Source organism: Streptomyces sp. NPDC008121 (assembly GCF_042957155.1).
In the GTDB taxonomy this organism is placed as follows: domain Bacteria; phylum Actinomycetota; class Actinomycetes; order Streptomycetales; family Streptomycetaceae; genus Streptomyces.
The window spans coordinates 342,994-398,663 of the sequence record NZ_JBIBHT010000003.1 but is presented as its reverse complement, the minus strand read 5'-3'; the positions used below and the strand labels follow the sequence as shown (position 1 = coordinate 398,663).

51 protein-coding genes (2 of these 51 only partly in view) are annotated in these 55,670 nt (G+C 72.3%); 24 read left to right on the top strand and 27 right to left on the bottom strand.

The annotated features are described in order from the left end of the window. A protein-coding gene (locus ACFZBD_RS11850) for a DUF2550 family protein (protein ID WP_391139204.1) crosses the window boundary here: on the top strand, positions 1–411 show its 3' portion. It extends 36 nt beyond the left edge of the window; 411 of the gene's 447 nt are visible here — the last part of the coding sequence; the start codon falls outside the window, past its left edge; it ends in the stop codon at positions 409–411. Positions 412–531: 120 nt separating this feature from the next. Here ACFZBD_RS11850 and ACFZBD_RS11845 read toward each other — a convergent pair whose 3' ends face one another. From ACFZBD_RS11845 to ACFZBD_RS11835, 3 genes are all read right to left on the bottom strand, one after another. Continuing rightward, a complete protein-coding gene (locus ACFZBD_RS11845; protein ID WP_391139203.1) occupies positions 532–2,376 on the bottom strand; it encodes a glycosyl hydrolase family 18 protein in 1,845 nt (614 codons plus the stop codon). A gap of 180 nt (positions 2,377–2,556) precedes the next feature. Further along, positions 2,557–3,207, bottom strand: a complete 651-nt coding sequence (locus tag ACFZBD_RS11840) for a response regulator (RefSeq protein ID WP_391139202.1) — start codon at positions 3,205–3,207, stop codon at positions 2,557–2,559. Next, complete coding sequence (locus ACFZBD_RS11835; protein WP_391139201.1) at positions 3,195–4,409, bottom strand: histidine kinase; 1,215 nt, start codon at positions 4,407–4,409, stop codon at positions 3,195–3,197. The genes ACFZBD_RS11840 and ACFZBD_RS11835 overlap by 13 nt, the downstream gene beginning before the upstream one ends. A 156-nt stretch (positions 4,410–4,565) precedes the next feature. Here ACFZBD_RS11835 and ACFZBD_RS11830 point away from each other — a divergent pair, with 156 nt between their 5' ends. Continuing rightward, positions 4,566–5,243, top strand: coding sequence for a hypothetical protein (locus ACFZBD_RS11830; RefSeq protein ID WP_391139200.1), 678 nt, complete (start codon positions 4,566–4,568; stop codon positions 5,241–5,243). Here ACFZBD_RS11830 and ACFZBD_RS11825 read toward each other — a convergent pair. Beyond that, positions 5,163–5,735, bottom strand: a complete 573-nt coding sequence (locus ACFZBD_RS11825; RefSeq protein ID WP_391139199.1) for a cob(I)yrinic acid a,c-diamide adenosyltransferase — start codon at positions 5,733–5,735, stop codon at positions 5,163–5,165. The genes ACFZBD_RS11830 and ACFZBD_RS11825 overlap by 81 nt on opposite strands. 293 nt (positions 5,736–6,028) lie before the next feature. Here ACFZBD_RS11825 and ACFZBD_RS11820 point away from each other — a divergent pair, with 293 nt between their 5' ends. The 3 genes from ACFZBD_RS11820 (at position 6,029) to ACFZBD_RS11810 (ending at position 10,213) form a co-directional block, all read left to right on the top strand. Then, on the top strand, positions 6,029–6,877 hold the full coding sequence (locus ACFZBD_RS11820; RefSeq protein WP_391139198.1) for a 3-hydroxyacyl-CoA dehydrogenase NAD-binding domain-containing protein: 849 nt from the start codon (positions 6,029–6,031) through the stop codon (positions 6,875–6,877). A 126-nt stretch (positions 6,878–7,003) separates the two neighbouring features. Continuing rightward, the gene (locus ACFZBD_RS11815; RefSeq protein ID WP_391139197.1) at positions 7,004–7,327 is read left to right on the top strand and encodes an anti-sigma factor antagonist; all 324 of its coding nucleotides are present in this window, start codon (positions 7,004–7,006) and stop codon (positions 7,325–7,327) included. Positions 7,328–7,597: 270 nt separating this feature from the next. Beyond that, the gene (locus ACFZBD_RS11810; RefSeq protein WP_391139196.1) at positions 7,598–10,213 is read left to right on the top strand and encodes an ATP-binding protein; all 2,616 of its coding nucleotides are present in this window, start codon (positions 7,598–7,600) and stop codon (positions 10,211–10,213) included. 84 nt (positions 10,214–10,297) lie between these two features. Here ACFZBD_RS11810 and nucS read toward each other — a convergent pair whose 3' ends face one another. After that, the gene (nucS, locus tag ACFZBD_RS11805; RefSeq protein WP_391139195.1) at positions 10,298–10,969 is read right to left on the bottom strand and encodes an endonuclease NucS; all 672 of its coding nucleotides are present in this window, start codon (positions 10,967–10,969) and stop codon (positions 10,298–10,300) included. A gap of 228 nt (positions 10,970–11,197) precedes the next feature. On the opposite strand from nucS, the gene ACFZBD_RS11800 reads away from it, so the two are divergent. Next, positions 11,198–11,590, top strand: a complete 393-nt coding sequence (locus ACFZBD_RS11800; RefSeq protein ID WP_359669716.1) for an SCO5389 family protein — start codon at positions 11,198–11,200, stop codon at positions 11,588–11,590. Between the two features lie 136 nt (positions 11,591–11,726). Here the strand turns inward: ACFZBD_RS11800 and ACFZBD_RS11795 are convergent, their stop codons facing one another. Then, positions 11,727–12,761 (bottom strand): LLM class flavin-dependent oxidoreductase, encoded by a 1,035-nt coding sequence (locus ACFZBD_RS11795; protein WP_391139194.1) that lies wholly within the window; start codon positions 12,759–12,761, stop codon positions 11,727–11,729. A gap of 199 nt (positions 12,762–12,960) precedes the next feature. On the opposite strand from ACFZBD_RS11795, the gene ACFZBD_RS11790 reads away from it, so the two are divergent. Then, on the top strand, positions 12,961–13,287 hold the full coding sequence (locus tag ACFZBD_RS11790; protein ID WP_391139193.1) for an ATP/GTP-binding protein: 327 nt from the start codon (positions 12,961–12,963) through the stop codon (positions 13,285–13,287). Positions 13,288–13,335: 48 nt separating this feature from the next. Here ACFZBD_RS11790 and ACFZBD_RS11785 read toward each other — a convergent pair whose 3' ends face one another. The 7 genes from ACFZBD_RS11785 to mce all read right to left on the bottom strand — a co-directional run bounded on the left by ACFZBD_RS11785 (position 13,336) and on the right by mce (position 23,256). Continuing rightward, entirely contained in the window at positions 13,336–14,145 is an 810-nt protein-coding gene (locus tag ACFZBD_RS11785; protein ID WP_391139191.1) for an ABC transporter permease subunit, read from the bottom strand. Beyond that, positions 14,142–15,251, bottom strand: a complete 1,110-nt coding sequence (locus ACFZBD_RS11780) for an ATP-binding cassette domain-containing protein (RefSeq protein ID WP_391139189.1) — start codon at positions 15,249–15,251, stop codon at positions 14,142–14,144. The genes ACFZBD_RS11785 and ACFZBD_RS11780 overlap by 4 nt, the downstream gene beginning before the upstream one ends. A gap of 163 nt (positions 15,252–15,414) precedes the next feature. Then, positions 15,415–16,194: an ABC transporter permease gene (locus ACFZBD_RS11775; RefSeq protein ID WP_391139187.1), complete on the bottom strand. Its 780-nt coding sequence runs from the start codon at positions 16,192–16,194 to the stop codon at positions 15,415–15,417. 3 nt (positions 16,195–16,197) lie between these two features. After that, entirely contained in the window at positions 16,198–17,199 is a 1,002-nt protein-coding gene (locus ACFZBD_RS11770; protein WP_391139185.1) for an ATP-binding cassette domain-containing protein, read from the bottom strand. Positions 17,200–17,305: 106 nt separating this feature from the next. Then, a complete protein-coding gene (locus ACFZBD_RS11765; RefSeq protein WP_391139183.1) occupies positions 17,306–18,241 on the bottom strand; it encodes a cellulose-binding protein in 936 nt (311 codons plus the stop codon). 114 nt (positions 18,242–18,355) lie between these two features. Further along, complete coding sequence (scy, locus tag ACFZBD_RS11760) at positions 18,356–22,627, bottom strand: polarized growth protein Scy (protein ID WP_391139181.1); 4,272 nt, start codon at positions 22,625–22,627, stop codon at positions 18,356–18,358. 176 nt (positions 22,628–22,803) lie between these two features. Further along, positions 22,804–23,256, bottom strand: a complete 453-nt coding sequence (gene mce / locus ACFZBD_RS11755; RefSeq protein WP_385140004.1) for a methylmalonyl-CoA epimerase — start codon at positions 23,254–23,256, stop codon at positions 22,804–22,806. Positions 23,257–23,393: 137 nt separating this feature from the next. On the opposite strand from mce, the gene ACFZBD_RS11750 reads away from it, so the two are divergent. Continuing rightward, positions 23,394–24,596, top strand: a complete 1,203-nt coding sequence (locus ACFZBD_RS11750) for an acetyl-CoA C-acyltransferase (protein ID WP_391139178.1) — start codon at positions 23,394–23,396, stop codon at positions 24,594–24,596. A gap of 25 nt (positions 24,597–24,621) precedes the next feature. Continuing rightward, a complete protein-coding gene (meaB, locus tag ACFZBD_RS11745; protein WP_391139176.1) occupies positions 24,622–25,578 on the top strand; it encodes a methylmalonyl Co-A mutase-associated GTPase MeaB in 957 nt (318 codons plus the stop codon). A gap of 93 nt (positions 25,579–25,671) precedes the next feature. Here meaB and ACFZBD_RS11740 read toward each other — a convergent pair whose 3' ends face one another. After that, positions 25,672–26,412 carry a PepSY domain-containing protein gene (locus tag ACFZBD_RS11740; protein ID WP_391139174.1) on the bottom strand — a complete coding sequence of 247 codons (741 nt, stop codon included), beginning with the start codon at positions 26,410–26,412 and terminating at the stop codon, positions 25,672–25,674. Positions 26,413–26,536: 124 nt separating this feature from the next. Here ACFZBD_RS11740 and ACFZBD_RS11735 point away from each other — a divergent pair, with 124 nt between their 5' ends. Both ACFZBD_RS11735 and ACFZBD_RS11730 read left to right on the top strand, forming a co-directional pair. Further along, a complete protein-coding gene (locus ACFZBD_RS11735; RefSeq protein ID WP_391139172.1) occupies positions 26,537–27,196 on the top strand; it encodes a response regulator in 660 nt (219 codons plus the stop codon). Continuing rightward, complete coding sequence (locus tag ACFZBD_RS11730; RefSeq protein ID WP_391139171.1) at positions 27,193–28,647, top strand: ATP-binding protein; 1,455 nt, start codon at positions 27,193–27,195, stop codon at positions 28,645–28,647. The genes ACFZBD_RS11735 and ACFZBD_RS11730 overlap by 4 nt, the downstream gene beginning before the upstream one ends. A 50-nt stretch (positions 28,648–28,697) precedes the next feature. Here ACFZBD_RS11730 and ACFZBD_RS11725 read toward each other — a convergent pair whose 3' ends face one another. The 4 genes from ACFZBD_RS11725 to ACFZBD_RS11710 all read right to left on the bottom strand — a co-directional run bounded on the left by ACFZBD_RS11725 (position 28,698) and on the right by ACFZBD_RS11710 (position 31,355). Continuing rightward, complete coding sequence (locus ACFZBD_RS11725) at positions 28,698–29,174, bottom strand: MarR family transcriptional regulator (protein ID WP_391139170.1); 477 nt, start codon at positions 29,172–29,174, stop codon at positions 28,698–28,700. A gap of 119 nt (positions 29,175–29,293) precedes the next feature. Then, complete coding sequence (locus ACFZBD_RS11720) at positions 29,294–30,070, bottom strand: AIM24 family protein (protein ID WP_391139169.1); 777 nt, start codon at positions 30,068–30,070, stop codon at positions 29,294–29,296. Next, positions 30,067–30,717 carry an AIM24 family protein gene (locus ACFZBD_RS11715; RefSeq protein WP_391139167.1) on the bottom strand — a complete coding sequence of 217 codons (651 nt, stop codon included), beginning with the start codon at positions 30,715–30,717 and terminating at the stop codon, positions 30,067–30,069. Before ACFZBD_RS11715 ends, ACFZBD_RS11720 begins: the two co-directional genes overlap by 4 nt. Then, the gene (locus ACFZBD_RS11710) at positions 30,717–31,355 is read right to left on the bottom strand and encodes an AIM24 family protein (protein ID WP_391139165.1); all 639 of its coding nucleotides are present in this window, start codon (positions 31,353–31,355) and stop codon (positions 30,717–30,719) included. The genes ACFZBD_RS11715 and ACFZBD_RS11710 overlap by 1 nt, the downstream gene beginning before the upstream one ends. Positions 31,356–31,462: 107 nt before the next feature. Between ACFZBD_RS11710 and ACFZBD_RS11705 the strand changes: the two genes are divergently transcribed. The 4 genes from ACFZBD_RS11705 (at position 31,463) to ACFZBD_RS11690 (ending at position 36,031) form a co-directional block, all read left to right on the top strand. Beyond that, the gene (locus ACFZBD_RS11705; protein WP_391139163.1) at positions 31,463–31,807 is read left to right on the top strand and encodes a DUF3817 domain-containing protein; all 345 of its coding nucleotides are present in this window, start codon (positions 31,463–31,465) and stop codon (positions 31,805–31,807) included. After that, the gene (locus ACFZBD_RS11700) at positions 31,804–32,097 is read left to right on the top strand and encodes an MTH1187 family thiamine-binding protein (RefSeq protein WP_391139161.1); all 294 of its coding nucleotides are present in this window, start codon (positions 31,804–31,806) and stop codon (positions 32,095–32,097) included. The genes ACFZBD_RS11705 and ACFZBD_RS11700 overlap by 4 nt, the downstream gene beginning before the upstream one ends. A gap of 169 nt (positions 32,098–32,266) precedes the next feature. Further along, on the top strand, positions 32,267–34,030 hold the full coding sequence (locus tag ACFZBD_RS11695) for a glycosyltransferase family 2 protein (protein WP_391139158.1): 1,764 nt from the start codon (positions 32,267–32,269) through the stop codon (positions 34,028–34,030). A gap of 3 nt (positions 34,031–34,033) precedes the next feature. Beyond that, positions 34,034–36,031 carry a galactose oxidase-like domain-containing protein gene (locus tag ACFZBD_RS11690; protein ID WP_391139156.1) on the top strand — a complete coding sequence of 666 codons (1,998 nt, stop codon included), beginning with the start codon at positions 34,034–34,036 and terminating at the stop codon, positions 36,029–36,031. Positions 36,032–36,095: 64 nt separating this feature from the next. Here the strand turns inward: ACFZBD_RS11690 and ACFZBD_RS11685 are convergent, their stop codons facing one another. Beyond that, complete coding sequence (locus ACFZBD_RS11685; protein ID WP_391139154.1) at positions 36,096–37,112, bottom strand: glycoside hydrolase family 6 protein; 1,017 nt, start codon at positions 37,110–37,112, stop codon at positions 36,096–36,098. A gap of 151 nt (positions 37,113–37,263) precedes the next feature. On the opposite strand from ACFZBD_RS11685, the gene ACFZBD_RS11680 reads away from it, so the two are divergent. From ACFZBD_RS11680 to ACFZBD_RS11670, 3 genes are all read left to right on the top strand, one after another. Beyond that, positions 37,264–37,773 carry a MarR family transcriptional regulator gene (locus ACFZBD_RS11680; protein ID WP_391139152.1) on the top strand — a complete coding sequence of 170 codons (510 nt, stop codon included), beginning with the start codon at positions 37,264–37,266 and terminating at the stop codon, positions 37,771–37,773. Between the two features lie 54 nt (positions 37,774–37,827). After that, a complete protein-coding gene (locus ACFZBD_RS11675) occupies positions 37,828–38,160 on the top strand; it encodes a DUF3817 domain-containing protein (protein WP_391139150.1) in 333 nt (110 codons plus the stop codon). A 72-nt stretch (positions 38,161–38,232) separates the two neighbouring features. Next, entirely contained in the window at positions 38,233–39,933 is a 1,701-nt protein-coding gene (locus ACFZBD_RS11670; RefSeq protein ID WP_391139148.1) for a methylmalonyl-CoA mutase family protein, read from the top strand. A gap of 164 nt (positions 39,934–40,097) precedes the next feature. Here the strand turns inward: ACFZBD_RS11670 and ACFZBD_RS11665 are convergent, their stop codons facing one another. Next, positions 40,098–40,769, bottom strand: a complete 672-nt coding sequence (locus ACFZBD_RS11665; protein WP_391139146.1) for a DUF308 domain-containing protein — start codon at positions 40,767–40,769, stop codon at positions 40,098–40,100. A gap of 349 nt (positions 40,770–41,118) precedes the next feature. Between ACFZBD_RS11665 and ACFZBD_RS11660 the strand changes: the two genes are divergently transcribed. Together ACFZBD_RS11660 and ACFZBD_RS11655 are read left to right on the top strand one after the other, a co-directional pair. Beyond that, a complete protein-coding gene (locus ACFZBD_RS11660; RefSeq protein ID WP_391139143.1) occupies positions 41,119–41,835 on the top strand; it encodes an ion channel in 717 nt (238 codons plus the stop codon). Then, positions 41,832–43,241: a DUF2252 family protein gene (locus ACFZBD_RS11655; RefSeq protein WP_391139141.1), complete on the top strand. Its 1,410-nt coding sequence runs from the start codon at positions 41,832–41,834 to the stop codon at positions 43,239–43,241. The genes ACFZBD_RS11660 and ACFZBD_RS11655 overlap by 4 nt, the downstream gene beginning before the upstream one ends. A gap of 90 nt (positions 43,242–43,331) precedes the next feature. On the opposite strand, the gene ACFZBD_RS11650 is transcribed toward ACFZBD_RS11655, so the two are convergent. From ACFZBD_RS11650 to ACFZBD_RS11630, 5 genes are all read right to left on the bottom strand, one after another. Further along, a complete protein-coding gene (locus tag ACFZBD_RS11650) occupies positions 43,332–43,529 on the bottom strand; it encodes a hypothetical protein (RefSeq protein WP_391139139.1) in 198 nt (65 codons plus the stop codon). A gap of 146 nt (positions 43,530–43,675) precedes the next feature. Continuing rightward, complete coding sequence (locus tag ACFZBD_RS11645) at positions 43,676–44,200, bottom strand: hypothetical protein (RefSeq protein WP_391139137.1); 525 nt, start codon at positions 44,198–44,200, stop codon at positions 43,676–43,678. Between the two features lie 73 nt (positions 44,201–44,273). Continuing rightward, on the bottom strand, positions 44,274–47,060 hold the full coding sequence (locus tag ACFZBD_RS11640; protein ID WP_391139135.1) for a LuxR C-terminal-related transcriptional regulator: 2,787 nt from the start codon (positions 47,058–47,060) through the stop codon (positions 44,274–44,276). 178 nt (positions 47,061–47,238) lie between these two features. After that, a complete protein-coding gene (locus ACFZBD_RS11635; RefSeq protein ID WP_391139133.1) occupies positions 47,239–48,063 on the bottom strand; it encodes a YhjD/YihY/BrkB family envelope integrity protein in 825 nt (274 codons plus the stop codon). 118 nt (positions 48,064–48,181) lie between these two features. Next, positions 48,182–48,823, bottom strand: a complete 642-nt coding sequence (locus ACFZBD_RS11630; protein ID WP_391139131.1) for a TetR/AcrR family transcriptional regulator C-terminal ligand-binding domain-containing protein — start codon at positions 48,821–48,823, stop codon at positions 48,182–48,184. 313 nt (positions 48,824–49,136) lie between these two features. Here ACFZBD_RS11630 and ACFZBD_RS11625 point away from each other — a divergent pair, with 313 nt between their 5' ends. From ACFZBD_RS11625 to ACFZBD_RS11610, 4 genes are all read left to right on the top strand, one after another. After that, positions 49,137–50,090 carry a tetratricopeptide repeat protein gene (locus ACFZBD_RS11625; RefSeq protein ID WP_391139667.1) on the top strand — a complete coding sequence of 318 codons (954 nt, stop codon included), beginning with the start codon at positions 49,137–49,139 and terminating at the stop codon, positions 50,088–50,090. 585 nt (positions 50,091–50,675) lie between these two features. Beyond that, positions 50,676–51,320 (top strand): DUF6230 family protein, encoded by a 645-nt coding sequence (locus ACFZBD_RS11620; protein WP_391139129.1) that lies wholly within the window; start codon positions 50,676–50,678, stop codon positions 51,318–51,320. Positions 51,321–51,434: 114 nt separating this feature from the next. Further along, entirely contained in the window at positions 51,435–52,052 is a 618-nt protein-coding gene (locus ACFZBD_RS11615; protein WP_391139127.1) for a DUF6114 domain-containing protein, read from the top strand. Further along, positions 52,042–53,388: a hypothetical protein gene (locus tag ACFZBD_RS11610; protein ID WP_391139124.1), complete on the top strand. Its 1,347-nt coding sequence runs from the start codon at positions 52,042–52,044 to the stop codon at positions 53,386–53,388. Before ACFZBD_RS11615 ends, ACFZBD_RS11610 begins: the two co-directional genes overlap by 11 nt. Positions 53,389–53,476: 88 nt before the next feature. On the opposite strand, the gene pyk is transcribed toward ACFZBD_RS11610, so the two are convergent. Together pyk and ACFZBD_RS11600 are read right to left on the bottom strand one after the other, a co-directional pair. Further along, positions 53,477–54,907 carry a pyruvate kinase gene (pyk, locus tag ACFZBD_RS11605; protein ID WP_391139122.1) on the bottom strand — a complete coding sequence of 477 codons (1,431 nt, stop codon included), beginning with the start codon at positions 54,905–54,907 and terminating at the stop codon, positions 53,477–53,479. Positions 54,908–54,981: 74 nt separating this feature from the next. Continuing rightward, on the bottom strand, positions 54,982–55,670 hold the 3' portion of the coding sequence (locus ACFZBD_RS11600) for an acetate/propionate family kinase (RefSeq protein ID WP_391139120.1). Its footprint extends 586 nt past the window's final position; the window shows 689 of its 1,275 coding nt (coding positions 587–1,275); the start codon falls outside the window, past its right edge; it ends in the stop codon at positions 54,982–54,984.

Below are 55,670 nucleotides of genomic sequence, written 5' to 3'. Positions count from 1 at the left end.
GCACTGGTGGTGATCGGGCTCTTCGTCTTCGGTCTGCGGCGCAGACTGATCCAGCGGGCCGGCGGCACCTTCGACTGTTCGCTGCGCTGGGACGTCCCCGAGGAACCCGACCCGTCCGGCAAGGGCTGGGTGTACGGCGTCGCCCGCTACAGCGGCGACCAGGTCGCCTGGTTCCGTGTCTTCTCGTACGCCCCCCGCCCGCGCAGGGTCCTGGAGCGCTCGGCCATCGAGGTCCTGGAGCGCCGGATGCCCGAGGGCGAGGAGGAGCTGGCGCTGCTCTCCGACGCGGTGATCCAGGGCTGTATGCACCGGGGGACCCGCCTGGAGCTGGCGATGAGCGAGGACGCGCTGACCGGCTTCCTCGCCTGGCTGGAGGCGGCGCCTCCGGGCCAGAGGGTGAATGTGGCCTGATCGGCCCCCGCTGGATGGGGGTCCCCCCGGACGAAGTCTGGGGGAGGGTCAATGTGGCCTGAGACATCATGACGGCGGGGACGGTGTGCTGCACCGTCCCCGCCGTTGTTCTCCGTGGGGCTAGCTCAGGCCGCCGTTGATCGCGCCGACCAGTTCGCCGTTGCCGGTGTCACCGCTGAACTCCCAGAAGAACGCCCCGCCCAGGCCCTGGTTCTTCGCCCAGGACATCTTGGACGTGACGGTGGCCGGGGTGTCGTAGCTCCACCAGTTGGTGCCGCAGTGGGCGTACGCCGTTCCGGCGACCGTGCCGGTGGCCGGGCAGGAGTTCTTCAGGACCTTGTAGTCCTCGATGCCCTGCTCGTACGTTCCGGCGGCCGGTCCGGTGGCGGTGCCGCCCGGCGCGGACTGGGTGACGCCGGTCCAGCCGCGGCCGTAGAAGCCGATGCCGAGCAGCAGCTTGTTCGCCGGGACGCCCTGCGCCTTGAACTTGGCGATCGCCTCGGCGGAGTTGAAGCCCGCCTGGGGGATGCCGGCGTAGGAGGTGAGCGGGGAGTGCGGGGCCGTCGGGCCCTTCGCCGCCCAGGCGCCGAAGAAGTCGTACGTCATCACGTTGAACCAGTTCATGTACGGCGCCGCGCCGGCGTAGTCGGCGGCGTCGATCTTGCCGCCGGCCGAGGCGTCGGCCGTGACGGCCGCCGTGACCAGGTAGTTCGCGCCGAACTTGGCGCGCATGGCCTGCATCATGTTCTTGAAGGCGGCCGGGCCGCTGGTGTCGCAGGACAGGCCGCAGGCGTTCGGGTACTCCCAGTCGAGGTCGATGCCGTCGAAGACGTCGGCCCAGCGCGGGTCCTCGATCAGGTCGTAGCAGGACTGCGCGAAGGCGGTCGGGTTCTGCACGGCCTGGCCGAAGCCGCCGGACCAGGTCCAGCCGCCGAAGGACCACAGCACCTTGATGTTCGGGTGGGCCTTCTTCAGCTTGCGGAGCTGGTTGAAGTTGCCGCGCAGCGGCTGGTCCCAGGTGTCGGCGACACCGTCGACGGACTGGTCGGCGGTGTAGGCCTTGTCGTAGTCGGCGTAGGCGTCGCCGATCGTGCACTTGCCGCCGGTGACGTTGCCGAAGGCGTAGTTGATGTGCGTGATCTTGGAGGCGGAGCCGGAGGTCACGATGTTCTTCACGTGGTAGTTGCGGCCGTAGACGCCCCAGTTGGTGAAGTAGCCCATCTTGACCGCGGTGCCGGGGTTGCCCCCGCCGCCGCCCGTGGTGCGGACGCTCGCCGTGCCGCTGGCCGGGCCGGTCTGGTCGATGGTGTCGCGGGCGACGACCGTGTAAGCGTAGTCGGTCCCGGCGGTCAGGCCGGTGTTGGTGTACGTGAGGCCGGTGACCGTGGCGACCTTGGTGCCGTCGCGCAGGACGTCGTAGTTCTTGACGCCCTTGTCGTCGGTGGCGGCGGTCCAGGTCAGCTTGACCGAGGTGTTGGTGATGTCGGAGGCGACCGGGGTGCCGGGGGCGGAGGGCGCGTTGTCGCCGGGCTGGGTGGACCCGTCGCAGGAGGCGCCGTTGATCTTGCAGCCGGTCGGGGAACCGGAGCCGGTGCCGTTGAAGCCGAAGGAGACGGAGGCGCCGGGGGCGAGGGTGCCGTTCCAGCCGACGTTCTTGGCGGTCCAGTGGGTGCCGGCGCTGGTGACGGTGGCGTCCCAGGCGGAGGTGACGGAGGTGCCGGAGGGGTAGTCCCACTCGACGGTCCAGGACGAGAGGGTGGTGGTGCCGGTGTTCTTCACCGTCCACCGGCCCTCGAAGCCGGAGCCCCAGTCGGAGGCCTTGGTGTAGGTGGCGGTGGCCGCGGCGGCTGCCTCGGCGGGTGTGGCGAGGCCGACCATGGCGGCCAGAGGCAGGATCAGGGCGGTCAGACCGGCGGCAGCCCGGTGTCTGAACCCTGTTCTGCGCGTCGGTGCTTGAGTGCTCAACGGTGCTCCTCAAGTTGCGGACGGGCAATCTGGGGGTGGTCCGTGAAAGGTGCGCGCGCCCCGCGAGCGTAGAAAGGTCTGGACCAACCGTCAAGAGGTCCAGACCAAAGTCGGAGGGGGTCCGGCGCCGCCGCGCCGGAGGGACCGGCCGCCCGTCGGCGCCGGTGGCCCCCGGTGCGATCAGACACCCAACTCCTGGGCCAGGACGGCCGCTTGGACGCGGCTGCGCAGCTCCAGCTTGCTCAGCACCTTGCTGACGTGCGTCTTCACGGTCGCCTCCGCCATGTCGAGACGCACCGCGATCTCGGCGTTCGACAGGCCGTCGCCGAGCGCCGAGAGCACCTCCCGCTCCCGGGGCGTCAGCACGTCCAGGACGGCGGGGTCGGTCCCGCCCGGCGTCCGGGACGGGCGGCTCGGCGACGCGAACTCGGCGATCAGCCGGCGCGTGACCGCCGGCGCGATCATCCCCTCACCGCGTGCCACGGTCCGTACCGCCTCGATCAGCTCCCCGGCCTCCGTGTTCTTCAGCAGGAAACCCGCCGCCCCGGCCCGCAGCGCGCCGAAGACGTACGCGTCGAGGTCGAAGGTGGTCAGGACCAGCACATCGGCGAGGCCCTCGGAGACGACGAGGCCGGTCGCCGTCACGCCGTCCATGCGGGGCATCTGCACATCCATCAGGACGACGTCCGGTCGGAGCGCGCGGGCCAGCTCGACCGCCCGCTCCCCGTCCGCGGCCTCGCCGACGACCTCGATGTCCGGTGCGCTGCCCAGGATCAGGACCAGCCCCGCCCGGACCGCGCTCTGATCCTCGGCCACGATCACCCGTACCATGCCGACGGCTCCTTGTCGCTCGTACCGACGGGCAGGTCCGCCCGCACCAGCCATTCTTTCCGTCCGTCGGCCGCCGTCACCGGACCGGCCTCGAACTCCCCGTCCAGCAGCGTCACCCGCTCCCGCATCCCCACCAGACCCGCCCCGGAGCCCGGGGCGCGCGGCCCGGGCTGCCCGCCGAGCGCGCTGGTCACCCCCACCGTCAGGGCCCCGTCCCGGCGGCGGCCGACCTCGACCCGCACCTCGCCGGGGGCGGCGTGCTTGAGGGCGTTGGTCAGCGACTCCTGCACGATCCGGTACGCGGCGAGCTCGACCGGGGCCGGCAGCGCCCCGCCGTCCTCGGGCCGGGTGTCGGCGAGCACGAATGTCAGTCCGCTCGGCCCGCCGTTCGTCGACGCCTGGGCCAGCAGCGCGTCCAGGCCGTCCAGGGTCGGCGCGGCCGCCGGCTCGGCGTCCCCGCTGCTGTCCCGCAGCAGCCCGATCAGCCGCCGCATCTCCGCGAGACCGGCCACGCTGTTCTCCCGGATCACGGTCAGCGCCTGCCGGGTGGTCCCCGGGTCGTCGAGCGAGAGCGCGGCCGTGGAGTGGATGGCGATGGCGGAGAGGTGGTTGGCGACCATGTCGTGCAGCTCCCGCGCCATCCGGGCGCGCTCGGCCACGACGGCCTGACTGCGGTCCATCTCGGCGAGCAGCGCGGTCTGCTCGGCGCGCAGCCGGGCGGCGTCGGCGGCCTGCCGGTGATTGCGGACGACGGCACCGGTCACGGCCGGCAGAAAGGAGACCATGCCGGTGATCAGGCCGACCAGCAGGGCGATCGCGTTCTGCCACCAGACGAGGAAGCCGATCGTGACGCCGACGGTGATCAGACCCGTGGTGTACGGGATGCGCCGGGCGGAGCGGGGCGAGCCGTAGACCACGGCCGCGTAGACCAGGTCCGTGAACATCAGCGCGGTCACCAGGCTGCCGTAGGTGAACTGGTCCGCCACCAGGGCGAGCGTGCCGACGGCCAGCGCGGTCTGCGGCAGGGAGCGGCGGAGGGTCGCCATCGCGGCCATGACGGCGAGCGGGACCAGCGTCGCCCAGCGGGCGGTGATCAGCCGGTCGGTCTGGGTGTGCAGCCCGAAGGACCACATCAGCAGACCGACGGCGAGGCCGCCGGCGGCGATGAGCAGGTCGTCGCGGTGCGGTCGGGGGAGTGTCACCCCCTCATCCAACACGGCGGGCGGGTACCGGGCCTCGCCGTGCGGGCCGATCCGGCCCTCCGTCGAAGGATGTAGTCGCAGGTCGTCATCGGCGACGACGATCCGGGCGGGATGCCACGGGACGCTGGAGGGGTCCCGAGCGAAAGGGTGAGTACCGTGATCGTCACGCTGATCGTGATCTGCGAGGTCGGCTTCTGGGTGCTGCTGGCCGCCGGCCTGGCCACCCGGTACCTGCTGAAGATGCCGCGCACGGGTCTCGCCCTGCTGCTGTGCGAGCCGCTCCTGGAGGTCCTGCTCCTCGTCGTCACCGCCGTCGACCTGAAGAACGGCGCCGACCCGAGCTGGAAGCACGGCCTCGCGGCGCTCTACATCGGCTACACCGTCGGCCACGGCCACCGCACCGTGAAGTGGCTCGACGGCCACGCCGCCCACCGCTTCGGCGGCGCCCCGCCGCCCGCCAAGCCGCCGCGCTACGGCATGGCGCGCGCCCGTCACGAGGGCGCGATCTGGATGGGCTCGCTGGTGGGCGGGGCCGTCGCCTCCGGACTGCTGCTGCTCGCCATGTGGTACGTCGGCGACGGCGGGAACACCGAGTCGCTGCGCGGCTGGATCCTCGTCGCCTGGCGGGCGGTCGGGATCCACGGCCTGATCGCGCTCAGCTACGCGATCTGGCCGAAGAGCGCACCGAAGCCGGGGGCCGAGGCCTCAGGGGAGACCTCGGACCGGCCCGCCGCACCGGGGGCCGGGAACGGCTCAGCGCTCCCCGCCCGGCACCCAGAGCACGTCCCCGACCTCTCCGTTCGCGGTGCGCGCAAGGATGAAGAGCAGGTCTGACAGCCGGTTGAGGTAGGTCGCGGTGAGGGCGTTCATCGACTCGCCGTGCACCTCGATCGCGGCCCAGGTGGAGCGCTCCGCCCGCCGGACCACCGTGCACGCCTGGTGCAGCAGGGCCGCACCGGGCGTGCCGCCCGGCAGGATGAAGGAGCGCAGCTTCTCCAGCCGCTCCAGGAAGCGGTCGCAATCCGCCTCCAGCTTGTCGACGTAGCTCTGCTCGACCCGCAGCGGCGGGTACTTCGGGTCCTCGACCACCGGCGTGGACAGGTCCGCGCCCACGTCGAAGAGGTCGTTCTGGACGCGGACGAGGACCTTGACGACCTCCTCGTCGAGCCGGCCGAGCGCGATGGCGGTGCCGATGACGGCGTTGGCCTCGTTGGCGTCGGCGTACGCCGAGATCCGCAGATCGGTCTTGGGGGTCCTGCTCATGTCGCCCAGTGCGGTGGTGCCCTGGTCGCCGGTACGGGTGTAGATGCGCGTCAGATTGACCATGGGTCCAGCGTAGTTACGCTCCGGCTCCGCAGGCGGCCCGTGTGCCCACCGTCACGGCGACCGCTCTACGGGCGGAGGCGGCGGCCCTCCGCCGTACGGGCGGGGGCGGCGGCCCCCTTCGCGGGTCCCGGTCCCGACGCGACGCCCCCGGCCCGCCCCTCCGGGGCCTGTCGCCGGTGTGACGTCCGTCAAACGGGGCGTGACGCGCGTTACTTACCGGTCACACAGCGCCCCGCGACCGCTAATCTCCGCCGAAGAGCCGGAAGTGAACAGGCGTTAAGGGGTGGAACATCGTGGCCAGGAAGCTCGCCGTCATCGGGGCCGGACTCATGGGGTCCGGAATCGCGCAGGTCTCGGCCCAGGCGGGCTGGGACGTCGTCCTGCGTGACGTCACCGACGCCGCCCTGACCCGTGGCACCGACGGCATCAAGGCGTCGTACGACCGGTTCGTCGCCAAGGGCAGGCTGGACGCCGCCGACGCGGAGGCCGCCCTCGGCCGGATCACCGCGACCACCGCACTCGAAGCGGTCGCCGACGCCGACATCGTCGTCGAGGCCGTCTTCGAGAAGCTGGAGGTCAAGCACGAGATCTTCCGCTCGCTCGACGCCATCGCCAAGGACGGCGCCGTCCTCGCCTCCAACACCTCCGCCATCCCGATCACCAAGATCGCCGCGGTGACGCAGCGCCCGGAGGCCGTCGTCGGTACCCACTTCTTCTCGCCGGTCCCGATGATGCAGCTCTGCGAGCTGGTCCGCGGGTACAAGACGAGCGACGCCACCCTCGCCACGGCGCGGGAGTTCGCCGAGTCGGTCGGCAAGACCTGCATCGTCGTCAACCGCGACGTGGCCGGCTTCGTCACCACCCGGCTCATCTCGGCGCTGGTCGTCGAGGCCGCCAAGCTCCACGAGTCCGGCGTGGCCACCGCCGAGGACATCGACATCGCCTGCAAGCTGGGCTTCGGCCACGCCATGGGCCCGCTCGCCACCGCCGACCTCACGGGCATCGACATCCTCGTGAACGCCACCGGCAACATCTACACCGAGACGCAGGACGAGAAGTTCGCCCCGCCGGAGCTGATGCGCCGGATGGTGGACGCCGGTGACATCGGCCGTAAGAGCGGGCAGGGCTTCTACAAGCACTGACGCCCGACGATCGTCCGGCGATCACCCCAAGGGGTGAATTCGGTATCAGTTCGCTTACAAGGCGCAACGCTTCTGCGCCCGTGACAGTCAGTTGATGCAAAGACGGAGCACTCCCGGGGAGCGCATATGCACATCAGGGGCGACCAAGTCGAGCTGGTCGTCGGGGGCCGCCTCGACGTCCGTAGCGCGGCGGACGCCCGTACGGTCCTGCACTCGGCCGTCGACGACGGCGTCGGCGACCTCGTGCTCGACCTGACCGGTCTCGACTCCTGGGACGCCACCGGTCTCGGGGTCATCATGGGCGCACACCGCCGGGCCGGCCGCTGCGGCCGCCGGCTCGTGCTGCGCGGGGTGCCGCCCCAGATGCAGCGCCTCCTCGTGGCCACCCGGCTGCACCGCATCCTCGCCATCGAGGGCGGCCTCGCCGCCGAGACCCTGCCCCGCGTCTGAGTGCGGAGCCGGGGCCTCCGGGCCGCGTCCCACCGCCGCACCGCCTGTGAAGCCGCTGTGTGAACCAGGCGTCACGCCCCAATCCTCACAAGACAGTGACGTCTGGGGCGGCCGGCACCCCGGATGTTCCGGGATCCGCGCGGAAGGTCTAGGGTTCGGTCGCCCGCCCTTTGACGAACCCACCCGGCGGGCACCGGACCAGAAGCGACAGCGAGCGTGCAGATCGGCCGGATGGGGCTTCGGCACGCACCGCTTTTGGGGGCTTTGAGCATGGACCCGATGAACCGGGGGCCGGAAGAGTACGGCCACGACCACGCGGACGACGACACACCCGGCGCCCGGGGCGCCGCCCCCGAGCGCGGGCCCGTCACCACCCCCGCGCGCGTCCGCACCGCCCGGCTCGTCGCCGGCGACCTGCTGCTGACCGTCAACCCCGTCGACGGCAGCGAGGTCGAGACCTGCCCGCCCGGCGGCCCCGCGGGCATCGAGGGCTTCGGGGACGAGACGCCCGCCGCGCCCCGCCGCCGCACCCCCGAGGAGCGCGCCGACGCCGCCCGGGCCGCCGCCCCGCCCGTACCGCCCGGCCCCGCCGCGGCGCCCCTGCCGCTCGTCGAACGCCAGGAGGAACGCGAACGGCTCGTCCAGCTCCTCGGCCGCGGCCGCTCCGTCCGCCTCTCCGGACCCCCCGGATCCGGCCGCACCGCGCTCCTCGACGCCGTCGCCGGCGACTGCGCCGACCTGGCACCCGACGGTGTGGTGCGCCTCTCCGGCTACCACCGCACACCCACCGAGCTGCTGTACGAACTCCTCCACGCCGTCCGGCACGCCCCCGACCAGCGGCCCGACCGGCCCGCCCTGCTCGCCCTCGTCCGCGAGATCGGCGCCATCGTCGTCGTCGACGACCTGGAATGCGGCGGGGCCGCCCTCGACGAGCTGCTCGCCGCCGCCCCCGAATGCGCCTTCCTGCTCGCCGCCACCCCCGACGTGCCGCCCCCCTCCGCCGACGCCCACGTCGAAGAGGTCTTCCTCGCCGGACTCGGCCGCGCCTCCGCGCTGGAACTCCTGGAGAACGCCGTCGGCCGCGCCCTCACCGAGGACGAGGCCAACTGGGCCGGAGACCTCTGGTTCGAGTCCGAGGGCCTGCCGCTGCGCTTCGTCCAGGCCGCGGCCCTGCTCCGCCAGCGCGACCGGCTCCGCGTCACCCCCGCCGAGTTCGACGCCTTCGGCATCCAGGAGGACGCCCCCTCGGAATTCGACGCCTTCGGAGCCCTCGACGACGCCTTCGGGCCCTCCGACGCACCCGCCGACGCCGAGCCCGCCGCCCTCCGGGACGACCCCGCGCAGGACGCCGACGTGGAGCTGCGCGACATACCGCTGCCCAGCCTCGGCGAGGGCGCCGCACCCGCGGCCCTGCTCGCCTCACGGCTCAGCCGCTCCGCCCGGGAAGCCCTCCGCTTCGCCGTCGCCCTCGGCGGCGAGGTGCCCCACCAGGCCCACCTCCCCGCCCTCGTCGGCGACACCCACGCCGACGCCGCCCTCGGCGAGCTCCTGGAGTGCGCCCTGCTCACCCCGGTCGGCACCCGCTACCGCCTCGCCGCCGGCGTCCTCACCCAGCTCCTCGCCCACGACTACGCCGCCGACGCGGCCGACCGCGCCCACACCGTCGCCCAGCACTACGCCTGGTGGGCCGGGCACCCCTCCGTCACGCCCGCCCGCGCGGCCGCCGAGGCCGACGCGCTCCTCGCCGCCCTCACCGCGCTCGTCCCCGGCACGGCGACCGAGCACCCCGCCACCGCCGTCCTCCTCGCCCGCAGCGCCGCGCCCGCCTTCGCCGCCGGACTGCACTGGGGCGCCTGGGAGCGAGCCCTGCGCAGCGGCCAGGAAGCCGCCCGCCTCGCCGGAGAAGTCGCCGAAGAGGCCTACTTCCACCACGAGTTGGGCGTCCTCGCACTCTGCTCCGGCCATCCGGAACGGGCCCGCGCCGAGCTGGAGGCCTCCATCGGCCTGCGCGGAGCGCTCGCCGACAAGCGCGGCACCGTCGCCGGCCGCCGGGCCCTCGCCCTGGTCGCCGACCGCGCCGAGGGGCCCTCCGGCGACCGGACGCCGGGTGACGAGCCCGTCTCGCCGCCCGGCGGCGTACCGGCCGCCCTCGCCGCGTCCACGGCGGCCAAGACCGCCTTCCCCAAGGCGAAGCTCGCCTCCACCGCCACACCCACGCCCCCGCCGGGCACCGCGTTCCCCGCCTTCGCGGAGGAGGGCCCGACCCTCATCTCGCGGCCCGACACCCCGCACGGCGGCGACCAGCGGCGCCCCGGCGCCCGCTGGGGCCTGCTCGCCGGGGCCCGCCGCAACCTGGTCGCGGTCGGCACCGGCGCGCTCCTCGCCGCCGTGCTCGGTACCGTGGTCACCATCGGCGCCACCTCGGGCAACGGCGACGAGCCAGGACCCGAACGGGTCACCTCCGACCGCACCACGAGCGACGGAAGCGTCGGCGACGCCGGCCCGGACGTGGACGAGCCGACCGACGGGTCGACCCCCCGCCCCTCGGCCCCCTCCTCACCCGGCTCGACCGACACGCCCGCCCCGGGCGGCCCCGGCACGACGGGCGGCCCGTCCTCCCCGGCCGGTCGGACCGCGACCGGCCCCACGCCCGCTTCGCCCACGGCGTCTCAGCCCGGGCGCCCGCTCCCGACGCTGAGCCCGACGTCGAAGCCGACGCCGACCAAGACGACGCCGCCCCCGACGACGACCGAGCCCACGCCCGACGAGACCGCGACGGAGACGACGCCCCCGGCCACGACGACACCGCCGGCGGAGGGCGAACCCCCCACCAACTCCGCCTCCGCCACGGACGGCGGCGCCCCCTCCACCGGCACCCCCGCCTGACCGGCCGCACCACGGCACGACGAACGGCCCCGGGCGCGCTCACCGCGCCCGGGGCCGTTCGCCGTATACCCGTACCGCCGCCGGCTAGAACAGCCGCAGCTTGTCGTCCTCGATGCCCCGCATCGCGTCGTAGTCGAGCACCACGCACTCGATGCCGCGGTCCGTCGCCAGCACCCGGGCCTGCGGCTTGATCTCCTGCGCCGCGAAGACGCCCTTCACCGGCGCGAGGTGCGGGTCGCGGTTCAGCAGCTCCAGATAGCGGGTCAGCTGCTCCACGCCGTCGATCTCGCCGCGCCGCTTGATCTCCACCGCGACCGTCGCCCCGGCGGCGTCCCGGCACAGGATGTCCACCGGGCCGATAGCCGTCGGGTACTCGCGGCGGATCAGCGTGTGGCCGTCACCCAGGGTCTCGATGCGGTCCGCGAGGAGCTCCTGGAGATGCGCTTCCACGCCGTCCTTGATGAGACCCGGGTCGACACCCAGTTCGTGCGAGGAGTCGTGGAGGATCTCCTCCATCGTGATGATCAGTTTCTCGCCCGCTTTGTTCACCACGGTCCACACCCCGGTCTCACCGTCGGCGCCCTCCTTCAGGGTGCACGGCGGAGACATCCAGTTGAGCGGTTTGTACGCCCTGTCGTCCGCGTGGATGGAGACGCTGCCGTCCGCCTTGACCAGGATCAGACGGGGAGCGGAGGGCAGGTGGGCGGTGAGCCGGCCCGCGTAGTCCACGGAGCAACGGGCGATGACGAGACGCATGGTCGGCAACGCTACAAGACGCACGCTCTTCCGCGCGATTCGGCTCTTAACGCCCGCCCAACCCCCGTCGGTTATTGGCCGGTTGTGCTCCCAATCTCCTGGTGCGCTCCGCACCGCGCGCTTACCGTGGAAGCAGGAGGTCGCCGTCCGTGCACGCTGCGTGTCGCACGGGGGTCCTTCGACCCTGCCCGTAAGACCCCGTCTGTCGGGGTCGCGAGAGGAGAACCCATGTCGCTCGACGTCTCACCGGCTCTGTTGGAACAGGCCGAGCGAGGCGAGGTCGACGAAGCCGACTTCGTCGACTGCGTCCGGACCTCCCTGCCCTTCGCATGGGAGATGATCAGTTCTCTGGTGGCCCAGCTGAAGGTCGACGGCGGCGAGTTCGCCGACAACCAGACGCCGCCGCCGAACGAGCAGGCACGTGGCCAGCTGTTGCGTGCGCTCGCGAGTGACGCCATCCGCGGTGCGCTGCAGCGGCACTTCGGCGTGCGTCTGGCCTTCCAGAACTGCCACCGTGTGGCGGTGTTCCCGCTGGACCCGGCGGTGGACGAGCGGCTGGCCCGCTTCACCTCCGTACGAGGACAGCTGCTCAACCAGTCGCCGGAACTCCGCGACTGCTGAAGCGTGGTGCTGCCGCTCCGCATCGGGGGAGACCCGAACGATGCGCGAGATGCCGGAGCGGCGGCATCCGGCCCCCCGACATCAGTCGACGACCGATCATGAGCCGACGAGCATGACCCGCCACCCCCCACACGCTTCACACCAGCCGCGGCAGCACTTCGGTGCCCAGCCGGCGTACGTTCTCCTCGGTGGCCGCGAGATCGCCGGTGCCCTCGGCGAGCAGCGCGAAGCGCGTGATGCCCGTCCGCTCCGCGGTCGCAGCGAGCCGGTCCGCCGCCAGGCCCGGTGTGCCCACCGGGTGCAGCCCGCACAGCAGCTCCGTGTACGCGACGGGGTCCCGCATCGAGCGGTGCCGGCCGTCGACGGTGACATGGGCGTCCAGGCCCTGCTTCAGCCAGCCGGGCATGGCCTTCACCAGCGCCTCGGCCGCGTCCGCCCCGCGGTCGGCGAGCTGGACGACGCCCGCCGAGACATGGCCGGCGGCGATCCGGGCGATCTCGTCCGGGGTCCGGCCGGCCTCCCGGGCGAAGCGCCGCCAGGCGGCGACCATCTCGGCCTTGTCCTCGTCGCCGCAGTGCATCCCGAGCAGCATCGGCAGCCCGCGCTCGGCGGCCAGCCGGACGCTCTTCGGGGACGTGCAGGCCACCACCACCTCCGGCGCCGCCTCCCCGCCGATGAGCTCGCCCGCGCGCGGCACGACGGCCACCTCACGGAAGGCGAACCGTTCTCCCTCGGCCCCGACCCGTGGCTCGGAGAGCCACCGCAGCAGCAGATCGAGCGACTCGGGGAAACCCTGTTCGTACGCGCCGAGGCCCGCGCCGAACACCTCCAGATCGACCCACGGCCCGCCCCGGCCCACCCCGAGGGTGAACCGGCCGCCGGACGTGAGGTGCAGCAGCGCCGCCTGCTCGCCCAGGGCGACCGGGTGCACGGTCGGCAGCACGCTGACGGCCGTCCCCACCCGGATGCGGCGCGTGCGGCCCAACAGCAACGCGGCCAGCGTCACGGCCGACGGGCAGACGCCGTACGGAACGAAATGGTGCTCGGCGAGCCAGACGGAGTCGAGTCCCGACTCCTCGGCCACCTCGGCCGTCCGCACCGCTCGGTGCAGCGCCTCTCCTTGACCCTGGCCCGGGAACTGGGCGGCCAGGACGAACGTACCCACGCGCATCGCCTTCTGCCTCCTTGCGGCCGACGCGGTTCTCCCCCTCGTACTGGCAACAACGTCTGACACGTGCCAAAGGCAACGGCCCCACGTGAAGTTCTTGCGATTTTCCGCTAACTGGGCCTGGAGGGTGGACCGGGCCACTTCGTCGCGCCCCGTACGCTTGAAGGAACCGTCCGTGTACCCGGCCCCCGTGAGGTGATTCGTGTCCCCGCGTCGCAACCGCCCCCCTGGCGGCGAGAAGCCCGACCCCCAGGGCGCGGAAGCCGACCGGTACGGAGGCTCGCAGCGCACCGAGTCCTGGCAGGGCGAGGAGTGGTGCGTACGGCACGTGGCCGGTGCGAGCGCGCCCGGCAAGCGCTACCGCTGCCCCGGCTGCGACCAGGAGATCCCGGCGGGCGCCCCGCACGTCGTCGCCTGGCCCGAGTACGGCGGGGTGGAGGACCGGCGCCACTGGCACAAGGCGTGCTGGAACGCGAAGGACCGCCGCACCTCTCGGATGCAGCGGTCCCGTAACGCGCCGAGATACTGAGACCGGCTCCGGGCCGTCGGGCCCGCGCCGGACCGGCCTCCGGGGCCGTCAGACGTCCCGGTTGTTCAGCAGGGCGTACGCCCCGCCCATCGCCACCGCCGTGACGCCCAGCAGGATCCACACCGGCTCCCAGCCCGAGGGGCCGGACTGCCCGACTGTCGTCCGGCCGGCGTACAGCGCGATCAGCTGGCTCGGGATGGCGTACTCGAGCAGCCACTGCTGCACCTTCGCCAGCGACTCCGAGAACATGAACATCGCCGCGACCAGCGGCAGCAGCAGCACACCGATCATGATCGTGATCGCGCCGGCCGAGTGCCGGACGACCGTGCCGACCGCGAGCGCGACCAGCCCGAGCAGGGCGAGGAACAGACCGGCGCCGACCGTGGAGCGCAGCCACTCCCCACTGGTCGGCTCGGCCGCGTCGATCATCGCCACCTGCGCCAGCGCGACGACGGTCGCGGTCACCGTGGTGACGGTGAAGACGAGCAGGAAGAAGACGATCGCCTTGGCCGTCAGCACCCGGGCGCGGCTCGGGCAGGCGGTCAGCGTGGTGCGGATCATGCCCGTGCCGTACTCGGAGGCGATCGTCAGCACGCCGAGGGTGATCACGCAGATCGAGCCGAGCAGCACGCCGAAGAAGCCGAAGGCGAGCGGCGACTCGTCCTGCGGGGGGACGCTCGACGCCGACACGACGGCGGCGACACCCACACCGATCCCGAGCATCAGCAGCACCATGACGCCGAGCGTCCACATCGTCGAGCGCACCGAGCGGATCTTGGTCCACTCCGAGGCGAGCGCGTCACCGAGGTGCGCCCGGCGGACCGGGATGGGGGAGACGTACGCGTGGGGGGTGGTCATCGGGCGTCCTCGGCGTTCGGCTTCTCCGGCGTGCCGCTCGGCTCGCTCTGCGTGGCGTACGGGTTCTGCCCGGGCGGTGGCGGGGCGTACCAGCCCTGCTGCGGCACCTCCGGCGCCACGTACGGCGCCGGCTGGGCGTGCTGCTGGTGATGGGCCGGCTGCGGCTGCTGGAGGTGGGCGAGCTGGTCCTCGGTGGAGCGGTAGTCCACGGCGCCCTGCGTCATCCGCATGTACGCCTCCTCCAGCGACGCCTGGTGCGGGGACAGCTCCCAGAGCCGTACGTCCGCCCCGTGCGCCAGGTCGCTGATGCGGGGCAGGGCGAGGCCGGTCACGCGCAGCGCGCCGTCCGGCTCGGACATCACCCGGCCGCCGGCCTCGATGAGCGCGGCCGTCAGCTTCTCGCGGTGCTCCGGCGTCGTCGCGGGGGTCCGCACGCGGGCGAAGTCCGCGGAGTTCGCCGAGATGAAGTCCTTCACGCTCATGTCGGCGAGCAGCTGGCCCCGGCCGATCACGATCAGATGGTCGGCGGTGAGCGCCATCTCGCTCATGAGGTGGCTGGAGACGAAGACCGTGCGGCCCTCGGCGGCCAGCTTCTTCATCAGATTGCGGACCCAGAGGATGCCCTCCGGGTCGAGGCCGTTGACCGGCTCGTCGAAGAGGAGCACCTGCGGGTCGCCGAGCAGCGCGGCCGCGATGCCGAGCCGCTGCCCCATGCCGAGCGAGAAGCCCTGGGAGCGGCGCTTGGCGACGTCCTGGAGGCCGACGACCCCGAGGACCTCGTCCACCCGCTGGGCCGGGATCCCGGCGAGCTGGGCGAGCGAGAGCAGATGGCTGCGGGCGCTGCGGCCGCCGTGCACGGCCTTGGCGTCGAGCAGCGCGCCGACCTGCCGGGGCGCGTTGGGGAGCTGCCGGAAGGGATGGCCGCCGATCGTCACGTGCCCGGCCGTCGGCTGGTCGAGGCCGAGGATCATCCGCATGGTGGTGGACTTGCCGGAGCCGTTGGGTCCCAGGAAGCCCGTCACGGTCCCGGGCCGCACCTGGAAGGAAAGGTTGTACACGGCCGTCTTGGCGCCGTAGCGCTTCGTCAGGCCGACTGCCTCGATCATTCTCCAGCCCCATCGACAGGTCAGGTCGTCGTCGGGGCCGTGGCCGTCGGGCTGAGCCCCCCGTATGAGCTAGGAGCTTATCGAGCCATTGACGGTTCCGGCGAAGCATGAAACATCAACCACATGCCGCCGGAACCGTCGGCCGCCGCCCGGGACCCGTCGTCTACGCGTCCCGGCGCTTCAGGACCAGATAGCCGCCGAGCAGCGCGGCCGCCACCCAGAGCACCATGATGCCGAGCCCGCCCCACGGGCCGTACGGAGCCGCCTCCGTGTTCATCGCGTCCGGCACCACCTGCATGATCTTGGATCCGGCCTGGTCGGGGAAGTACAGCGCCACGTCCTTCGCCTTCGGGACCGCCGACAGGATCTGCGAGATCAGGAAGAAGAACGGCACCAGGATGCCCAGCGAGAGCATCGACGAACGCAGCATCGTCGCCACCCCCATCGAGAAGATCGCGATCAGGCCCATGTAGAGCCCGCCGCCGATCACCGCCCGCAGGACGTTGTCCGCGCCGAGCGAGGTCCGGTGCTCGCCGAGGAGCGCCTGGCCCAGGAAGAACGACAGGAAGCTCGTCGCCAGACCGACGGCCAGGGCCAGCACCCCGGCCACCGTGATCTTGGAGAAGAGGAACGAGGCGCGCTGCGGGACGGCCGCCAGCGACGTGCGGATCATGCCCGAGCTGTACTCGGTGCCCACCACCAGGACGCCGAAGACCACCATCGCGAGCTGGCCCAGCACCATCCCCGAGAAGCTGATGAACGTCGGGTCGAAGGTCGCCTGCTCGGCGGCGGAGAGGTCGTCGAAGGTCGACTTCAGCAGCGCGCACAGCGCCGCGCCCATCGCCACCGTCACCAGGAGCGCGCTCGCCAGCGTCCAGACGGTCGAGGAGACCGTCCGGATCTTCGTCCACTCGGACTGCAGGACCGCGGATACGGCTGCCATCGTTCAGGCTCCCTTGGTGGTGTCGCCCCAGCGGGGGCCGTCGGTCGTCTCGCCCCAGCGGGGACCGGCCGCGCCGGACGCGACCGCGCCCTGCACGTCCGTACCGTGCGCGTGGTACTCCACCGCGCCGGCCGTCATCTGCATGAACGCCTCCTCAAGCGAGGCCCGCTGCGCACTCAGCTCGTGGAGCACCAGCCCGTTCGCGGCGGCCAGTTCACCCAGCTTCTCGGTGGTGGCGCCATCCACCTCCAGCGCGCCGTCGGCCGCCTCCACCGAAGGGAAACCGTCGGCATGCAGGACATCGAGCAGTTGTTCGCGTTGCGGGGACCGGAGCCGTACGTAACTCCGGGAATTCTGCTGGATGAAATCCGCCATCGACGTGTCGGCCAGCAGTTTTCCCTGTCCGATCACGATCAGATGATCGGCCGTCAGGGCCATTTCACTCATCAGATGGCTGGAAACGAAGATCGTCCGGCCCTCGGCGGCAAGCGCCTTCATGAGATTGCGGATCCAGTGAATTCCCTCGGGGTCCAGACCATTGACGGGTTCGTCGAACATCAGGATCTCGGGGTTGCCGAGAAGCGCCGAGGCGATTCCCAGCCGCTGGCCCATGCCGAGGGAGAAGCCCTTCGACTTCTTCTTCGCCACCTGCGTCAGACCGACCAGGTCGAGGACCTCGCCGACCCGGCTCTCCGGAATGCGGTTGGCCTGCGCGAGGCAGAGGAGGTTGTTGTACGCGGACCGGCCGCCGTGCATCGCCTTGGCGTCGAGCAGCGCCCCGATGTACTTCAGGGGCTCCTGCAGTTCGCGGTAGTGCCGGCCGTCGATCCGGACGGTCCCGCTGGTCGGGTTGTCCAGATCGAGCATCATGCGCATCGTCGTCGACTTGCCGGCTCCGTTGGGTCCCAGGAAGCCGGTCACCATGCCCGGCCGTACCTGGAAGGAGAGATGGTCGACCGCCGTTTTCGCGCCGTATCGCTTCGTGAGGCCCTCGAGCTCGATCATGCGTACCAACCTACGGGCGCGAAAAACCCTCCGCCAGTGGTGGCGGAGGGTTTTCACCTCGCTCAGGCGCTCGGCTCGCTCGCCGGGAGGCCGGGGGGCCTTGGGCTCAGCGGGACTGCTGGGCCGGGACGCCCGCCGGACGCTCGTCGTCGATCGGGGAGCCGGCCGCCGCCACGGCGGCACCGGTCAGCGTGGCCAGCATCTCGCGGACGTTGGTCAGCTGCGCGTTGATCGAGTCGCGGCGGTTCGTCAGCGCCGCCAGCTCGCGCTCCGATTCCGAGCGGATCCGGTCGGCCTTGGCGTTCGCGTCGGCCACGATGTCCTCGGCCTGGCGCTGCGCGGTCTCCACCGTCTGACGGGCCCGGCGCTCCGCGTCCGTCCGCAGCTTCTCGGCCTCCAGGCGCAGCTGCTCGGCGCGGTGCTCGATCTCGGCGAGGCGCTTCTCCGCCTTGGCCTGACGCGAGGCCAGGTCGCGCTCCGACTGCTCGCGGCGCTTGGCCAGGTTGGTCTCGAAGTCCGCGGCGGCCTGGGCGGCCTTGGCGCGGGTCTCCTCGAAGAGGGCGTCCGCCTCCTCGCGCTTGGACTGCGCGTCCTTCTGCGCCTCGCCACGCAGCGAGTTGGCCTCGCCCTGCGCCTTCTCGACGATCCGGACGCCCTCGTCCTCGGCCTTCGCCTTGCGCTCCGCCGCGAACGACTCGGCGTCGTTGCGCACCTGCTGGGCGGCCGACTCGGCCAGCTCACGGTGCTGCTCGGCGGCGCGACGGGCCTCCTCGCGCAGGTCCTTCGCCTCCTCCTCGGCGAGACGGAGGATCTTCTCGACGCGGGCACCCAGACCGGCGTACGACGGCTCGGCGTCGGTGACCTGGGCCTGGGCGTTCTGCGTCTCGAGGTGGAGTTCCTCGATGCGCTTTTCCAGAGAGGTGATTCGTGCCAGAGCACTGTCACGGTCGGCGACGAGCTTGGTAATGCGGTCGTCCACCTGACCGCGGTCGTAACCACGCCGCACGAGCTCGAAGCCGAAGGGGGAGGAAGTGTCGCTCATGGGGTTCCTGTCGAATGAGACCGGTGAGGTGTTAGAGGGAATCCTAGGGGCCGAAGCGGCGTGTCATCGAGCGGATGCCGGTTTGGTCTGGAGAATGTCCAGTCTTTTGAGTGGCTACCCCTCGGAAGACTTGCCACTCGAACGTGTAACCCCCGCCGACGCACCCGCCTTGGCTTCCATCGCACCGGCGGACTTCGTCCCGGCGGACGGTGCTTCGAAAGACTCCAACGCTTCGAGGACGTCCTGGACACGGGAGATCTCGGCATTGATGTCCTCACGGCGGCGCACCAGCACGTCCAGCTCGCGCTTGCCCTCGGAGATCATCTTCTCGGCCTCGTTCTCGGCCTCCGCCTTGATCCGCTCCGCCTCGCCCACGAGCGACGCCTTCTTCTGCTCGGCCTCCTTCAGGAGCGCCTCCGCCTTCTTCACCGCAGCGATCCGGACCTTGCTCGCCTCGGAACTCGCCTCCGAGACCAGCTCCTTGGCCTTCTGCTCGGCCTCGGCCCGCTGCTCGGTCGCCGCCTTCACCAGCTTGTCCACGCGCTCGCCGGCCGTCTTCATCTGCTCGGCCGTCTCGCGCCGCGCCCGCTCGTGCAGCTCCTCGATCTCGCCCTCGACGCGGCCGCGCAGCTCCTCCGCCCGCTCCCTTATGGCCGTCGCGTCGCTGCGCGCCCCCACCAGCAGCTCGTCCGCGTCCGTACGCGCCTTCTCCACCAGGGAGTTGCCCTCGACCGTCGCCTCGGCGACGATCCGGTCCGCCTCCTTGCGGGCCGCGCCGACCATCGTGTCCGCCTGCGACTCCGCCTCGGTGGTGGCGCGCAGCGCCTCCTCCTGGGCCTTCGCCATCAGCTGGTCGGCCTGCTCGGCCGCGTCCGAGCGGCGCTTGGCACCGGCCTCGCGCGCCTCGTCGAGCGTACGGTCCGCCTCCGCCCGCGCCTCGGAGCGCATCTGCTCCGCCGCCGACTCGGCGTCCTCGCGGACCTGGACGGCCTCCGCGCGGATCCGCTCGGCGGCCTGCCGGGCCCCGTCCACCGTCTCGGCGGCCTCGGCCCGCAGCCGCTCCGCCTCGTCCGACGCCCGGGCCACGGTCGTCTCGGCCTGCTGCGAGGCGTCGGCCGCCAGCGACTCCGCCAGCTCCACCGCCTCGGCCGTGATCCGCTCGGCCTCCCGCGTCGCCTCGCCGATGAGCTGGTCGGCCTGCTCTGCGGCGTCCGAACGCCGCTTGTCGGCCGCCTTGCGGGCCTCGTCGAGGACCTGGTCGCTGTCGGCCAGCGCGGCCGCCCGCAGCGCCTCCGCGTGCGCCTCGCCGTCCTTCTTGACCTGCTCCGCCTCCGAACGCAGCCGCAGCGCGTCCCGCTCGGTCGTCTCCCACAGCTCCGCCGCCTCGGCGGTGATCCGCTCGGCCTCGGCGGTCGCCTCGCCGATGAGCTGGTCGGCCTGCTCGGCCGCGTCGGCACGCCGCTTGTCGGCCGCCTTGCGGGCCTCGTCGAGGACCTGCTCGCCGTCCGCGCGGGCGGCCGCCCGCAACGCCTCGGCATCCGCCTCCCCGGCCGCCTTGACCTGCTCGGCCTCGGACCGCAGCCGCTCCGCCTCGGCGGTGAGCCGCTCGGCCTCCGCCGACGCCTCGCCGATCAGCGCGTCCGCCTGCCCCGCCGCCTCGGAACGGATCCGGTTGGCGTCCTCGCGGGCGTCCGCACGGGTCCGGGCCGCGTCCTGCTCCGCCGAGGCGAGCGCGTCCGTCGCCTCGGTCCGAAGCCGCTGGGCGTACTCCGCGGTGTCCGTGCGGAGCTTCTCCGCCTCGGCGATCGCGTCCGTGACCGTCCGCTCGGCCAGCGCCTTCGCCGCCTCGGACTCCTCCTGGGCACGCGTCCGGGTGCGGTGCGCGTCCTCGGCGGCCCGCTCCCGCTCCTCGTACGCGTCGGCGCGGACCCGGTCCGCCTCCTCCTGCGCCTCGGACCTGGTGCGCTCCGCCACGTGCTCGGCGGCGCTGCGCAGTCCGGCGATCTCCTCCTCGGCCTGCTCCTGCAGACCGGCGACGGAGTCCCGGACCTCCTTGGCCGTCTGCTCCGCGGCGGACACCATCTCCGTGGCCCGCCGGTCCGCCTCCTCGACCAGGCGCTGGGCCTCGGTCTGCGCCTCCTCCACCCGCTTGCGGGCGGAGGCCAGCAGCTCCTCGGACTGCTCGCGGGCGTGCTCGCGCTCCCGGCCGGCCTCGGAACGGGCCGACTCCAGGGTCTCCTCGGCCTCCCGGCGGCGCCGGTTGGCCTCCTCCTGCGCGGCGGCCAGCGCCTCGGCCGCCTCGGCGCCGACCCGCTCGGCCGCGGCCGCGGCCTCGGCCCGGACCCGGTCGGCGGTCTCCTGGGCCTCGGACTTCAGCCGCTCGGCCTCGGTCGCCGCCTCCGTGCGCAGCCGGACCGCGACGGTCTCGGCCTCGGCGCGCGCGGTGGACGCGTCCGCCGCGGCCTCCGTGCGCAGCCGCTCCGCCTCCTGCTCGGCCTGTGCCTGGAGCGTACGGATCCGCTCGGCGGCCTCGGTGCGCAGCCGCTCGGTCTCCTCGGCGGCCTCGCGCCGGATCCGCTCGCTCTCGGAGCGCGCGTCGGTCAGCTCCCGGCCGGCGTTCTCCACCCGCGACTCGGCCTCGGTGTGCAGCCGGGTCAGCTCCGCGGCCGCCTCGGCGTGCCGGGCCTCGACGGCCCGCTCGGCCTCCTGGCGCAGCTCGGCCGCGGACTTCTCGGCCGCCTCCTTGACGGACTCCGCCTGCTCCTCGGCCTCGGACCGCATCCGCTCGGCCTCGGCGCGGGTGCGCTCCAGCGTCTCCTCGGCCTGCGTCCGCAGCGTCTGGGCGCGCTCCATCGCCTCGGAGCGGACCCGCTCGCTCTCGGCGCCCGCGCTCGCGCGCAGCTCGTCGGAGTCGGTACGGGCCTTGGTCAGCAGCTCCTCGGCGGTGCTCGCCGCCTCCTCGATCTGCTGGACGGCCTCGCGCCGCGCCTCGCCGCGGATCCGCTCGCCCTCGGCGATCGCCTCGGCGCGCAGCTGCTCGGCCTCGCCGCGCAGCCGGCGCGCCTCCTCCTGCAGCTCGACCGTCTTGGCCCGGTACTCCTTGGTGTCGTCCTTGGCCGAACCGAGCAGCTCGCCGGCCTGCTCCTCGGCCTGATTGCGCAGCCGGTCGGCCTCCGCCTCGGCCTCGCGGCGGATCCGCTCGGCCTCCTCCGAGGCCTTGCGGGTGGTCTCCCGGGCGTCCTCGGACGCCTTGGTGAGGACTTCCTCGGCGGTCCGCGCGGCCTTGGCGAGCGCGGCGGCGGAGTCCTCCGCCGCGACCGTACGGGCCTTCTCGGACGCCTCCGAGACCAGCTTTTCGGCCTCGGCGCTCGCCTCGCGGAGCTTCTCCTCGGCCTCCGCCTTGAGGGACTCGGCCTCCTTGGTGGCCTCGCCCACGAGGCGGGCGATCTCCGCCTTCGCCGTACGGGTGCGCTGCTCGTTGACGGACTCCGCCGACGACAGCTGCTTGGCGGCCGCCTCCTTGGCCTCCGCGAGGGCCTTCTCGGCCTCCGCGCGGGCTTCCCGGAGCCGGTCCTCGGCCTCCTGCATCCGCTGTTCGGCGGCGCGGGACAGCTCGCCGGCCTGGCGGCGGGCCTGGTCGGTCTCGGCGCCGGCGGTCGAGCGGAGGCGCTCGGCGTGGCTGGTGGCCTCCTGGGCCTGGGTGGACGCGGCGTTGAGGAGCCGTTCGGCGTCCTTGCGGGCGCGCAGCAGGATCGCCTCGGCCTCGGCACGGGCGGCCTCGGCCTCCGAACCGACGCGCTGGCGGGTCTCCTCGGCGAGCCGGGTGGCCTCGGCGCGGGCGCCGGCGAGCGCCTGCTCGGCCTCGGCGCGCGACTCCTCCATCAGCCGGCGGGCCTGGGACTCCGTACGGGCGCGCAGCTGCTCGGCCCAGGCCACGTTCTCGTTGACGTGCGCCTCGACGGTCTGGCGCCGCTCGGCCAGCTCCTGGTCCAGGCGCTGACGGCGCTGTACGGCCTCGGTGTGCAGCTCGGCCTGGAGCCGCGCCTGGTGCTCGGCGTGCTCCTGGAGGATGCGCTGGGTCTGGGCACGGGCCTCGCGCAGCTCGCGCTCGGCGTCCTGGCGGAGCTGTTCGGCCTGGATCTGGGCGTTACGCAGCAGCTGCTCGGCCTGGTAGCCGATGTCCGCGCTGTCGTAGGCCGGGCGGGACGCGATGGTGCGGCGCGCCTCGTGGAGCTTGGCGCGCAAGACCTCGACCTGGTAACCGAGGTCCTCGGCGTGCTGGACGGCCTTCTCCCGCTCGGTCTTCAGCCGGTCCATCTCGGCTTCGAACCGCGAAAGATGGTCGTCTTCAGCTCGGTGGCTCTCCTGGCGTTCGTAGCCCCGCACTGCGCGGTCCCATCCGTCCCCTGGTCGCAACACTCCAATGAGATCCGTTCCCCGGCGAACGGGCCCCCCGGGGAATGGTGACAGATCGGATGTCCCGACGACGACGCCGCATGGCATGCGGCACCGACCGGCCCCGGCCCGGAGTCGCCCACTCTACCGGGCCGGGAATCCGGAGGTCAGTGCTCCGCCGAGGAGTGGTCGCCCGACGGCTCGGCGGACGTGACGAGTTCGGTCAGCACGCCGTGGCAGTCCTTGGGGTGGAGGAAGGTGATGCGCGATCCCATGGAGCCGATCCGGGGCTCGTCGTAGAGGACCCGCACACCCTTGCTACGGATGTCGGCGGCGTCCCCGTCGACGTCCGCGGTGCCGAAGGCGATGTGGTGGACGCCCTCGCCGTTCTTCGCCAGCCACTTGCCCACGGCGGAGTCCTCGCGGGTGGGCTCCAGGAGCTGGAGGTAGGAGGCGCCGCCGTCCGAGGTGTCGTTGATCTTGAGCATGGCCTCCCGGACGCCCTGCTCCTCGTTCACCTCGGAGTGGAACACCTCGAAACCGTAGGTCGCACGGTAGAACTCGACAGTCTTGTCGAGGTCGAAACAGGCGATCCCGATGTGGTCGATTCGCGTCAGCATGGTCTTAGTGCAACCCCGGGGAGGTGGTTACGCAACGTGCGCGCCGTCACACCGGCCGGGCGGTGACCCCGCGCGGTACCGCTCAGTACATTGGCGGTAAACCCTCGTTCACTCCTCATCTCAAGGGGCTGTGCCTCATGTCTGGAACGACCGGTACCACCTCAGTGATCGTCGCCGGGGCCCGCACGCCCATGGGACGGCTGCTCGGTTCCCTCAAGTCCTTCTCCGGCGCGGATCTGGGCGGCTTCGCCATCAAGGCCGCGCTCGACCGGGCCGGCATCGGCGGCGACCAGGTGCAGTACGTGATCATGGGGCAGGTGCTCCAGGCGGGCGCCGGCCAGATCCCCGCGCGCCAGGCCGCCGTCAAGGCCGGGATCCCCATGAACGTCCCGGCCCTCACCATCAACAAGGTGTGTCTGTCCGGCCTCGACGCCATCGCGCTGGCCGACCAGCTGATCCGCGCCGGCGAGTTCGACGTGGTCGTCGCCGGCGGCCAGGAGTCGATGACCAACGCCCCGCACCTGCTGCCGAAGTCCCGCGAGGGCTTCAAGTACGGCGCGATCGAGATGCTCGACGCGATGGCGTACGACGGCCTCACCGACGCCTTCGAGAACATCGCCATGGGCGAGTCCACCGAGAAGCACAACTCCCGTCTCGGCATCGCCCGCCCCGAGCAGGACGAGATCGCCGCCCTCTCGCACCAGCGCGCCGCCGCCGCGCAGAAGAACGGTCTCTTCGAGGCCGAGATCACCCCGGTCGAGATCCCGCAGCGCAAGGGCGAGCCGGTCGTCTTCTCCAAGGACGAGGGCATCCGCGCCGAGACGACCGCCGAGTCGCTCGGGAAGCTGCGCCCGGCCTTCGCCAAGGACGGCACCATCACCGCCGGCACCTCCTCGCAGATCTCGGACGGCGCCGCCGCCGTGGTCGTGATGAGCAAGGCGAAGGCGGAGGAGCTGGGCCTGGAGTGGATCGCCGAGATCGGCGCCCACGGCAATGTCGCGGGACCGGACAACTCGCTCCAGTCGCAGCCGTCCAACGCGATCCGCCACGCCCTGAAGAAGGAGGGCCTGGGCGTCGAGGACCTCGACCTGATCGAGATCAACGAGGCCTTCGCGGCGGTCGCCGTCCAGTCAATGAAGGACCTGGGCGTTACCCCGGAAAAGGTGAACGTCAACGGTGGCGCGATCGCGCTGGGCCACCCCATCGGCATGTCCGGCGCCCGTGTGGTGCTGCACCTCGCGCTGGAGCTCAAGCGGCGCGGCGGCGGTGTCGGCGCGGCGGCGCTGTGCGGCGGCGGCGGCCAGGGTGACGCTCTGATCGTTCGCGTACCCGGCAAGTAGCACCGGAACCAAGGAGCGGTTGAACATGGTGGACGTCCCCGAACTGGTCGCCCAGGCACGGGAGGGCCGGCCGCGCGCCGTGGCCCGGCTGATCTCGCTGGTGGAGGGGGCGTCCCCCCAGCTGCGCGAGGTGATGGCGGCGCTCGCGCCGCTGACCGGCGGCGCGTACGTCGTGGGCCTGACGGGCTCGCCCGGCGTGGGCAAGTCGACGTCGACGTCCGCCCTGGTCGCCGCCTTCCGGCGGGCCGGGAAGCGGGTCGGCGTCCTGGCCGTCGACCCGTCCTCCCCGTTCAGCGGCGGAGCGCTCCTGGGCGACCGGGTCCGGATGTCCGAGCACGCCTCCGACCCGGGGGTGTACATCCGCTCGATGGCCACCCGCGGCCATCTGGGCGGGCTCGCCTGGGCGGCACCGCAGGCGATCCGCGTCCTGGACGCGGCGGGCTGCGACGTGGTCCTCGTGGAGACGGTCGGGGTCGGTCAGTCGGAGGTGGAGATCGCCTCCCAGGCCGACACCTCCGTGGTGCTCCTCGCGCCCGGCATGGGCGACGGGATCCAGGCCGCGAAGGCGGGCATCCTGGAGATCGGCGACGTGTACGTCGTCAACAAGGCGGACCGGGACGGCGCGGACGCGACGGCCCGCGAGCTGAACCACATGCTGGGCCTCGGCGAGGCCCGCGGTCCGGGCGCCTGGCGGCCGCCGATCGTCAAGACGGTCGCGGCGCGGGGCGAGGGCATCGACGAGGTCATGGAGGCCCTGGAGAAGCACCGCGCCTGGATGGAGGAGCACGGGGTCCTGGCGGAGCGGCGCCGCGCGCGTTCGGCCCGCGAGGTCGAGACGATCGCGGTGACGGCGCTGCGCGAGCGGATCGGCGACCTGCACGGCGACCGCCGGCTGGACGCGCTGGCCGAGCGCATCGTGGCCGGGGAGCTGGACCCGTACGCCGCCTCGGACGAGCTGATCGCGAGCCTGACGGGCACCTGACCGGACGCGCGCCCGGCCCGGTCGGCGGGGCACGGGAACGACGAGAGGGGTCCGGCACGCGCGCGTGCCGGACCCCTCTCGTCGTGCCGGTGATCAGGCGGCGTCGTCCTGGCCGTCGTCCTGGGCGTCCTGCCCGGCGGCCGCGCCGTCATCGTCGTGCGCGTCGTCCTCGGTGCCGTCCGAGGCCTTGTCCCCGGCGCCGTCCTTCGTGTCGTCCTCGGTGTCGTCCGAGGCCTTGTCCCCGGCGCCGTCCTTCGTGTCGTCCTTGGCGCCGGCGCTGTCGGCGTCGTCGTCGCGGTCCGCCGTGACCTGACCCGTCTTCGGGTCGACCCGCCAGTCGCCGGAGGCCGTCTCCGCCTCCCACGCCGCGGCGCCGTCGTCGTCCCGGTCGACCGAGGTGACGAAGCCCTTCGCCGAGGCGGCCTCGGCGGCCTGCCGCGCGTCGACGCTCCCGCTCCGGGCGGCGCCGTCGTCGTTCGCGTCGTCGTCGTCCGTCTCGGTCTCCTTGCCCAGGACCTTGCCGCTGGCGGAGTCCACATGGACCGTGTACGAGGTCGTGCCCTGGCCGAGGACGTCGACCTCCCAGCCGCGCTCCTCGTCCGAGCCGCCGTCGCCGTCGTCGTCGAGATCGAGATCCGCGGAGACGACCGTGCCCGGCTGCGCCTTCAGGGCCGCGTCGATCGCCTGGACGGCGGTCACCTTCGCGGTCCGCGCCTCCGCCGCGCCGCCGCGCCCGGTGCCGCCGGTGCCCGCGTCGTCCGCGAAGGCGGCCGCGGTCCCGCCGCAGACCACGGCGGCGGCCGCGACGGTGGCGATGACGATGTTGCGCTTCATGAGGTCCTCCGACCGGTGGTGGGGTTGTTCGTTTCCGACGTGGACCACTGTGCGGAACCCGACCTGAAGCCACGCTGAAGCAACCTGAAGGCGTCTTCAGGTGCGGTTTGGGAACCTGGTGCCCATGAGGCTGCTGATCGTGGAGGACGAAAGGCGACTCGCCCTGTCGCTGGCCAAGGGCCTGACGGCGGAGGGCTACGTCGTCGACGTCGTCCACGACGGCCTGGAAGGCCTGCACCGGGCGGGCGGGACGGCGTACGACCTGGTCGTGCTCGACATCATGCTGCCCGGCATGAACGGCTACCGGGTCTGCGCCGCGCTGCGCGCCGCGGGCAACGACGTGCCGATCCTGATGCTGACCGCCAAGGACGGCGAGTACGACGAGGCGGAGGGCCTGGACACGGGCGCCGACGACTACCTCACCAAGCCGTTCTCGTACGTCGTCCTGGTCGCCCGGATCAAGGCGCTGCTGCGGCGCCGGCACTCCGGCGCCTCGCCCGTGCTGACGATCGGCCCGCTGCGGGTGGACACCGCGGCCCGGCGGGTGCACCGCGGCGAGGAGGAGATCCCGCTCACCGCCAAGGAGTTCGCGGTCCTGGAGCAGCTCGCCGTGCGCCCCGGCGAGGTGGTGTCCAAGTCGGAGATCCTGGAGCACGTCTGGGACTTCGCCTACGCCGGCGACCCGAACATCGTCGAGGTGTACGTCAGCACCCTGCGCCGCAAGCTGGGCGCCGCGCTGATCGGGACGGTGCGCGGCGCCGGATACCGGCTGGAGGCCCGGTGAGCCGCCGGCCGTTCGCCTCGGTCCGGGCCAAGACCACCCTCGGCGCCACCCTCGTGGTCGCCCTGGCGCTGATCGCCGCGGGCATCGCCGTCCTGCTGTCGCTGAGCGGCAACCTCGCCGGCCGGGCGGACGCGGAGGCCGACGGCGTCGCCCGCGAGATCGCCGCCAGGATCGCGACCGGCACGCCCTACCCCGCCCTCGACCTCCCGGACGGGGACGACCACCCGGTCCAGGTCGTCGACCGCGCCGGCCGGGCGCTCGCGGTGAGCAAGGGCCTGACGGCGATCAGCGGTACGGGATCGTCCGACGTCCGCCCGGAGGCGAGCCCGAGCCCCGGGCAGGACGACGATGACGACGACGACTCCGGGACCGCCGGGGCGGGCGTCGTCACCGGGCACGCCCAGGGGCGGGCCACCGTGGACGGCACGAGCGCGGAGTACCGGTTCGCGGAGGTGGAGGTCACGGACCCGGAGGGCGGGACGGTCCTCGTCCACGCCGGCGCGCCGCTGGCGGCGCAGCGGGACGCGGTGCGCACCGCGTCTTTCGTCATGCTGGCCGGGCTGCCGGTGCTCCTCGCCGTGGTCGGCGCGGTGACCTGGCTGGTGACCCGCCGGGCGCTGCGGCCCGTCGAGTCCATCCGTCGGGAGATGTCCGAGATCACCGCCTCGCAGGACCTCTCGCGGCGGGTGCCGGAGCCGGGCACCCACGACGAGGTCGCCCGGCTCGCCCGGACCACCAACGAGACGCTGGCCGCCCTGGAGACCTCGGTGGAGCGGCAGCGGCGGTTCGTCGCGGACGCCTCGCACGAGCTGCGCAGCCCGATCGCCAGCCTCCGTACGCAGTTGGAGGTGGGCGCCGCGCATCCGGAGCTGCTCGACGTCCCGGGGGCGGTGGAGGACACGGTGCGGCTCCAGCGTCTCGCCGCCGATCTGCTGCTGCTCGCCCGCCTGGACGCGGGGGAGCGGCCGGGGCGGACACGGGTGGACCTGGCGGAGCTGGTGCGCGCGGAGTCGGCGGGGCGTACGGGAGACCGCGTCGAGGTACGGGTGGAGTCCGCGGCGGACCCGGGCCCGGGGGAGGGCGTCGGCGCGGCGGGCTCGCGGGCCCAGCTGGGCCGGGTGGTGGCCAACCTGCTGGACAACGCCCGGCGCCACGCCCGGCGGCGGATCACGGTCACGGTCCGCGCGGAGGGCCCGTGGGCGCTCCTGGAGGTCGCGGACGACGGCACGGGCGTGCCCGAGTCCGAACGCGAGCGGGTCTTCGAGCGGTTCGTCCGGCTCGACGAGGCCCGCACCCGCGACGAGGGCGGGGCGGGCCTGGGGCTGGCGATCGCCCGCGACGTGGCCCGCCGCCACGGCGGAGACCTGACCGTGACGCAGGCCCCGTCAGGGGGCGCCTGTTTCGTCCTGCGGCTGCCCCGGGCCGAGGACCCGTCCCCGGCGGGACGGTGACGGCCGCCCCGGGCCGAGGCGGCCGCGGGGCAGTGGCGAGTGGACCGGGGTCAGGGCTTGCCCCGGCGGCCCCTGAGCTGGTCGGCGACCGGCTTCAGGGATTCGTGCAGGTCGCCGAGGGCCTCGGGGCTCAGCTGGTCGATGAAGTGCCGCCGTACCGAATCGACGTGGTGGGGCGCCACCTTGCGCATGGTCTCCATGCCGGCGTCGGTCAGGACCGCGTACAGCCCGCGCCGGTCCGACTCGCAGTTCTCCCGGCGCACGAGACCGGCGGTCTCCATCCGGGTGATCTGGTGGGAGAGCCGGCTCTTGGACTGCAGGGTCGCCGCCGCGAGGTCGCTCATCCGCAGCCGCCGGTCGGCCGACTCCGAGAGGTTCACGAGGATCTCGTAGTCGTTGATGGTCAGGCCGAAGGGCTGAAGGTCCTTCTCCAGCTGGTACGTCAGCATTCTGTTGACATCGAGGTAGGTGCGCCAGGCGCACTGCTCGGCGTCGGTGAGCCAGGGGGTGGCCGTCTCGGTCTCCATATACGGATTCTACCTAAGAAGTTGAATTCTGGACGAAGTCGCGAAGTGTGACGCCGGGCACCTGGACCACGGCGTACGGGCGCAGACGTTCGAGGACGTCACACTCCGCAGACTACCGCTCACAGCCCGAAGCGACGCTGGAGGTCCCCCAGCTGTCCGGGAAGACGCGGTGCCGAACCCGCCCCAGTGTGGCCGGAACCGTGCGTACCGGGCACCCCCGGCTGGTACGGCGTCTCGCCCGTCGCCCGCTCCGGCATCAGCAGCTCCGTCGACTGGAGCAGGACCGTGCCGGCCCCCACGAACTCGAACTGGTGCTCCTCGCCCGAGGTGCCGCCGAGCCCGGTCAGCGCCCGGACCCCGCCCATCACGCCCGTCATGTACCCGTGGTCGTAGTGGTGGCACGGCGAGGGGCAGTCCGCCCAGCCGACCAGCGCCTGCGGGTCCACCCGCATCGGGGGCTCCATGAAGACCACCGGACCGTTCGAGGCGGCCACGAACTTGCCCGTGCCGATCAGCGTCACGAAGCCCGGCACGATCGACTGCTTCAGCGCCAGCGTCGGCTGGTAGGCGAGGAGATTGCCCGAACGGATCGTCAGATTGCCCTCGTCCAGGTCGAACGAGTTCACGTCGAAGGCCCGGTCGGCCAGCAGCATCTTGCCGCTGCCCTCCGCCACCACCCAGTCGCTCGCGTGCAGCGGCGAGTGGAACGACGTACGGACCAGGCGGTCCAGGCGCCCGTGTCCGATGCCGTTGAAGTCGATCCGCCCGTAGTAGGCGATCATCTTGCCCTTCTGCAGGAACCACTGGGAGCCCTTGAGCTCCACGCAGAAGGTGTACGGGTTCACGTTGTCGTCCGACGGCAGCGTCATCGGGTCATGAATCACGGGGGCGCTCACAGCTTCTCCTCCGACGCCTGGACGTACACCGCACCACTGCCGCTCAGCTCCAGCTGGAACGCCTCGCCCGAGCCGCGCCCCACCATGTCGCGCCAGCCCAGCGCGGTGGAGAGCTTGTTCCGCACGTCGCCGTGGTGGGCGACGTAGGCCTGCGGGTCCACATGGACCGGGCGCCCGGGGCTGATCGGCAGCTCGATGACCCCGCCGTGCGCCATGACGGCGACGGCGCCGTGGCCCTTCAGGGTCGTGGTGAAGAGGCCCTGCCCCGTCACCTGGCCGCGGACCATGCCCATGACGCCGCCCTGCGAGCCCATGAACATCGTGCCCTGCTCCAGGGTGCCGTCGAAGGCGAGGAGCCGGTCGGCCTCGACGAAGAGGGTGTCGCCGGTCAGCCGGATCACCTGGATGTGGTGGCCGCCGTGCCCGAACATCACCGTGCCGTTGCCCTCGACCGTCATCAGCGGCGTCGCCTCGCCCGCCACCCGGCGGCCGATCATCGACATCACGCCGCCCTGCCCGCCGGCCGTGTTCGGCGTGAAAGTGACGTCCCCGCGGTAGGCGAGCATCGCGCCACGCTGGCTGAACATGCGCTGCCCCGGGACGACCGTGGCCTCGACCATCTTCGCGTTGATCTCCTGGAACGGCATCAGACGTCACCCCCGACGGTGTTCCGCTCGCTGGGCTGGACGTAGACGAGCCCGTCGCCCTCGAAGCGGATCTGGAACGCCTCGCCGCCACCCTCGCCCAGGAACGTGCGGAAGGTCACACCGGACTGGAAGCTCTGCTGGAGGTTGCCCTGGTGGGCGATGTACGCACCCGGGTCGACGGAGAGCGGGTACTGCGGCGACACCCGCAGCACCACGGCCGGACCGTCGGACATGATCGCGGCCTGGCCGCTGCCCTCGACGGTGGTGGTGAAGAGGCCGTTGCCGGTCGCGCCGCCGCGCAGGCCGGTGAAGGTGGTGCCGGTGCGCAGGCCCGCGTCGGTGCACAGCAGATTGCTGGACTCGACCCACAGCTTGTCGCCGTGCAGGGAGACGAGGTTGATCTCGGACGCGCGGTCCGCGAACCAGCAGGTCCCCTGGCCCTTCACCTCCATCATCTCCATCTGCTCGCCGGTGAGCCGGCGGGTCACCATGCCCCGCAGGCCCTCACCGCCGCCGGACATCTTCTTGAAGGCCATCTGGCCGTCGTAGGCGACCATCGAGCCGTTTTTCGCCTTGACGGAGTCGCCGGTCATGTCGACGGCGAGCGTCTTGCTGCCTTGGAGTCGGAACGTTGCCACCCAGTGACGGTACTGGGCCCCCGGATAAAGAGACAGCAAAGTCGCCGTGCACAATGGTCAGGCCCTTGTGCATCCGTTCACAAGATCGAACGAAGGTGACCCCACCCGTGGACATCAAGACCGCCTCCTCCCTCCACCGGCTCCGGCTCGTCTCCGCGCCGGAGGCCGTGTCCTTCCTCCTGCTGCTGGTCTGCTCGGTGCTGAAGCGCACCACGGAGTTCAACGCGGTGCCGGTGATGGGCGCGATCCACGGCATCCTCTTCGTGATCTACGTGCTCTTCTGGCTGGACTCCTGGAACCGCACCAAGTGGAACCTGAAGACGGCGGCGCTCTACTTCGTCCTCTCCGTCCTCCCCTTCGGCGGCTTCTTCGCCGAGCGCAAGCTCAAGCGCGAGGCCCAGGACGCGGTCATCGCCTCCCGCGCCCGGCGCGAGGGCACGGTGAACGCGTGATCGTCGCCTTCTCCGTCACCCCGCTCGGCGTCGGCGAGGAGGTCGGCGCCTACGTCGCCGACGCCGTCCGGGTCGTCCGCGAGTCCGGCCTGCCGAACCGCACCGACGCCATGTTCACCTCGATCGAGGGGGAGTGGGACGAGGTGATGGACGTCGTCAAGCGCGCCGTCGCCGCCGTGGAGGCCCGGGCCCCCCGGGTCTCCCTGGTCCTGAAGGCCGACGTCCGTCCGGGTGTCACCGACGGGCTGACGTCGAAGATCGACACCGTGGAACGCCACCTGGCCGGCTGATCCGCCCCGCGCGCCCGAGCCCCCGAACCCTCCTGGGACGGGGGCTCACCCGTACGCCGCCGAGAACGACCCGCTCGGACTACTCCGGTCGACATGCCGATCGAACTCCACTTTCGTGGGGACATCGACTCGTTCGACGACAGCTCGTTCGACGACAGCTGGAGGCACCGTGCGGCCGCAAGGCTACGACTACGCCACCTACAGCCGACTCGCCGGCCCGCTCACGGAACCCGACACCGACGTCTACGCGGTGGAGTACCGCAGCCTCCTCGCCAAGGAACCGCACCGCATACGCGCCGCCCTCCTCATGGGGCTCGCGCCCGTGCTCTCCGCCCTGCTGCTCGTCTACCTCGTCTGGCCCAGCCACTGGACCGTCCGCGAGGGCGGCGCCCGATGGCTCGTCGCCTTCGACACCGTGATGCTCGCGTCGATCGGGCTGATCTGCTTCTTCATGCTGGTGAACGTCGCCTCCATCACCCACGCCACCATGGTCGCGCGCGACCCCGTCCCGGTGTACCCGGAGAAGAGCACCCGCGTCGCCTTCCTCACCACCTACGTCCCCGGCAAGGAACCCCTCTCCATGGTCCGCGCCACCCTGGAGGGCGCGGTCCGGCTGCGGCACTGCGGCCCGCTGGACATCTGGCTCCTCGACGAGGGCGACGACGAACAGGCCAAGGAGATGTGCCGGGAGCTCCGGGTGCGGCACTTCACCCGGGCTGGCATCCCCGAATGGAACCGCGGCAAGGGCCCCCACAAGGCCCGCACGAAGCACGGCAACTACAACGCCTGGCTCGCGATGCACCATGACGCGTACGACTTCTTCGCCTCCGTCGACACCGACCACGTCCCCCTGCCGAACTTCCTGGAGCGGATGCTCGGCTACTTCCGCGACCCCGACATCGCCTTCGTCGTCGGGCCGCAGGTCTACGGCAACTACACCTCCGCCGTCACCAAGGCCGCCGAGTCCCAGCAGTTCCTCTTCCACGCCCTGATCCAGCGGGCGGGCAACCGCTATCACGCCCCGATGTTCGTCGGCACCAACAACGCCGTCCGGGTCTCCGCCGTCATGCAGGTCGGCGGCCTCTACGACTCGATCACCGAGGACATGGCCACCGGCTTCGAACTCCACCGGACCAGGAACCCGCGCACCGGCCGCTTCTGGCGCTCCGTCTACACCCCCGACGTGCTCGCCGTCGGCGAGGGCCCGGCCTCCTGGACCGACTTCTTCAGCCAGCAGCTCCGCTGGTCGCGGGGGACGTACGAGACGCTGATCAAGCAGTACTGGCGGGCCCCCTTCCGCACCCCGCCCGGCCGCTTCCTCAACTACACGCTCATGCTCTTCTACTACCCCATGACCGCCGTCAACTGGCTCCTCGGCATCCTCAGCTGCGTCCTGTTCCTCTGGCTCGGCGCCTCCGGCACCCAGGTGTCCTCCTCCGTCTGGCTGATGATCTACAGCGACGCCGTGGCCCTCCAGATCGGCCTCTATCTGTGGAACCGGCGGCACAACGTCTCCCCCCACGAGCCGGAGGGCTCCGGCGGCCTCGCCGGCATCGCGATGTCCGCCCTCTCCGCCCCGATCTACCTCATGTCGCTCTGCTCGGCGGTCCTGCGCACCCAGGGCCGTTTCGTCGTCACGCCCAAGGGCGGCCAGGCCAGCCCCGACCGTGTCCTCACCTTCCGGATCCACCTCTACTGGGCCGCCGTCCTGGCCGCCTCGCTCGCCGCCTCGGTGTACTTCCGGCACACCCACGCGGCCATGCGCACCTGGGCCGTCCTCGCCCTCGCCGTCTCCCTCGCCCCGGTCGCGATCTGGAGCTGGACGACCCTGCGGGACCGGCACGCCCGGGCCCTCGCCCGACGGGCCGTCGCGGTCCACCCGGCCCCCGCGCCCTCCGCCGCTCCCGCGCCGAGCACCACCGGAGGGAGCTGAACCATGGCCCACCGGCCGACGAGGAACGTGAAGAAGACCCTTCTCGGAGGTGGCGCCGTCGTGATCCTCGCGGCGCTCAACGCCCCGGCCGCCGTCTCCTTCGTCGAGGAGAAGTACCACGCCTACAAGATCGCGCAGCCCGGCTACCAGCGGAGGTACGGCTCCTGGGCGCGGGTCGACGTCCCCGAGGCGTACCGCATCAACGCCATCCACGCCGCACTGCTCCGCACCGGCAAGGTGCTGCTGATCGCCGGCTCGGGAAACGACCAGAAGAAGTTCGACTCCGGCACCTTCGAGACCATCCTCTGGGACCCGGTGAAGAACACCTTCAAGAAGATCCCGACCCCCGAGGACTTCTTCTGCGCCGGCCACACCCAGCTCCCCGACGGCCGCCTCCTCGTCGCCGGCGGCACCGCCCGCTACGAGATCCTCGACGGCGAGGTCAAGAAGGCCGGCGGCGGGATGCGGGTCAAGAACGAGAGTCCCGACCGGGCGGTCACCCTCAAGAAGGGCACCGTCTTCCGCTCGCCCTCGGGCGTCGAGTACGTCTCCCGCTTCGACGTGACGGTCCCCAAGGCCAAGCGCGAGTTCGAGATCTCGTACTTCGAGAGCGGCCAGATGAAGCCCTGGAAGACCAAGATCACCCCGGCGGAGGCGCGGGTCTTCGTCGAGGCGCGGAAGGAGGGCGCCGAAGCGCTCACCACCGAGGCCGCGCAGTACGAGGTCCTCGGCCTCGAGGGCGCGGACGCCGGGAACGTCTACGGCCTGGCCCAGCGGCTCACCACCGAGAAGCAGGACTTCCAGGGCATCAAGGGGGCGTACGAGTTCGACCCGAAGGCCGAGAGGTACATCCCGGTCGCCCCCATGAAGGACGCCCGCTGGTACCCCACCCTCGTCACCCTCCAGGACGGGAAGGTCCTCGCCGTCTCCGGCCTGAACGACGTCGGCGACGTGGTCCCCGGCGACAACGAGATCTACGACCCCAAGACCAAGAAGTGGTCCCAGGGGCCGTTCCGCTACTTCCCGACCTACCCGTCGCTCTTCCTCACCCAGGGCGGCCGGCTCCTCTACACCGGCTCCAACGCCGGCTACGGCCCCGCCGGGAAGGGCCGCGAACCGGGGCTGTGGGACCTGCGGAACAACTCCTTCCAGAAGATCCGGGGGCTGACCGACCCCGACCAGCTGGAGACCTCCGCCTCGCTGATCCTGCCGCCCGCCCAGGACCAGAAGATCATGGTCCTGGGCGGCGGCGGCGTCGGCGAGTCCCCCAAGTCCACCGCCCGCACCTCGATCATCGACCTCTCGCGGCAGAGCCCCGTCTTCCGGGACGGACCCGCGCTGCCGCAGGGCACCCGCTACCTCAGCAGCGTGCTCCTGCCCGACGACACCGTCTTCACCACCGGCGGCTCGCGCGAGTACCGCGGCCGCAGCGGCAGCGACATCCTCAAGGCACAGTTCTACGACCCGACCGCCAACACCTTCCGCGCCGCCGCCGAACCCACCGTCGGCCGCAACTACCACTCCGAGGCGCTGCTCCTGCCCGACGGCCGGGTCGCCACCTTCGGCTCCGACCCGCTCTTCGACGACAAGGACAACACCAAGCTCGGCACCTTCGAGCAGGAGATCGAGGTCTTCACCCCGCCCTACCTCCACAAGGGCGGCGCCGACCGGCCCGTCCTGGCCGAAGGCCCCCGCGAACTCACCCGCGGCGCCCGCGCCACCTTCCGCACGAGGGACGCGTCCCGGATCACCACGGCCCGCCTGATGCGGCCGAGCGCGGTCACCCACACCACGGACGTGGAGCAGCGCTCGATCGCCCTCGGCCTGACGAAGACGAAGGACACGGTGACGTTCGAGATCCCCCCGGACAGCACGCTCGTGCCCCCCGGCTGGTACATGCTCTTCGTGACGGACGGGGAGGGGACGCCGTCCGAGGCGAGCTGGGTGCGGGTGGGCGAGGACGCGGCGGTCGCCGAGGACGGCGCGGGCGGGCGGGAGTGAACGGCGTGGAGAGGCGGTGCCTCCAGGCCCGGCGCCCCTTCCCCAGCCCGTACCCCTCCCCGCGCTAGGCCTCCTTGGCCCTGCGGGCCAGGCCGAGGGCGTACTCCGGCCACCAGACGCCGGCGGCGGGGCCGCCCCTGCAGGTGCCGTCCGATTCGCCCGGGCGTTTGATCCACAGGTAGGCGTCGACCAGGTCGTCGCCCGTCTCGTCGGTCGGCGGGAGGCCGAGCGCCCGGCCCGGTGGGTTGCACCAGGCCTCCTCCCCGTCGCCCGGGAGGGGGCCGTCGCCGTTGCGGCTGGTGTCGACCGTGAAGTGGGCCCCGCCGAGCATGCCGGACAGCCGGGCGCCGAAGCCCTTCACGGCCTCGGTCGTCTGGAAGTTGGCCACGTTGAGGGAGAAGCCGTCGGCCTTGGCGAGACCGGCCCGCCGCAGGGGCTCCACCAGTTTGCCCGGATCGTGGATCCACGCCGGGTTGCCCGCGTCCAGGTAGACGCGGGTGTTCGGCTGCCGCTTCAGCCGGTCGACCGCCTCCGAGAGCAGTCGGTAGCGCTCGTCGTGGTACTGCCCCGGCGTACACCCGTCCACGATGTGCGGCACCGCGTCCGGCTCGAGGACCACGACCGCGGACGCGTCGCCGAGCGCGGAGGCGAAGGCGTCGACCCACGTCCGGTACGCGTTCCCGTCGCGCGCGCCGCCCGCCGAGTACATCCCGCAGTCACGGTGGGGGATGTTGTACGCGACGAAGACCGCGGTCCGCCGGCCGGCCGCGGCGCCGCGCACCGCCCTGGTCACGTCCGCCACGGGATCGTCGCCGGCCGGCCACTCCGCGACCGGGCGGTCCGCGATCCGCCGCAGCAGCTCGGCCTCCCGGGCCCGCCCCTGTTCCTCGTACGCCCGGACCTGACGGGCCGCGTCGCTGTCGGGATCGACCCAGAACGGCGAACCGGCCGTCGGGCCGCCGGATTCGCCGCGCGCCGAGGGCGGGCCGGCCGGTGTCCCCGGCGGCTCCTGCCCGCCGCATCCGGCGAGGAGCAGACCGCAGGCCAGGGCGAGGGCGGCGGCGAGGGTGCGGCGGGACATCCAGCCCCCAGGGTCGGGTCGGGACAGATCGGGCCATCGTGGCATACCGGTCAGTCCGCGCCGGGGCGCGACACCGCGCCCTCCCGCGCACCACCGGACCGAAGTGCGAGACGGGGCTGACCGGCATATGACCAGTCGGTAAGGTCGACGCGTGCCGAAGCCGCTCAGTCTCCCGTTCGACCCCATCGCCCGCGCCGACGAACTCTGGCAGCACCGCTGGGGCCCGGTCCCCTCGATGGCGGCGATCACCTCCATCATGCGGGCCCACCAGATCCTCCTGGCGGAGGTCGACGCCGTGGTCAAGCCGTACGGACTGACCTTCGCGCGGTACGAGGCGCTGGTGCTGCTCACCTTCTCCAAGGCCGGTGAGCTGCCGATGTCCAAGATCGGCGAGCGGCTGATGGTGCACCCCACCTCGGTGACGAACACCGTCGACCGGCTGGTCCGCTCCGGTCTCGTCGCGAAGCGGCCCAACCCGAACGACGGCCGCGGCACCCTCGCCTCCATCACCGAGAAGGGCCGCGAGGTGGTCGAGTCGGCCACCAAGGACCTGATGGAGATGGACTTCGGGCTGGGTGTGTACGACTCCGAGGAGTGCGGCGAGATCTTCGCGATGCTGCGGCCGCTGCGGGTCGCCGCGCACGACTTCGACGAGACGTAGCGGGCGAGGGGCCCGCCCGAAGATCGCCCGGAACCTGCCGTTACGCTCGACGGCATGAAATCCAGCGTGCTGACCCGCTACCGCGTCATGGCGTACATCACCGCCGTCATGCTGCTCGTGCTCTGCACGTGCATGATCTTCAAGTACGGGTTCGAGATGGGCGAGGACGTGACCTTCGCGGTCTCCCAGACCCACGGCGTCCTCTACATCATCTACCTGATCTTCGCCTTCGATCTGGGCTCCAAGGCGAAGTGGCCGTTCGGCAAGCTGCTGTGGGTGCTGCTGTCCGGGACGATTCCCTTCGCCGCTTTCTTCGTCGAGCGCAAGGTCGTCCGCGAGACGCTTCCGCTGGTCAGCGGCGCGCAGCCCGCTCCGGCGAAGGTCTGACGCCTGCCTCCGCACGGATGTGCGGAGGTTTGCCATCGACATTTACTAGGACGTCCTAGTAAATTCGTGGGTATGGACGCTGACGCGATCGAGGAAGGCCGCCGCCGCTGGCAGGCCCGTTACGACAAGGCCCGCAAGCGCGACGCCGACTTCACCACGCTCTCCGGGGACCCGGTCGAGCCCGTCTACGGGCCCCGGCCCGGCGACACCTACGAGGGGTTCGAGCGCATCGGCTGGCCGGGGGAGTACCCCTTCACCCGCGGGCTGCACCCCACGGGCTACCGCGGCCGCACCTGGACCATCCGCCAGTTCGCCGGCTTCGGCAACGCCGAGCAGACCAACGAGCGGTACAAGATGATCCTGGCCGCCGGCGGCGGCGGGCTCTCCGTCGCCTTCGACATGCCGACCCTCATGGGCCGTGACTCCGACGACCCGCGCTCGCTCGGCGAGGTCGGCCACTGCGGCGTCGCCATCGACTCCGCCGCCGACATGGAGGTCCTCTTCAAGGACATCCCGCTCGGCGACGTCACCACCTCCATGACCATCTCCGGGCCCGCGGTGCCCGTCTTCTGCATGTACCTGGTCGCCGCCGAGCGCCAGGGTGTCGACCCGGGCGTGCTCAACGGCACGCTCCAGACCGACATCTTCAAGGAGTACATCGCGCAGAAGGAGTGGCTCTTCCAGCCCGAGCCCCACCTGCGCCTCATCGGCGACCTCATGGAGCACTGCGCGCAGGGCATCCCCGCGTACAAGCCGCTCTCCGTCTCCGGCTACCACATCCGCGAGGCCGGGGCGACGGCCGCGCAGGAGCTGGCGTACACCCTCGCCGACGGCTTCGGCTACGTCGAGCTGGGGCTGAGCCGCGGCCTGGACGTCGACGTCTTCGCCCCCGGTCTCTCCTTCTTCTTCGACGCGCACCTCGACTTCTTCGAGGAGATCGCCAAGTTCCGCGCCGCCCGCCGGATCTGGGCGCGCTGGATGAAGGAGGTCTACGGCGCGCAGACCGACAAGGCCCAGTGGCTCCGCTTCCACACCCAGACCGCCGGTGTCTCCCTCACCGCGCAGCAGCCGTACAACAACGTCGTACGGACCGCCGTGGAGGCCCTCTCCGCCGTCCTCGGCGGCACCAACTCGCTGCACACCAACGCCCTCGACGAGACCCTCGCGCTCCCCAGCGAGCAGGCCGCCGAGATCGCGCTGCGCACCCAGCAGGTCCTCATGGAGGAGACCGGCGTCGCCAACGTCGCCGACCCGCTCGGCGGCTCCTGGTACGTCGAGCAGCTCACCGACCGGATCGAGGCCGACGCCGAGAAGATCTTCGACCAGATCAAGGAGCGCGGCCGCCGGGCCCACCCGGACGGGCAGCACCCGATCGGACCGATCACCTCCGGCATCCTGCGCGGCATCGAGGACGGCTGGTTCACCGGCGAGATCGCCGAGTCCGCCTTCCAATACCAGCAGTCCCTGGAGAAGGGCGACAAGCGGGTCGTCGGCGTCAACGTCCACCACGGCTCGGTCACCGGCGACCTGGAGATCCTGCGGGTCAGCCACGAGGTCGAGCGGGAGCAGGTCCGGGCCCTCGGCGAGCGCAGGACCCACCGCGACGACGCCCGCGTCCGAGCCTCCCTCGACGCGATGCTGGCGGCGGCCCGCGACGGCTCGAACATGATCGGCCCGATGCTCGACGCCGTACGGGCGGAGGCCACGCTCGGCGAGATCTGCGACGTGCTCCGGGAGGAGTGGGGCGTCTACACCGAGCCCCCGGGCTTCTGAGACGTGGGGAAAGACGGAGGGGGTCGAGCCGGTATCCGGTTCGGCCCCCTCCGCCGTGCGGGGCCGGCGGCGGACGGGCCACCCAGCCGGGCCGGCCCGTGTGCGGTGGAGGGGCGGTCCGGGGCGGGAGGGAACACGCGCCGTGTGCGCGGCGGCCCCGGGGGTCAGACCGGCGTCGTGGCGCCGTGCGGGCCCCTCGGGCGGGCGCCCTTGAGCGCGGACCGCAGGGCGAGGGCGAGTCCGCCCTCGGCGAGGCCGAGCAGGACCAGCCACAGGCCGAGCAGGCGGGTGAGGGCGCGGGCCGACTCCGTGGGCAGGGCGAGCACCACGATCCCCGCGACGATGGCGAGGACCGCCACGGCCAGGACGATGCCGCGGTGCGGCAGGTCCTTGGCGGCGAGGGCCGTGTAGAGGGTCAGGACGCCCGAGACCAGCCAGACGACGCCGACGATCAGCGAGAGCGCGGCGATGGTCTGCAGCGGGTTCCGCAGGCACAGCACCCCGGCCAGGATGTACAGCACCGCCACGAGCAGCCCGGGGAGCCGTTCGCCGTGCTCCTCGCGCGCGAAGACGCCCACGAACCGGAACGCCCCGGTCACCAGCAGGTACAGGCCGATGAGGACGGCCACCACGTGCAGGGTGCCGTCCGGCCACACCAGGATCAGGATGCCCGGCACCAGCGTCGCCACCGCCGAGATCAGCAGCCACGTCCACGAACGGCCGAGGCGGGCCAGCACCTCCGCCGGGTCGCCGGACGGGTGGCGGTCCGCTCCGGCGGCTCCACCGGCGGTCTCTTCCGGTTCGGTCCGCGGTGCCGGACCAGGCGATGAGGTCATGGGGGGCTCCTCACGCGTTCGAGCGGGTCGCCCGCGACCGCCGTCGGGGCGGTGGGCGGCACCCGGCCGTCTCAGCGTCCCGCGCGCCACCCGCCACCGGGTCACCCACGGCGGGTGATCCGTCGGAGCCCCGGCGGCGGTGGGCTGGAGACCGGCAGGTGTCCGCCGGCGGGAAGGCGCCGGCAGGTGCCCGCCGGCGCCGCGCCGTGGCCCCCACACCGCGACACGGAAAGACGACCCCGAGCCCTGACCAGGGACGACGACCTCGCACGACGACCCCGGACCCTGACCACGTAGGACGACCCCGTACGACGACCCCGGACCGCGACACGGAACGAAGAGGCTTGCGATGAGCGATGCCGCGTCAGCCCCGGACGACCCGACCGGAACGGGGGTCCCCGCGCGCCGCGACCGGCGGGCGGCCCTCGCGACCATCGCCCGCGCCTTCCTCATCGTCGCCGTCCTCCTCACCGCGTACTTCCTGCTCCCGCTGACCGACCGCGACACGGCCGGCCGGCTGGCGCTGCTCGCGGCCGGTCTGCTCGCGGTCGTGCTGGTGTTCCTGTGGGAGGTACGCGTCATCACGCGCTCGGCCCATCCGCGTCTGAAGGCCGTCGAGGCCCTGGCGGCCACGCTGGCGCTGTTCCTCGTCCTGTTTGCCGGCGCCTACTACCTGCTGGACGACTCCGCCCCCGGCTCCTTCAGCGAGCCGCTGACCAGGACGGACTCCCTCTACTTCACGCTGACGACGTTCAGCACCGTCGGCTACGGCGACATCACCGCCCGCTCGCAGGCGGGCCGGATCCTGACGATGATGCAGATGGCGGGAGGGCTGCTCCTCGTCGGCGTCGCCGCCCGGGTGCTGGCGGGCGCGGTCCAGGCCGGGCTGCGCCGGCAGGGCCGCGAGCAGCCGACGGAGCCGGACGCGGCGCGGGGCCCCGGGACGGAGCCCCCGGCAGGCCCCGCGGCGGACACCGGGAGGAACACCACGACGGACGCCACGGGTGACACCCGGACGGACGGCGCGACGGACACCCCGACGGACCGGGAGGCCGGATCATCATGACCGTACCGCGCGACTTCACCGCCGTACCGACACCGGCCGAGCGGGCGGAACTCGGCAGAAAGGCGCGCGAGCGCGCGCCGCGGTCGGGCCACGGGCGGTTCGAGCCGGACCCGAACCGGCCCGACCCGGTCGACGTGATCGAGGGCCAGTCGGCGACGCGCCTGCCGGAACTGGTGCCGATCCGCTACGGCCGCATGCTCGAGTCACCCTTCCGCTTCTATCGCGGCGCCGCGGCGATCATGGCGGCGGACCTCGGGACCCTGCCCCACACGGGGCTGACGGTGCAGCTGTGCGGGGACGCCCACCTGCTGAACTTCCGGCTGCTTGCCTCGCCCGAGCGCCATCTGGTCTTCGACCTCAACGACTTCGACGAGACCCTGCCCGGGCCCTTCGAATGGGACGTCAAACGGCTGGCGGCGAGCTTCGTGACGGCCGGCCGGGCGAACGGCTTCTCGCCGAAGGAACAGAACGCCGCCGTCCGCATCTGCGTCGGGGCGTACCGGGAGCGGATGCGCGCCTTCGCCGGCATGCGGACCCTGGACATCTGGTACGCCCAGGACGACGCCGACCGGATGCGGGAGCTGATGGCCTCCTCGCTGGACGAGGACGTCCGGCGCCGCACCGACCGGGCGACGGCGAAAGCCCGCACCCGGACCCATCTGGAGGCCTTCGCGAAGCTCACCCGGCTCACGGACGAGGGACGGCGCATCGCCCCGGACCCGCCGCTGATCACCCCCCTCGACCGGCTGCTCGCCGAGGCGCCGGAGGCCGGCCGGGCGGAGGAGCTCACCGGCGTCCTGGAGGGGTACGCCCGGACCCTGCCGGCCGAGCGCCGGCACCTGCTGCGGCACTACCGCCTGGTGGACATGGCCCGGAAGGTGGTGGGCGTGGGCAGCGTGGGGACCCGCTGCTGGATCGTGCTCCTGCTCGGCAGGGACGACGAGGACCCCCTGCTGCTGCAGGCCAAGGAGGCGCAGGAATCGGTGCTCTCCGCCCACGTCGACGGCGACGACTTCGACAACCAGGGCCGCCGGGTCGTCACCGGCCAGCGGCTGATCCAGACCACCAGCGACATCCTCCTCGGCTGGACGCATGTCGTGGGCCTCGACGGCCGGCACCGGGACTTCTACGTACGCCAGCTCTGGGACTGGAAGGGCATCGCCCGGCCGGAGACCATGGGTCCGGGTCTCTTCCGCCTCTTCGGCCGGCTCTGCGGAGCGTCCCTGGCGCGGGCCCACGCCCGTTCCGGCGACCCCGTCGCCATCGCCGCGTACCTCGGGAAGAGCGACCGCTTCGAGCGCGCGCTCACCGACTTCGCCCAGTCCTACGCGGACCGGAACGAGCGCGACTTCGAGGCGCTGCAGGCCGCGGTCCGCTCGGGAAGGGTCACCGCGGGGAGTCTCTGACGGCGGCCGGGACACCCGCCGCAGGCCGTCCGGGGCGTCACCGCGGGCCCGCGCCCGGGACGCCCCTGCACGGGCCGGGCACCCGGCCGGTCACTCCGGCAGCTGCCGCATCTCCAGGACGCGCAGGCCGAGCGACTGGAAGCGGGCCAGCAGCCCGTAGAGATGCGCCTCGTCCACGACGGGTCCGAACAGCACCGTCTGGCCGGACATCGTGACGTGGCCCAGCTCCGGGAAGGCCTGGGTCAGCGTCTCCGACATGTGTCCCTCGACGCGGATCTCGTAGCGCATGGGCTGTTCTCCCGCGGGGCTGCGTGGTGGCAGACGGACGGCGCCCTACCCCGCGATCGTCCCTCCGTGGCGCGGGCCCGGCCTCACCCGGCACAGGTGACCTGACCTGCCGAGCCCGCGACCCGTCCCATCCCGGCCGACCGGGGTCAGTGCGTCAGCACGAGCTTGAAGCCGATGATCAGCAGGCCGAGCAGCAGATTGACCGAGGCGCTGACCGCCATGAGCCGTCGGGAGGCACCGGCCCGCCGGGCCGCCGCCACCGACCAGCCCACCTGGCCCGCCACGGCGACGGAGACCGCCAGCCAGAGGGCGCCCTCCACGTCGAGGCCCAGGAGCGGGCTGACGGCCACCGCGATCGCCGGCGGAAGGGCCGCCTTGACGATCGGCCACTCCTCCCGGCACACGCCCAGCACCGTCCGCCGGTCCAGGGACCCCTGCGTCAGACGCGCTCCGAAGAGGTGTGCGTGCACGTGCGCGGCCCAGAACACCGCGCCGGTGAGCACCAGCAGCATCACCAGCTCCGCGCGCGGGAAGGAGCCCAGGGTGCCGGCGCCGATCACCACCGAGGCCGCGAGCATCGACCCGTAGACGCCGCCCGAGTAGTCCGCGTGGGCCCGCCGCTCGGCGGCTCGCCCGGCCCGGGCCGGGTCGTGGTGGATCAACCGGGACATCGGTGCCTCCTCCGGCTCAGGATGTCGGCCCCCGGCCGCCCGCGGCTCACCCGTCGCGGGGGAGGGCGGAGGCTCACACCAGGCCCACCTCGCGCGCGCGGCGCACCGCTTCGTTGCGCCGGTTCACCGCCAGCTTCCGGTAGACGCTCTTGAGGTGCGTCTTCACCGTGTTCACCGAGACGTAGAGGTCGGCGGCGATCTCCTCGGTCGACATCATCCGGGCCAGCCGCAACAGGACGTCCCGCTCGCGCCCGCTCAGCTCCTCGGCGACGAGGGCCGCCGGCGCACCGCCCCGGGGCCGGCCCGGCGTCAGCCAGTCCGCGGCCAGCCCGTCCAACGGCGCGGTCGACAGCAGCGGCCGGATCCACGACCGGGCGTCACGGAACGGCCCGCGCAGCCGGTCGCGCCGCGCGTCGAGCAGTGCCTGCGCGACGAGCCGGCGCGCGGTGGCGACGTCCCCGGTCCGGTACGCGGCGTGGGCGCGGACCAACGTCATCCGCACGGTCACCGCCGGGCCGGTCCTGGCCCCGCTTCGGACGCCGTCGAGCAGCCCGAGCGCGGCCTCGGGCCGGCCCGCGGCCAACAGCATCCGCGCGGCCTCCACCGCCGACGCCGGCTGGCCGCCGGACACACTTTCGAGCGCCTCGGCGACCCTCTCCGGCCGCCCCTCGGCCAGGTGAGCGGCGGCGGTGGCCAGGGCCTCGTGGCCGGTCGCCCAGGGCGAGGCGACGACGGCGGAGACGGCCGGGACCGCCCGCTCGGCGGCGGCCCGCGCCTCGCCGCGCGCCGACAGGAGACGGCCCCCGACCAGGGCCCGCGCCGCCGCCGTCACCGGATCGCGGGCCGCCGAGGGCAGCAGGGCCGTCTCGTCGAGGAGCGCCCGGGCCCGGCCCTGTTCGTCGCGGTCGACGGCGACGGCGGCCAGCACCAGCAGCCCGAGGCCGGAGACGCCGGGACGCGACAGCCCGAACCGTTCCGCCTCGGCGGCCCCGGCGAGCGCCTTGCGCTCGGCCCGGCCGGTCCAGCCGTCCAGATAGTCGATCAGGGCCAGGTGCCCCATCGCCTCGTGACGGGGGAGCGCGGTGGCCGCGGTGCCCTGACCGCCGGTCACCGCCGTCAGGACGGCCCGCGCGTCCTCGAAGCGCCCGGCCCACAGGCGCGTGGAGCCCAGGTGGGTCAGCAGGAGCGCGGTGAGTTCCGGGTGCGCGTCCAGCAGGTCGAGCGGGACCTCGCGCCGGAGCCGGTCCGCGGCCTCGGCGGCGCGCTCGGCCCGTTCGAGGGAGCCGGTCAGCCGCCCGGCCAGGGTCTCGAGCAGCGCACGGGACAGCAGCTCGGCGGGCCCGGCGGGTCGATCGGCGGCGGCCGGCCGCTCCTGGGCGCGGCGCAGGTGGAGCAGACCGCGCTCGACGTCCCACCGGGCCAGGTCCCGCGCCGACCGGACCAGCTCCGTCGCCGGCCCCGCGGCCTCGGGGCCCATCCCGGAGAACAGTCGGTCGAGATCGCCCGAGCGCAGACCGGTGAAGAGCTGCCCGATCGCCAGGTCGCCGACGAGGGCCCCGGCCGCGAAGGCCCAGTCGCCCGCGGCGGCGGCGTGGGTCAGCGTGTCCGTGAGCGGGCCGCGCGGGCGCAGCCACCGCGCGGCCCGCCGGTGCAGCTCGGGTTCGAGCCCGGGGAGGCTGACCCGCAGATGGGCCCGGAGGATCTCCCCGAAGAGCGGATGGAGCCGGTACCACGCGTGCCCGAGGTCCTCGACGAACGCGTTCTCGCGGTGCAGCCCGACGAGGATCGGCTCGGCGTCGTCCCGCCGGGTCAGGGCGTTCGCCAGACCGGGGCAGAACCGGTCCAGGACGCTGACGCGCAGCAGCAGGTCCTGCGTCTGCGGGGGCTGCCGCTTGAGCACCTCGGCCAGCAGGAAGTCCGCGACCGTGCTGTGGCCCGCCTCGAACTCCTTGAGGTACGCCTCCGGATCGGCGCTCTCGCGGGCGGCCAGGGCACACAGGCGCAGGCCGGCCGCCCACCCCCGCGTACGGTCCACGAGGGCGCGTCCGGCGGCGACCGGCAGGCTCAGACCGTGCCGCTCCAGCAGGACGACGGCCTCCTCCGGGGTGAAGGCCAGCTCCGCCGCGCGGATCTCCGTCAGCTCGCCCGCCGCCCGGTAGCGGTGCAGCGGCAGGAGCGGTTCGGTACGGGTCACCAGGACCAGGCGCATGCCCCGCCCGGCGTGGTGCAGGACGAACTCCAGCTGCTCCGCGACCTCGGGCGCCGTCACCCGGTCGAACTCGTCGAGCACCACGACCACCGGCCGCTCGCGCGCCTCCAGCTCGGCGGCGAGCCTCGCCAGCAGCGTGTGGTCCACCCGGGACGCCTCGGCCGGGGCCCCCACCGCGTCGGAGACCGGCGTACCGCAGGCGCGCAGGGCCTGGAGGACGTACGCCCAGAACACGCCCGGGCGGTGTTCCCCCGCCTCGGCGGTGAGCCAGGCGACCGGCTGCCGCAGTCCGGCGGCCCAGTCGGCGGCCAGCAGGGTCTTGCCCGCCCCGGCGGAGCCGTTGACCAGGGTCAGCGGGGTCTCCAGGGCCCGGTCGAGGTGGCGGACGAGCCGCTCCCGCCGTAGAAAGGCGGCCGGCCTGGCCGGCAGCACCGTGCGGGTACGCAGGAACGGATCTCCCAGGGGATCGGTGGACGCGCTGCCCGAGGGCCCGGTGGAGGCACCGCCTTCCGCGGGGCCGGCCGAGGCGCCGGTGGGGGGACCGGCCGGGCCGGGCCGTCCTGGAGCGGTCTCCCCGGTCCGTGCCACGGCGCTCACCACCGTCCGTCCAGGTCCCGCGTCCAGGGGCAGGGGGCTTCCTTCCCTCAGCATCCCAGCCTTCCCGCCGGGCCGCCCGCGCGGCCGGCCCTCCGCCAGGCCGGTCGCCCGCCCACCTTCCCCGCCCGGCCGCCCGCGCGGCCGGCGCTCCGCCAGGCCGATCGCCCGCCCACCTTCCCGCCCGGCCGGCCCGCCGGTCCGGCGCAAGGCCGTGCCCGCCGAGAGAGACCCGCTACGCCCGCCGGCCGGCGCGGCGCTCCTCGTAGAGGCGGCCGACGACCGCTCCGAGGTGGATGACCACGCCCACCGCCACCAGCCACGACATGATGATCATGACGACGCCGATCGGGCCGTACTTCTCGCTGTTCTCCACGATCGCCGACGAGAAGAAGAGGGAGGAGAAGAGCCCGAGCCCGGTCCAGCACAGGGCCGTGACCACGGCGGCGGGCAGCAGGGCCCGCCACCGCACGGCGCGCGCGAGCAGGATGTACATGGTCGCCCACCAGAAGCAGGTCGCCGCGGCGATGCCGAACGTGCCCTGGAGCAGCGGTTGGCCGAGGGCGCGGCCGACGACGGTCTGCGTGGCGGCGTAGCCGATCAGCAGCCCGATCCAGCACAGCTGCGCCGTGAGGTCACGCCAGCCCCGGCGCGGGACGTCGAAGAGCCTCTTGTACCAGCCCTGCAGGGTGCCGGCGACGGCCTCGGCGCCGATGAGCAGCATGGCGGCGCTCGCCACCGTGAGGGAGCCCGGGTCCTCGCCGTCCACGAAGAGCGATGCCACGGCCTGGGCCGCCTCGTGGTCGAGCCCCAGCCAGACCGCGATCGAGGCGGCCGCGTCCCGCCCGGCGGCGGCCGTGACGACGATGAGGAAGGGGAAGAAGCACAGCATCGCGAGCGCGGCGAGCTGGAAGCAGTTGCCGAGGAAGTCGAGCGCGGAGAGCCGGCTCCACATCTCGTTCGCCTGGCTCTCCCGGAAGCGCCGGGTGGCGGCCCGCCGTCGCTCGTCCAGGGCTTCCCTGCGCGGCCCGTGTCCGCGCGGGCTGTCACGGCCTGTCATGGGGTCAGTTAAGCGGCTTTCCGCCCGGATCCGCCGCATCTGCCGTACGCCGGGACTGGTCACCGGACGTCCCGCCGCCGCCGGCCCGGGTGGTGGCGGCCGGTGGGGTGACGGTGGGTCAGGCGGAGGCGGCGGCCTCGCCGAGGCCGCCGATCAGGAGCGCGGACAGGCGCCGCACCCACTCCCCGTCGACCGGCTCCGCGCTCACCAGGGCCCGGTGCACCACCGCCCCGGCGATCACGTCGAAGATCAGGTCGTCGGTCGCGTCCATCGCCACGGGGTCGCGGTCGGCGGGCAGTTCGCCGCGCTCCTGGGCACGCTGGCGGCCCTCCAGGACCAGGCGCTTCTGCCGGTCCACGATCGACGCCCGGATGCGCTCGCGCAGCGGCGCGTCGCGGGTGGACTCGGCCACCACCGCCATGAGGGCCGTCTTCGTCTCCGGCCGCTCCAGGAGCGCCGCGAACTGCAGCACCACGTTCTCGATGTCGGCCCGCAGGCTGCCCAGGTCCGGGAGTTCGAGCTCGTCGAAGAGGACGGCGACGGCGTCGACGACCAGTTCGTTCTTGTTGGCCCACCGGCGGTAGAGCGTGGTCTTGGCGACCCCCGCCCTCGTCGCCACGTCCCCCATCGTGAGCTTGGACCAGCCCAGCTCGACCAGAGCGGCGCGCGTCGCCTCCAGGATGGCCGTGTCGGCCTCGGGGGAGCGCGGACGGCCGGGACGTCCCGCGGCGCGGGGTCGGGGGCTGGTACGGCTGCACATGGGCATGGACCATACCCGCCGGTAGGTCTTGCGCCAGAGGGTGGTGATGTGAGCCAGTTCACCGAGGCCGTCTTCCCTCGGCCGCCGTTGTGCAGTTACGCTACGACCTGTAGCGAAAGGCTTTGAGCGGCCCCAGCGACAACCACGAGCGCCGGGTGGGGACCCGGTGCGATGTACACCGCAGACACAACGAAGAACCGTGTCGTCCGTACGTCTCGCACACCGGCGGGAGACCTGCGGACGGCACGGTTCAGCCATGGCTTACCGGTTACGCGCGCGGAAGGGGGAGGATGTACCCATGCAGCCCCGAAACATGTCCATGAGCGGCGTCGTCGACCTCGCCGCGGTGAAGGCGGCCGGAGAGGCCAAGGCCAAGGCGGAGCAGGCTCGCGCCGATGCCGCCCGGCAGGGTGGCCCGACGGCCGTCACCCCTTCCGCCCTGGTGATCGACGTCGACGAGGCCGGCTTTGAACGCGATGTCCTGCAGCGCTCCGCCGAGGTCCCGGTCGTCATCGACTTCTGGGCCGAGTGGTGCGAGCCGTGCAAGCAGCTCGGCCCCCTGCTGGAGCGGCTGGCCGTCGAGTACAACGGCCGGTTCCTCCTGGCCAAGGTGGACGTCGACGCCAACCAGATGCTGATGCAGCAGTTCGGCATCCAGGGAATTCCGGCCGTTTTCGCGGTGGTCGCCGGTCAGGCGCTGCCGCTCTTCCAGGGTGCGGCCCCCGAGGCACAGATCCGGCAGACGCTCGACCAGCTGATCCAGGTCGGCGAGGAGCGCTTCGGTCTCACCGGCATCGCCGTGGACCCCGAGGCCGGCGCGGCCGCCGAGTCGGCCCCGGTGCCGGCCGGTCCGTACGACGCCCTCCTCGAAGCGGCCATGTCCGCGCTGGACGCGGGCGACCTGTCCGGCGCGGTCCAGGCGTACAAGAACGTGCTGAGCGACGATCCGGCCCACCCGGAGGCCAAGCTGGGCCTGGCCCAGGCCGAGCTGCTGGCGCGGGTGCAGGACATGGACCCCCAGCAGGTCCGGAAGAACGCGGCCGACAATCCGGCCGACGTGGACGCGCAGATCGCCGCCGCCGACCTGGACCTGGTGGGCGGTCACGTCGAGGACGCCTTCAGCCGGCTGGTCGACGCGGTGCGGCAGACCGCGGGCGAGCAGCGGGACGCGGCGCGGCTGCGTCTCCTGGAGCTCTTCGAGGTGATCGGCCCCGAGGACCCGCGGGTGACCGCGGGCCGGCAGGCCCTCGCGCGGGTGCTCTTCTGACCTCCGTCCGGCCCTGAGGGTCGGGCCGATTTGGCGACACAGTGACATAACGCGGCCGCGCTTTACCAAAACTTGGTAAACGCGGCCGCTGTTACTTGCAGTAAATCGAACTCGACGGTCTGTCCGGGTTTCAACCTCATCCTCCTGATGTACTGAGCCTGTCAACCACACCCTGTGTGCCCGGCCGACATCGCCCTGTCGTGGGCGGGTTATCAGGCCGTTACTAGCGAGTAACGAGCCCCCTTGTGCCCCGGCCCGTAATGGACCACGATCGGCGACGCTCGGTCCGATACCGCACCAGCCCGGCAACCACCCGGGTCCGCGGCGAGGGTCCCCACCGAGTGGGCCGGCGGCAGTGGCGCCGGCCGTGGACAGGGGGGTTCCTGCCCTCACCGGCAGGGCCTGTCCAAGCGGTTGCGCGCAAGGCGTGGCCAGTGGTTGTCGCTCGGGGGTGATCGCCGGTGATTCGGACGCGCATCGTGCCCGATGGGCCGGCGCCTACCTTCCCGAGGACGTAGCACTTCTCCCATCCCAGGACGGGCCCCGGCCCTTCCGGAGATGTACGTCCGAGAAGGAGGAATTCTCATGAAGTCCCAGGTTCGTGGCGGGACCAGATGGAAGCGGTTCGCCGTCGTCATGGTGCCGAGTGTGGCCGCGACGGCCGCCATCGGTGTCGGCCTGGCCCAGGGCGCGCTGGCCGCGTCCTTCAGCATCTCCGGCCAGGAGTTCAAGGTTAAGGCCGACAGTCTTGTCGGCAAGGACTTCGTCCAGTACGGCAGCGTGGCGTCCGGCAAGGACCTGCACGGCAAGCCGTTCGCGGCTCCGGTCGCCGTCTCGGGCTTCTCCGAGGCCTGGATCACCAACATGTGCCAGTCCGTCGTCACTCCGGACGTGCCGTTCATCGGCAACGTCTCGCTGGAGCTGCGCGCCGGCACGGAGGACAAGAAGCCGGTCTACGCGAAGGGCATCTACCTCGATGTCTCCTCGCTGAAGGCGGACGCCGAGTTCGGCAACATCGACATCGGCGTCGCGGCGGGCCAGCTTCCGAAGAAGGACGGCAAGCCGGGTATTCAGCCGAACACCCAGGCGAACCCGTACGGCTTCTCCCAGCGCGCCGAAGACGCGACGCTGACGGGCGTGGAGCAGACGGCGTGGGCGACCACCGCCGCGACCTTCAAGCTTCCCGACCTGAAGCTGAAGCTGCACAAGGGCACCAAGGAGTGCTTCTAGGAGTAGCCCTCCTCGATGGACGGGGCCGTTCCGTGCGGCCCCGTCCGTTCCGGGGGATTCGCTCTCCCTTTCACCACTCTTCTCAGCAACACCGCTTCCAGGGAGCTGTTTTCCATGAGCGCCGAGTCCACTGGTTCCCGCGGATTCCACTACTGGCGGCTGCGTTTCCGCGCCTGGCGGGGCAACCGCCCGTTCTGGGGCGGCCTGTTCACCATGATCGGCGGTGTTCCGATCGCGTATCTGCCCTACGGCGACATGCGACTCGGCAACATGACGCTCGCCATGGCGACCACGGCCGGCGCCGGAGCACTGATCATCGGCGTTCTGCTGATCACGCTCGGTCTGACGATGTGGTTCCAGCCCGTCGTCCGGGTGTTCGCGGGCGTCGCGGCGATCGTCCTGGGGCTCGTCTCCATCCCGGTCTCGAACTTCGGCGGCCTCGTCGTCGGGTTCCTGTGCTCGCTCATCGGCGGCGGACTCTCCGTCTCCTGGGCCCCGGGCGTACCGGTGGAGCAGTCCGCCGGACAGACCGAGGCCGAAGCCGCCACGCACCAGCACGAGTACGACGGTCCGCCGCTGGGCGCCGAGGGGGACGAGGGCCGCTACGCCTTCGGCACCGTCACGGTCCCGGAGCAGCGCGCCGGTCAGGAGCCGGACCCGCTGCCGGGCCCCGGTGCGCAGGCGACCGAATCGACGATCGACGCCAACGGCGGGAGGAACAGTGCGGGGTGACGAAACAGGGTCGGCGCAGTCGGCGACGGCTGCCGGCGACGCCACTCTGGCGAGGAGGGGTCCGCGGCACGCGGCTCCGCGCAAGTCGCTGCTGAACAAGATTCAGGGACCCGCGGGCAAGGCGATGGCCCTGGCGGCCATGCCGACGGCGGTCCTCATGGGCATGGGCATGGCGCCCAAGCTCGCCCTCGCCGACGAGAAGGACATCCCCTTCGCCCCCGGTCCGTGCGTGACCCGCTCGGACGAGCCGGTGGACGAGGAGTCGAAGAAGCCGTCCGAGAAGCCCGAGCCCGCGCCGAGCGCGAGCGCGAGCCGGACACCGGCGCCCGACGCGACGTCCGGCCCGGAGACCGGCGAGGAGCAGGAGAAGCCCGCACCGGACACCGGCACCCCGGCCGACGACGCCCCGAAGACCGGGACCGCCGGCACCGGGCCCGCGAAGACCGGGGCCGAGCAGGATGCCGCCCCGCAGCAGCCGGCCCCGGCCCCCACCCCCACCCCGACGAAGAGCGTCAACCCGCTCGACCCGCTGGGCCTCGGGGACAAGATCAAGGACTTCTTCGACGGTCCGGACGCCACGCCCACCGGCACCCCGTCGCCGACGGCCACCACCCCGGCCGAGAAGCCCACGACGGCTCCGACCACCGCTCCCGCCACCCCGCCGAAGAAGGACACGGCGCCCGAGCCCGACGCCCCGGACGCTCCCGACGCGCCGGTCGACAAGACCAAGGACGCGATCAAGGAGGCCGCCGACAAGGCGGGCGCCGAGGTCAAGGAGCTGCCGGAGGACGCCAAGGGCCTCGACGCCAAGAAGGACGAGGACATACCCGACGGCGCCAAGCCGCGCTTCCCGTGCCCGGAGGCCGACCCCGAGGCGCTGGCGGCGGCGGAGCTGGAGCCCGGCATCCCGCTGCTCCCGGACGAGCCCTGGAAGCTGAACAGCACGATGCTGACGCTCAAGGGCCTGAAGTACCACGGCATCGTCGAGGTGAAGACCGGCAGCGGCAAGATCAAGAAGGTGCTGAAGTTCACCGCGAGCGACGGTGTCGACATCAAGGACCTGCACCAGCGCACGGTGCACTCCGAGGGTCACACCGGCCATGTCCGCTCGGACAAGGGCTCGACGTCGACCATCCGCAACGGCACGGTGACCATGTACACGGAGCAGCTGAAGGGCAACCTCTTCGGTCTGATCCCGATCACCTTCAACCCGCAGAGTCCGCCGCCGCTCGATGTGCCCTTCGCCTTCTTCACCGGCGTCGAGGTCATCCAGGCGGGCCAGTTCGGCGGCACGCTCAAGGTGCCCGGCCTGCGCAACACGATCGAGGCGAGCTGACCGCCCGTACCCTCCGCGGCCGCACGCGACGAGGCCCCCGTCCGACTCCGGACGGGGGCCCTCGTCATGGGCGCGGACGGGCCGCGCGTCAGTCGCGCTGCCGGCCGCCGAGGTGGTGCACCCGGACCATGTTGGTGGTGCCGGGGACGCCGGGGGGCGAACCGGCGGTGATGACCATGGTGTCGCCCTCGTTGTAGCGCTGGAGCTTCAGCAGCTCCGCGTCGACCAGGTCGACCATCGCGTCGGTGTTGTCCACGTGCGGGACGACGAAGGACTCGACGCCCCAGCTCAGCGTGAGCTGGTTGCGGGTGCTCTCGTCCGTCGTGAAGGCAAGGATCGGCTGGGCCACGCGGTAGCGGCACAGCCGGCGGGCGGTGTCGCCGGACTGGGTGAAGGCGATGAGCGCCTTGCCGCCGAGGAAGTCCGCGATCTCGCAGGCCGCGCGGGCCACCGAGCCGCCCTGCGTCCGGGGCTTCTTGCCCGGTACGAGGGGCTGCAGGCCCTTGGAGAGCAGCTCCTCCTCGGCCGCGACGACGATCTTCGACATCGTCTTCACGGTCTCGATCGGATAGGCGCCGACCGAGGACTCCGCCGAGAGCATGACCGCGTCCGCGCCGTCCAGGATCGCGTTGGCCACGTCGGAGGCCTCCGCGCGCGTGGGGCGCGAGTTGGTGATCATCGACTCCATCATCTGGGTCGCGACGATGACCGGCTTGGCGTTCCGGCGGCACAGCTCCACGAGGCGCTTCTGCACCATCGGGACCTTCTCCAGCGGGTACTCCACGGCGAGGTCGCCACGGGCCACCATGACCGCGTCGAAGGCGGCGACGACGCCCTCCATGTTGTCCACGGCCTGCGGCTTCTCGACCTTGGCGATGACCGGGACCCGGCGGCCCTCCTCGTCCATCACCTTGTGGACGTCCTTGACGTCGTCGGCGTTGCGGACGAAGGAGAGCGCGACCATGTCGCAGCCCATGCGGAGCGCGAAGCGGAGGTCCTCGACGTCCTTCTCGGACAGGGCCGGGACGTTCACCGCCGCGCCGGGCAGGTTGATGCCCTTGTGGTCGGAGATGACACCGCCCTCGACGACGATCGTCTTGACCCGGGGGCCCTCGACCTCGACGACCCGCAGCTCGACGTTGCCGTCGTTGATCAGGACCTGATCGCCCTTGGACACGTCGCCCGGCAGACCCTTGTACGTGGTCCCGCAGATGGACTTGTCACCCGGGACGTCCTCGGTGGTGATGGTGAACTCGTCACCGCGCACCAGCTCGACCGGGCCCTCCGCGAAGGTCTCCAGCCGGATCTTGGGGCCCTGGAGGTCGGCGAGCACGCCCACGGCGCGGCCGGTGTCCGCCACCGCCCTGCGGAGACGGTCGTACCGCTCCTGGTGCTCGGACTGGGTTCCGTGGCTCATGTTGAATCGGGCCACGTTCATGCCGGCCTCGATGAGAGCCTTCAGCTGCTCATACGAGTCGACGGCGGGGCCCAGCGTGCAGACGATTTTGGAACGGCGCATGAGGCGGATCCTATCGGTTTGTTTCGCTGCGGAATATTCCGGCTGGTGGAAAGTACAAATGGGCGGGGGGCCGCTCAGGCGTTCACTTCCCCGCGCACCAGTGCGTAGCTCTGCCGGGCGATCTCCAGCTCCTCGTCGGTCGGCACCACGGCGACCGCGACCCGCGCGTACTCCGGCGAGATCAGCCGGGCCTCGTCGGACCGGGCGGCGTTCAGGCCGGCGTCCACCGCCAGGCCCAGCTCTTCCAGGCCGGCGATGGCAGCTTCCCGTACGGGGGCCGCGTTCTCGCCGACACCCGCCGTGAAGACCACCGCGTCCACCCGCCCGAGTACCGCGTAGTACGCCCCGATGTACTTCTTCAGCCGGTGGATGTAGACGTCGAAGGCCAGCGTCGCCCGCTCGTCGCCCTCGTCGATCCGCCGGCGGATCTCCCGCATGTCGTTGTCGCCGCACAGGCCGACGAGACCGCTCCGCTTGTTGAGGAGCGCGTCCACGTCGTCGTCGGACATCCCCGCCACCCGCTTGAGGTGGAAGGTGACCGCCGGGTCGACGTCGCCCGAGCGGGTGCCCATGACCAGGCCCTCCAGCGGGGTGAGGCCCATCGAGGTGTCCACGCACCGGCCACCCCGGACGGCGGAGGCCGAGGCTCCGTTGCCCAGGTGGAGCACGATCACGTTCACCTCCTCCGGCGTCTTGCCCAGCAGTCGGGCGGTCTCGCGGGAGACGTAGGCGTGCGAGGTGCCGTGGAAGCCGTAGCGGCGGA

What these genes read in the sequence shown, in the direction of transcription:
- ACFZBD_RS11625 (WP_391139667.1), top strand. Translation starts at nt 49,137, where the DNA reads ATGTCCATGAGCGGCGTCGTCGACCTCGCCGCGGTGAAGGCGGCCGGA.
- ACFZBD_RS11735 (WP_391139172.1), top strand. Translation starts at nt 26,537, where the DNA reads ATGAGGCTGCTGATCGTGGAGGACGAAAGGCGACTCGCCCTGTCGCTG.
- ACFZBD_RS11725 (WP_391139170.1), bottom strand. Translation starts at nt 29,174, where the DNA reads ATGGAGACCGAGACGGCCACCCCCTGGCTCACCGACGCCGAGCAGTGC.
- mce (WP_385140004.1), bottom strand. Translation starts at nt 23,256, where the DNA reads ATGCTGACGCGAATCGACCACATCGGGATCGCCTGTTTCGACCTCGAC.
- ACFZBD_RS11690 (WP_391139156.1), top strand. Translation starts at nt 34,034, where the DNA reads ATGGCCCACCGGCCGACGAGGAACGTGAAGAAGACCCTTCTCGGAGGT.
- ACFZBD_RS11765 (WP_391139183.1), bottom strand. Translation starts at nt 18,241, where the DNA reads ATGAGCGACACTTCCTCCCCCTTCGGCTTCGAGCTCGTGCGGCGTGGT.
- ACFZBD_RS11780 (WP_391139189.1), bottom strand. Translation starts at nt 15,251, where the DNA reads ATGATCGAGGCAGTCGGCCTGACGAAGCGCTACGGCGCCAAGACGGCC.
- ACFZBD_RS11685 (WP_391139154.1), bottom strand. Translation starts at nt 37,112, where the DNA reads ATGTCCCGCCGCACCCTCGCCGCCGCCCTCGCCCTGGCCTGCGGTCTG.
- ACFZBD_RS11795 (WP_391139194.1), bottom strand. Translation starts at nt 12,761, where the DNA reads ATGCGCGTGGGTACGTTCGTCCTGGCCGCCCAGTTCCCGGGCCAGGGT.
- ACFZBD_RS11650 (WP_391139139.1), bottom strand. Translation starts at nt 43,529, where the DNA reads ATGCGCTACGAGATCCGCGTCGAGGGACACATGTCGGAGACGCTGACC.
- ACFZBD_RS11840 (WP_391139202.1), bottom strand. Translation starts at nt 3,207, where the DNA reads ATGGTACGGGTGATCGTGGCCGAGGATCAGAGCGCGGTCCGGGCGGGG.
- ACFZBD_RS11785 (WP_391139191.1), bottom strand. Translation starts at nt 14,145, where the DNA reads ATGACCACCCCCCACGCGTACGTCTCCCCCATCCCGGTCCGCCGGGCG.
- ACFZBD_RS11825 (WP_391139199.1), bottom strand. Translation starts at nt 5,735, where the DNA reads ATGGTCAATCTGACGCGCATCTACACCCGTACCGGCGACCAGGGCACC.
- nucS (WP_391139195.1), bottom strand. Translation starts at nt 10,969, where the DNA reads ATGCGTCTCGTCATCGCCCGTTGCTCCGTGGACTACGCGGGCCGGCTC.
- ACFZBD_RS11645 (WP_391139137.1), bottom strand. Translation starts at nt 44,200, where the DNA reads ATGTCCCGGTTGATCCACCACGACCCGGCCCGGGCCGGGCGAGCCGCC.
- ACFZBD_RS11665 (WP_391139146.1), bottom strand. Translation starts at nt 40,769, where the DNA reads ATGACCTCATCGCCTGGTCCGGCACCGCGGACCGAACCGGAAGAGACC.
- ACFZBD_RS11615 (WP_391139127.1), top strand. Translation starts at nt 51,435, where the DNA reads ATGAGCGCCGAGTCCACTGGTTCCCGCGGATTCCACTACTGGCGGCTG.
- ACFZBD_RS11770 (WP_391139185.1), bottom strand. Translation starts at nt 17,199, where the DNA reads ATGATCGAGCTCGAGGGCCTCACGAAGCGATACGGCGCGAAAACGGCG.
- ACFZBD_RS11800 (WP_359669716.1), top strand. Translation starts at nt 11,198, where the DNA reads ATGTCGCTCGACGTCTCACCGGCTCTGTTGGAACAGGCCGAGCGAGGC.
- ACFZBD_RS11635 (WP_391139133.1), bottom strand. Translation starts at nt 48,063, where the DNA reads ATGACAGGCCGTGACAGCCCGCGCGGACACGGGCCGCGCAGGGAAGCC.
- ACFZBD_RS11815 (WP_391139197.1), top strand. Translation starts at nt 7,004, where the DNA reads ATGCACATCAGGGGCGACCAAGTCGAGCTGGTCGTCGGGGGCCGCCTC.
- meaB (WP_391139176.1), top strand. Translation starts at nt 24,622, where the DNA reads ATGGTGGACGTCCCCGAACTGGTCGCCCAGGCACGGGAGGGCCGGCCG.
- ACFZBD_RS11620 (WP_391139129.1), top strand. Translation starts at nt 50,676, where the DNA reads ATGAAGTCCCAGGTTCGTGGCGGGACCAGATGGAAGCGGTTCGCCGTC.
- ACFZBD_RS11810 (WP_391139196.1), top strand. Translation starts at nt 7,598, where the DNA reads ATGGACCCGATGAACCGGGGGCCGGAAGAGTACGGCCACGACCACGCG.
- ACFZBD_RS11670 (WP_391139148.1), top strand. Translation starts at nt 38,233, where the DNA reads ATGGACGCTGACGCGATCGAGGAAGGCCGCCGCCGCTGGCAGGCCCGT.
- pyk (WP_391139122.1), bottom strand. Translation starts at nt 54,907, where the DNA reads ATGCGCCGTTCCAAAATCGTCTGCACGCTGGGCCCCGCCGTCGACTCG.
- ACFZBD_RS11655 (WP_391139141.1), top strand. Translation starts at nt 41,832, where the DNA reads ATGACCGTACCGCGCGACTTCACCGCCGTACCGACACCGGCCGAGCGG.
- ACFZBD_RS11715 (WP_391139167.1), bottom strand. Translation starts at nt 30,717, where the DNA reads ATGCCGTTCCAGGAGATCAACGCGAAGATGGTCGAGGCCACGGTCGTC.
- ACFZBD_RS11640 (WP_391139135.1), bottom strand. Translation starts at nt 47,060, where the DNA reads ATGCTGAGGGAAGGAAGCCCCCTGCCCCTGGACGCGGGACCTGGACGG.
- ACFZBD_RS11750 (WP_391139178.1), top strand. Translation starts at nt 23,394, where the DNA reads ATGTCTGGAACGACCGGTACCACCTCAGTGATCGTCGCCGGGGCCCGC.
- ACFZBD_RS11740 (WP_391139174.1), bottom strand. Translation starts at nt 26,412, where the DNA reads ATGAAGCGCAACATCGTCATCGCCACCGTCGCGGCCGCCGCCGTGGTC.
- ACFZBD_RS11675 (WP_391139150.1), top strand. Translation starts at nt 37,828, where the DNA reads ATGAAATCCAGCGTGCTGACCCGCTACCGCGTCATGGCGTACATCACC.
- ACFZBD_RS11630 (WP_391139131.1), bottom strand. Translation starts at nt 48,823, where the DNA reads ATGTGCAGCCGTACCAGCCCCCGACCCCGCGCCGCGGGACGTCCCGGC.
- ACFZBD_RS11660 (WP_391139143.1), top strand. Translation starts at nt 41,119, where the DNA reads ATGAGCGATGCCGCGTCAGCCCCGGACGACCCGACCGGAACGGGGGTC.
- ACFZBD_RS11775 (WP_391139187.1), bottom strand. Translation starts at nt 16,194, where the DNA reads ATGGCAGCCGTATCCGCGGTCCTGCAGTCCGAGTGGACGAAGATCCGG.